Below are 44,677 nucleotides of genomic sequence, written 5' to 3' on the forward strand. Positions count from 1 at the left end.
GGACCCCGACCGGGGTTTCGACCATGGCGTGTTCATCCCGTTCATGCTGGCCTTCGAGGCGGCCGACATCCCGATCGTGGAGCTGTCGTTGAAGGACGATATGGACGTCGCGGAGGAACTGCGCATCGGGGCGGCCCTGCGCCCCCTGCGCGACGAGAACGTACTGATCGCGGCAACCGGGATGACGTACCACAATCTGCGCCATTTCATGGGCAGGAACCCTGCATCCGACGCCATCTCGCGGACGTTCGACGCGTGGCTGGCCGATGCGGTCGAAGCCCCCGCCGCCGCGCGGGACGCGGCGCTGCTGGGGTGGGCCAGTGCGCCGGGCGCCCGGGTCTGTCACCCGCGCGAGGAACATCTGCTGCCGCTGATGTTCGCCGCCGGTGCCGCCGGCGCCGACCGGGGGCGACGCGACTACGGCGACATTGTCATGGGCAAGGCGTTATCGGGCTTCCGCTTCGGTTGATGCGGTTCCTCTTTCACACCGTCACAGGAAAGACCATGCGCATGAAAAAGACTTTTCCGGTCGGGGCCGCCGTCGTCCTGGGCCTGGTCGCGATACTGTCGGGGGCACAGGCCGCCACCCCGCCGCACGACGTGCAGGCCGGCAGCTACAAGGTCGACGCCGCGCATACGCAGATCATTTTCTCGACACTGCATTTCGGCTTCACCCTTTATTCCGGTATATTCTCGGGCGTTACCGGGACATTGCAGCTCGACCCCGCACACCCGACGGCCGCCAGGCTGGACATCACCGTGCCGGTGGACAGCGTCACGACCACCAGCGCCAAGCTGACGGGCGAACTGAAGGGCACGGACTGGCTCGACGCCGGGACATACCCGACCGCGACCTTTACCTCGACGAACGTGACCCCGACCGGCCTGGGCAGCGCTACGATCGCGGGCAAGCTGACGCTGCATGGGGTCACGAAGCCGGTCGTGCTGCACGCGCATTATGTCGATGCGGGCGTCAACCCGATGGACAAGGCCTATACGGTCGGGTTCCAGGGTACCGCCACCATCAGGCGCAGCGATTTCGGGGTGAAGACCTATGTCCCGATGATCGGCGACGAGGTCACGCTGACCATCGCCGGCGCCTTCGAAAAGCAGGGCTGACCCTTACCCTTGCGACACCGATCACGAGCACGCCAGCGCAGGAAACGGCGGGCTCATTTTTCGTTAAGGACCCATCGCCGAGACCGCATGACCGGACCCGCACGCCGGGGGTGTCCGCCCCACGGTTGTACCGGGAATGCAGTCGCGACCGCACCCCCGATCGGTCCGCCGCGCCCATGAACCCACCCCGCATATCGTTCCAACCCACGGCAGGCGGTCCACTCTTAAAAAGAAGTCCATAAGCCCGATTTTACTATCGGTCTTCTTCGCGCCATGGAAATAATATGACACAAATAAGACATGGTATGGTGGAAATGACACGCGCAACCCCGACCCAATATGCCAACCCCGGGCCGCTGGGCCTGATGGGTTTCGGCGTCACCACGGTCCTGCTGAACCTGCACAATGCCGGGTGGATTCCCATGGGATCGGCCATCCTGGCCATGGGGCTGGTGTTCGGTGGGCTGGCGCAGATCATGGCCGGCCTGCTGGAATACCCCAAGGGCAACACGTTCGGCCTGACGGCCTTTACCTCGTACGGCGCGTTCTGGCTGTCGCTGGTCGCGCTGGTCTGCCTGCCGCAGGTGGGGCTCATGCCGGCATCCACCCCCGCGCTGATGGCGGCGTACCTGTTCATGTGGGGGATCTTCACGCTGATCCTGTTCATCGGCACGTTGTCGGCGTCCCGCGCGTTGCAGGTGGTGTTCGGCTCTCTGGTCATCCTGTTCATGCTGCTGGCGGCGGCCGAGCGTTCGGGCAATCCGGCGCTGACAGTGATTGCGGGATATGAAGGCATATTCTGCGGTTTTTCGGCCATCTATATCGCGATGGCCGAAATCCTGGAATTCCAGTTCGGCCACGCCGTCCTGCCCCTGGGCCTGATGCGCCGCCCCCGGGCCAGCCAGCCGATCGGCGCGCTGTAGACGCCGCGGGACGGTCCTTTCGGACCACCGCCGGCACATCTTCGCAACAAGCTGCCTTCAATGCCCACGCATCCGCGCGGGCGTTTTTTTTTGCAGGCAGGGCTTCTGCACGCAGAGTTCCATCAACGCGGCCAATCTCACCGGATCGAAGCCATTCTCTGGCTCTGCCACATCGGCCGGAACCGGATCACCCGCCAGCACACCCAGTCCAAAGCCCAGGAACGAACCGACCAGAAGCAGGATGAGGACGAAAAGGCATTTTTCACGGCACCCTCATTTTCCGAACGAGGGGGGGTAACGGCGACGTACCCTAGTAGGTAGACGTTTTCTTTACATATTAAGTAATAATGTGCTACGCACCAAAAAATGCCCATCGACAGGGTCGGAGGGAGAGGCCGTCGATCGGACACGCCCGCACGAAAAGCATACCATTACTTTACATTGAATACTTATTCTATTCTTCAAAAAACGAAAGAAGAAAAATGAGTACATTTTCCGTAAAGAAGCCAGAATACTCATATATTGATGGACATGGGAAAATAATTATTTTTCCTATGTTTATATTTTTACTTATGTCTACCCTCTCCCTGTCCGGGACACACGGCCCGGACTACGCCATCATGCATCTCCTGTCCTTAATCTCCGGTCGATCCGCTTTATTGGATCACGCCATCTTCGGCCTGACCAAGGACATGTTTTCCAGCGTCATTCTTCTATCCCTTGTCGTCTATGCCTGGTTTGGCACGAACCGGTCCGATCGCCGCGCGGGAATCCTGGTAGGAACCGTGATGTCGTTTTTCGCCGGAGTCGTGAGTCGTATCCTGCAACTGTCGCTACCGACGCATCTTCGGCCTTTGTATGATGCCGATCTTCATTTCAAGTCGCCGTCCGGCCTCGATTCAGGCGCCCTCAACCACTGGTCGTCATTTCCCAGCGACCACGCCGCCGTCGTGTTCGGCCTGGCATGCACGATATATTACGCCGACATCCGGATCGGCCGGCTGGCATTCGCCCTGGTGACGCTCTTGAGTGCTTCACGCGTTTACCTGGGCGTTCATTTCCCCTCAGACGTAATTGCAGGCGCTTCGCTCGGCATTGCCGTCGTCATGGCAACGCAGCAGTTTCGGACGTCGAGCATGGTGCGGCAACTGATGGCAAAGGAAGAAACCAACAGCGCGTTGTTCTATTCCCTCGCGTTCTATTTCTGTTTCGGGGTGGCCACTCTTTTCAACGACTACCGATCGGCGCTTTCCGAATTCGCGAAACAACTGCATGCCCACATCACCGGTTAGAATCCTCCGGAATCCGGTGACGCTCCTTACGATGACCTTCGTGCGGATCTGACGATATGGGCGTCGCCGGCAGGTGCTTACTTTCGCAGCTTGTTACGTTATAATTACAAAAAAAATAAATCAAGAAAGAGGCTTGGTATTCATCCGGCGTGGCTTTATGCCGTAGCCTCGTCGGAAACAGCCCCACGCGATCATGAGTCACTTTCCTTATCCGCTTTTCCTGTTGCCATTGGTATTCGTTTTGGGGGGATGCGATCAGATCGGGCCCACCCGGCTTGATCGGGATCAGAGCGACTACTCTCGTGCATTGACCAGTTCGGGCAAGCAGCAGACGCTGCTGAACGTCGTGCGCCTGCGCTATGCCGACACGCCGGGCTTTCTCGACACCACGCAATTGATCTCGGGCTATCAGCTTCAGCGCAACATCTCCGCCGGGATCGGGACCTATTCCCTGGCCAGCCGGCCCTATGGCGGCGTGGGCGTCCAGCTTCAGGAAAGCCCCACCTTCACCTTCCAGCCGGTCACGGGCGATGCCTATGCGCAGAGCTTCCTGCGCCCTCTGCCGCCGGGCAACCTGCTGCCCCTGGCCATGGGCGGCCTGCCGATCGACGTTCTGTTCCGGCTTGCGGTGCAGTCGATCAACCTGATCAACAACGCGGGCGCGCTGGGCAGCGATGTCGGGCGCGGATCGCCGGTCTTTTTCGACCTGATCCATGATCTGCGGCTGTTGCAGGTGGCCGGCCTGCTGGGCATTCAACTGGAGCGCGGCCCGGACGCGACCGGCAAGGACCCCACGGCCGATCGCGTCTTTCTGTCGATCGCCTCGACGGACGACCCGGCCATGGCGCCGGTGGTCCATGAAGTGCGCCACATTCTGGGCATGGCCCAGAACGACGAACGTGTGGAAGTCGTCTATGGCGGCGGGCGGCCGCGCCCGGGCCAGATCCGGCTGCTGACCCGCACGATACTCGGCGTTCTGGGGCAGATCGCCTATCAGATCGACGTGCCGCTGGAAGACATCACCTCGGGTCGCACACGCCCCCGGATCAGCCTGATCGGCCGGGAGACGAAGCCCATCGTCGTGATCCATGTCACCAAGGAGCGACCGCCGTCCGTCTTTTCGTGGACCACCTATAATCACAAATATTACTGGATCGCCGACGACGATTACGACAGCAAGCTGGCCTTTACGATGCTGCAGATTCTTCTGGAACTGTCCAAGACCAGCAAGGGGCCCAGCACGATCGTGACCATCCCCGTCAGCGGATAGACGACCGTCCGTCGGGGGTATTCGGCGACGATCGGAAGTTCTCGGAACCTGGTGAACGGAATGTGCACCGCCCGGGCCGGTTTCCGGGGGGCCTCGCGCATCCCCGGTCCTTGATGCGTGGTCGCGGCGATCCCACGATCTGCCGAGACGTCCCAACCGTCCCATCGGGACCACCACGCAGGAATGGAAAAAGCGTCATGTCCGCATTCCATGGCCAGTTCGTCTGGTACGAACTCGCGACCCTCGATGCCCCGGCGGCATCCGCCTTCTACCGCGCCGTCATAGGCTGGAACATGAAGGATGCCGGGCTGCCCGACCGGGAATACACGATCCTCAGCGCCGGCGAGAGGCCCATCGGCGGCCTGATGGCGCTGTCCCAGGCCGATTGCACGGCCGGCGCGCAGCCGGGCTGGATCGGCTATGTCGCCGTTGACGACGTCGATGCCATCGCCGCACGCATCGCCGATGCCGGCGGCGCCATCCTGCGCCCGGCCGGCGACATCCCCGGTGTCGGGCGCTTCGCGATCGTCGGCGACCCCCAGGGCGCCGTCTTCGCCCTGTTCGGGGCCGGCGACCGCGGGGCGATGCCGCCTGCGGCGCCCGGCACGCCCGGCACGGTGGGCTGGCACGAACTTCTGGCCCGGGACCGGCAATCGGCCTTCGCCTTCTACGCCGACCTGTTCGGCTGGGCCTTGGGCGAGGCCGTCGATATGGGCGAAATGGGCATTTATCAGATCTTCACGATCGGCGGCGAGCCGGCGGGCGGCATGATGACGCGGGCGGCGGCGATGCCCGCGCCGTTCTGGCTGTATTATGTCAATGTGGACGGCATCGATGCGGCCATCGGCCGGGTGCGCGAGGCTGGCGGCCGGGTGGCCAACGGCCCCCATCAGGTGCCGGACGGAAGCTGGATCGTGCAATGCCTCGATCCGCAGGACTGCATGTTCGCCCTTGTCGCGCCCACGCGGTGATCCTGGCGCCCGATTACGGCTCGTTCCCCCGCCGGCGGCCCGGCTTGGCCCGGCGGCGGCGGGTGGCGAGCAGGTTCAGGCTCTCGACCATGATCGAAAACCCCATCGCCGTGTAGATGTAGCCGCGCGGCATATGAAAGCCGAACCCGTCCGCGACCAGGACCATGCCGATCAGCAGCAGGAAGGACAGGGCCAGCATCTTCACCGATGCGTTCCGTTCGATGAACGCGGTCAGCGGCCCCGACGCCACCAGCATCACGACGATGGCCACGACGATCGCCGCCACCATGATCCGGATGTCCTCGGCGATGCCCACCGCCGTGATCACGCTGTCGATCGAAAACACCAGGTCGAACAGGGAAATCTGCACGACGGTCGAGGCGAAACCGGGATGGCCGCGCAGGGCCGCCGCATGATCGCCCTCGCCTTCCACGCGCAGGTGAATCTCGCGCGTGCCCTTGTACAGCAGGAAGCCGCCGCCGGCGATCAGGATGAAATCGCGCCACGAGAAACCGTGCCCCAGCACCGACAGGACCGGCGCCGTCAGATGCACCATCCAGACGATGGACCACAGCAGCAGCAGCCGCGTGGCCAGTGCCAGCACCAGCCCCAGCCTGCGGGCGCTGGCCTGCCTGTCCGGGGGCAGGCGCCCGGCCTGCAGGGCGATGAAGACCAGATTATCCACGCCCAGCACGATTTCCAGCGCCGCCAGCGTCGCAAAGCTGGCCCACACGTCCGGATCGAGGAGCCACGCCATGGTCAGGCCGCACCAGCCGGATCGCGACCCCCGTTCCGGCGCGGCGGACGCCCGATCGGAAGTTCGACCCGGCCTTCCCGTTTACCGCTGTATTCCGGACTCTCGTCGAAATCCTGGCCGCCCATAACCCCGGCTCCTTGCCTCGCCCGTGGCGAGTCCCGTGCGAACGACAAGGACATGAGGACGTGGCGCGGCGGCCGCAAGGTCAATGCATGCGAGGGCCAGGAAGACCGCCCGATCACGACTACCGATTATCGGTGCTGAGGGGGACGGTCGCGGACGCGCCTGTCCAACCCGCGCCGTAACGTGGACAGCGATCGCGAAAGCCCCGCAAGGCACTGATTTTACTGATGAATTTTGGAGATCTGGTGGAGGGAGTTGGATTCGAACCAACGTAGGCGTACGCCAGCGGATTTACAGTCCGCCCCCTTTAGCCACTCGGGCATCCCTCCGTGTGACAGGGTGGTTAGTTCCATCCGGACGGCGTGTCAATGCCCTTGTCCGCCTTCGCGCACGACGGCGTGACGGGCGGCGCGGTTCGGCCTATATCGGGCCATGCGCAATCGCCCGCCGCGTCGTCCCGACGCCCGAACCGCCCCGCGCCCGTCCGGACGGACGGACCCGCAGGCCCCTTCCGACACCGCCCGCCCCACGCGGCAGCGCGGTGCTGCGACGCCGCGTGGCACGCCGCCGCGCGGGACCTACTGGCTGTACGGGCTGCACCCGGCGCTGGCGGCGCTGGGCAACCCCGAACGGCGCATCCGCCAGATCCTGACCACCGAGGAAGGCGAGGCCGCCCTGCGCGAACGTCTGGGCGCGCCCCTGCCGATGCAGCCGCACCGCACCGACCGCACCCGACTGGACGCCCTGTGCGGGCGCGATGCCGTGCACCAGGGCATCGCCGTGCTGACCGACGCGCTGCCGTCGCTGGCGGTGGATGACGTCGTCGACCGGCCGGGGCCGATCCTGCTGCTGGACCAGGTGACCGACCCGCGCAATGTGGGCGCCATCCTGCGCTCGGCTGCCGCCTTTCGCGCCGCCGCCGTGGTGGTGATGGAACGCAACGCACCCGACGAAACCGGGGCGCTGGCCAAGGCGGCGTCCGGCGCGCTGGAAATCGTGCCGCTACTGAGGGTGGTGAACCTGGCGCGGACGCTGGATACGCTGAAGGACCGGGGGTTCTGGGTCGTCGGGCTGGATGCCGGCGGCGGAGTGCTGGACGGCACGTCGTTCGGCAAGCGGCGCGTGGCGCTGGTCCTGGGGGCCGAGGGCGACGGGCTGCGCCGGCTGACCCGCGAACATTGCGACGAGATCTCGGGGCTGGCCATGCCGGGCGACATGGAAAGCCTGAACGTCTCCAACGCCGCCGCCGTCGCCCTGTACGAACTGGCCCGCGCCGGAATGACCTGACCCATCAGGGCGGCGCCCCGAAGCCCGTCAGCCAGGAAAGGATGACATGAGCACCCTGCACGGAAGCTGCCTGTGCGGCAGCGTAACCTATCGGATCGACGGCCGGCCGCTGGATTTCGTGCTGTGCCATTGCGGGCGCTGCCGCAAGGTCACGGGGTCATCCTTCGCCGCCAACCTGATTGCCCGGCCGGAGGATGTGTCCTGGACGGCGGGCGAGGCCGACATCCTGCGTTGGGACCTGCCGACGGCGCGCAGCTTCGCGGCCTCGACCTGCCGCGTGTGCGGCACGCCCGTGCCGCACGTCACCCGCAACGGCCAGTTCATGATCGTCCCGGCCGGCACGCTGGACAGCACGCCGGACACGAAGCCCGCCCGCCAGATCTTCACCGCGTCGAAGGCGGCGTGGTGCATCGACGTGGCGGACCTGCCGTCCGAGCCCTGAGAGGCGAAGGTGACGACCGGGAAGAAGGAAACCTCTGCAATGTTCAGCCATGTTACCGTCGGCGTCCGCGACGTCACCCACGCGGCGATTTTCTACGACGCCGTCCTGGCCCCGCTGGGCATCGTCCGGTGCTGGACGGCCCAGGACGGATCCTTCGCCGGGTGGCGCCAGCCGGACGGGCGGGAAGGAGACAACACCTTCTTCATCGGCCGCCCCTTCGACGGCCAGCCGCCCGCGCCCGGCAACGGCTGGATGTGCGCCTTCACCGCGCCCGACCATGCCGCCGTGCAGGCCGCATATGATGCCGCCCTGGCACATGGCGGCGCCGACGCGGGCGCGCCCGGCCCGCGCCCGCACTACGGCCCGCATTATTTCGGGGCCTACATGCGCGACCCCGACGGGAACAAGCTGCACGTCGTGTGCCGCGCCCCCTGCCCCTGAGCGGCCCCGCCCCTCCACTGGAGACACCGATGGACAAGACCCACCGCTATGCCGTGACCGTGACTTGGACGGGCAACCGGGGCGACGGTACGGCCACCCCGCGGTCCTATGACCGGTCCCACCGCATCGCCAGCCCCGGCAAGCCGTCGATCGAGGGATCGTCCGACCCGGCCTTCAGGGGCGACCCTGCCCGCTGGAACCCCGAGGAGCTGCTGCTGGCCGCGCTGGCGGCCTGCCATCAGCTTTGGTACCTGGGCCTGTGCGCGCAGGCCGGCATCGTCGTCACGGCGTATGAGGACGCGGCCGAAGGCACGATGGTCGAGCAGGACGACGGCGCGGGACAATTCACCGACGTGACCCTGCGGCCGCGCGTGACCCTGGCCGCCGGGTCGGACATCGTGGCGGCCGAGGCCCTGCATCGCGTGGCGCATGAGACCTGCTTCATCGCGCGCTCGGTGAATTTTCCGGTCCACCATGCTCCGGTGACGACGGTCGCCTAGCCGGTCGGGCTTCGCCCGAACCCGGCAGGGCCAGAGGCGCAATGCCGAAGATCAGGCCGGGCTGTACTCCCGCAACGGCGGATCGAGCACCGGCGCGTGCATGGCCGGATCCGTCGTGCTGGTGCGTCCATTTTCGACGTGGCCGGCAAAGCGCGTGGTGTTGCGGCCGCCTTCGGTCAGCACCGTGAAATCGTACCAGTTCGCGCTGGCCGACAGGGCGATGCGACGGTCCACGGTTTCATGCGCCGGCACGTCGATCGCCATCTCCGTCCGCCCGTAGGCGTTGTCCCGCACCACGACATGCACGGCGTCGCCATCGGATTTCAGCGCCAGATGCAGCACATCCCGTGCGCCGTCATGCCGGACCGAGGCGATGACGCCCGCCGTACCGACATCGGGCCGGCCCTCGCGGTGATAGCGACGAATGAACCCGTTGGGCCCCATCACCGTCAGGATCAGGGGCGCCTCGCCGTCCGGCAACCATATATCGTCCAGATTCCTGCCCGGCTCGACGGTATAGCGGCGCGGGGTCTCGTCCGACAGTTCGCGATAGACATACAGGCAGGCCGCCGCCTGGCCGGTATTGACGAAGCGCAAGGCCAGCGCGCCATTGGCGCCCGTGCTTTCCTCCACCGCCAGATCGTAGGGCAGCGGCCGCGCGGGGCGCGTGCCCTCCTCCTGCCGGCCGATATCGGCGAACCGGCTGGTGGGGGAAATGGCCGGATCGGGCAGATGGCAGGACGCATCCACCGCCGCACGATAGCCCGACGTATCGGGCAGGTCCGCGCGCCTGTGCACCGGTAGCGAAAAATCGAACGCCGACGTCAGGTCGCCGCAGACCGCCCGCCGCCATGGCGTGATGTTGGGTTCGTTCACGCCGAACCGCCGTTCGATGAAACGGATGACGGACGTGTGGTCGAAGACTTCCGAACAGACATATCCACCGGTGCTCCAGGGCGAAATGGCCATCATCGGCACGCGCGGCCCTAGCCCATAGGGCAGATTGTCCGCCGTGTAGCGCCCGGTGTTCAGGTCCGGCACGCGGTCGTGAATCTCGCCGGCCGCATGCACGGTGCTCTTGCCGGGAAGGGCCGGAGTAGGCGGCTGCGGCGGGGGCACATGATCGAAATAGCCGTCGTTCTCGTCATACATGACAAGGAAGACGGTCCGTGCCCACACGTCGGGATTCGACGTCAGGGCATCGAGGACGCGCGAGATATAGACCGCGCCATAACCGGGGCTCCAGCGCGGATGTTCCGAAAACACCGCCGGCGGCAGCAGCCACGAGACGCTGGGCAGCCTGTCCGCCGTCACGTCGGCTTTCAGGTCGTCGAGCGTACGCCTGGTCATCGCGCGGCGACGGAGTGCCGAGCCTTCCGGCGCGGTCACGAAATTCCGGAAATTCATCAGCACGTTGGTGCCGAAATTTCCATTGAGCAGATCGGTCACCTCCAGCCCTTCCTGATAGACCTGCCAGGACACGCCGGCCTGTTCCAGCCGTTCGGGGAAGGTGGTCCAGGTGAACGGAGGGGGCACCGTCTTGTAGAACTTGCGATCCACCCAATCGATATTGTCCAGGATCGGCCCCCCGCCCACGCCGGTGGGGTCGACCGTCCCCGTCATCAGGTAGAACCGGTTGGGATGGGTCTGGCACGGGGTGGAACAGAAATAATGGTCGCAGACCGTGAAGGCGTCGGCCAGGGCGTAGTGGAAGGGAAGATCCTGGCGGGTGTAATATCCCATCGTCATGTCGGTCTTGTGCTTCGGCCACTGATCGTTGCGGCCGGCATTGATGGCGGCGTGCGTGGGGTCCCAGCTATGGTCGAGGTCCATCACGCATTCGGCGCCGCTGCTTTTCGTATTCAGGCGGAAGGGCACGATCTCGCCCGCCTCGCCCTTGCCCCGGGCCTGGCGCCACATCGGCACCCCGTCGGCCCGCAGCACCGGGAAGCGGTCGTTCACGCCGCGCACGCCGGACATGTGACCGAAGTAATGATCGAACGAACGGTTTTCCTGCATGAAGACCACGATGTGCTGCACGTCTTCGATCGTGCCGGCGCGGCGGTGGGCGGGCAGGGCCATCGCCCGGCGGATGGCCGCGGGAAACAGGCCGGCGGACATGGCCCCCATTTGCAGAAAATCGCGTCGGTTGGAACGGAACATCCGAATTCCTCTTACGGGTTCTGATCATCCTGCGCGTGCAAGAGGACATTCCGGCAAGTGTCGCATCGCATCGCATCGCATCGCATCGCGCGACGGGGCATATTTTCGTCCTGGTTAACACCCCTGTGCCGATGTTTGAATAACCAAACGGGCCGACTGGACAGATTTTTTGAAATCTTCATTGAAACATTAGTCGGATGTAATATTTTCCTGCGCTTCAGATGTGGGGCCGGCCTTCCCCGATACGGTCGCCGCCCTGGCCTATCTGAAACGGCATTTCCGCCTGGTGGTCCTGTCGAATGTCGACATGGCGTCCTTCGCCGCCACCAACGCGCGGCTGCAGGTCGCCTTCGATGCCGTGTACACGGCCGAGGACATCGGATCGTACAAGCCATCGCACCGAAATTTCGAATACATGCTGGAACATCTGCACGATCTGGGCCTGTCGGCGCGCGACGTGCTGCATACGGCGGAAAGCCTGTTCCACGACCATGTGCCCGCCAACGCCTTCGGCCTGGCGTCGTGCTGGATCGCGCGCCGGTACGCCCGGCCGGGCCTGGGCGCGACGATGGAGCCGGGCGCGATGCCCAACGTCAATTTCCGCTTCGATTCGCTGGCCGACCTGGTGACCGCCCATCGGGCGGAAACCGGTGCGGCGTGAAAGAGGTCGGAAGCCCGATCATAAGACGACCGGGTTTCCAAAAGGTAATGCCCTCTGGCGGGTTTCAGGGCAGCGCCCTGAACTCTGCCGCAGGCCCCGCCTGTTCATAGGCATACCCCATCGCCAGCAGCGCCGGTTCCGACCAGGCCGTGCCGATAAAGGACAACCCGACCGGCAGCCCCCGCACCCGGCCCATCGGCACGCTGAGATGCGGGTAGCCGGCCACCGCCGCCAGCGTCCCCGCGCCCGTCCCGTCACCCGGCCGGTCGCCCAGCACCAGATCGGTCAGCCAGGCTGGACCCGTCGTGGGCGCCACCAGGGCGTCCAGCCGGTCATGCGCCAGCATGGCGTCGATGCCCCCTGCCCCGGCAAGCCGCCGCGCGGTGGCCCGCGCCGTCAGGTAGGCCGGATCGGACAGGGCGGGCGCCTTGTCCGCACTTTCGAATAAATCCTGACCAAACGACGGCATTTCACGATCGGTCTGTTGGGCATCGAACGCGATCAGGGCCGCCAGGTCCCGGGCCTTCACCGCCGGCGGGGTCTGCGCCAGATAGGCATTCAGCCCGGCGCGAAATTCGGACAGCAGGACCGTCAATTCGGCGTCGCCCAGACGTTTGCTGTCGAATGCGTCGATTTCGACCAGGGTCGCGCCCTGCGCGCGCAGCCGCGCCAGGGCGGCGTCGAACACCGTGCGCAGGTCGGGATTTTTACCCTGGGCGAAGCGCAGCACCCCGATGCGCCGCCCGCGCAGGGCATCGGGCGTCAGACCCGCCAGGTAATCGGCGCGATGGCGGTCGGCCTGCGCCGTCGCGGGGTCGGCGGGGTCGGACCCGGCCATGACCCCCAGCAGCAGCGCCGCGTCGCGCACGGTGCGCGTCATCGGACCGGGCGTATCCTGACTGGCCGAAATCGGCACTACGAAGGTACGCGACACCAGCCCCACCGTCGGCTTCAGCCCGACGATGCCGTTGACGGCCGCCGGGCAGGTGACCGACCCGTTCGTCTCGGTCCCGATGGCCGCTGCGGCCAGACCGGCCGCCACGGCAACGGCGCTGCCGGCGCTGGAGCCGCAGGCCGTCCGCGCGCGATCGTACGGATTGCGCGTCAGGCCGCCCACGGCGCTCCATCCGCTGCTGGCGTGGGCCGAACGGAAATTGGCCCATTCCGACAGATTGCCCTTGCCCAGCACGACGGCCCCCGCCGCGCGCAGCCGCGCGATGACCGGCGCGTCGCGATGCGTGACATTGCCCAGCAACGCCAGCGACCCCGCCGTGGTGGGCAGCGGGTCGCGCGTTTCGATATTGTCCTTCACCACGATCGGCAGGCCATACAGCGGGCCGCGCACCCGCCGCATCCGTGCCAGGGCGGCGGCCTGCGCCACCGCGTCCGGGTTCAGCGCCAGGATGGCATGCAGCCCGTCCGGCCCGGCATCGACCCGCGCGATGCGCGCGCGATAGCGCCGCATCAGGCTGTCGGGCGCCAGCCGCCCGGCCTGCATCGCCGCCACCAGGGCGGTGGCGCTGTCCGGCCCGGCCTGGGGCGACGCGGCCTGCGACGCCGCAGGCACGCACGCCCCCAGCAGTGCCGCCCATGCCGCGCCTCGCCATCCCCTCCGGGCCGGCTGACCGATGCCTTCTTTTTCTGAAGAAAAAGAAGCAAAAAGACTTTGATTCGTTATGAGCCTTCGCATGACCCGGCACATGGCTCCCTGAACGTCCAAAAGTTTTTTGGTTCTTTCTTCAAAAAAGAACGAAGAATCCCGCCACACGGAATCAGTGCTGGAATTGTCCCAGCCAGGTCACCAGCCGGCTGGCCAGGGCGATTCTGGCGTCGGAAAAACTATGATCGGTATCCAAGGTCTCGGCATCGAGATTTTTGGCGCCTGCCTTGCGCGCGGCCCGGGCGGCGGCTTCGGCCATGAAGCCGATACCACGCGTTGTACCGATCAGTGCCAGGGGGCGCCCGGACAGGGCAGGCATCGTGGCGACCAGATCCAGCGCAGAACCGGCATGCGTCACCTCGGCCATGATTCGCTCCTCGCTGGTGCCGGCCAGCGGCGGCATGTCCCCACGCACCTCATCGACCAGGAATGCTTCACGCTTTTCGGGATCGACGAAGCTGCGGCCGATCGCGGCGAAGTCGGCCGGGTCGATCAGGAAAGTACCGACGACACGCGGGTCGTCCGCTGCGACCCGCGCGGCCACGATGCCGCCAAGACTGTGTCCGGCGACGGCAATGCGGGACGGATCGATGTCGAACCGTGCGATCACCTGGGGCTTGCGCAGGTAAGCCAGCGCAGTGGCGGCATCCTGCACGCAGTGGGCGAACGAAAAGCGACCGGGGCTGCCCCAGGACCCGCGATAATGGAATGTGAGGACATTCCACCCCGCACGACGCGCGACCTGGGCCAGATCGAGATTCTGTTCGTTGCCGGGAAAGCCGTGGAGCAGCAGCAAGGTCGGATGCGGCCTGGCGCCCGCCGCACTGTACATCACGGCGTTCAGCGCGCCCTCTTCCGAGGGGATAACGAAAGCGGCCATCGCCGACGGGTGCACGCGATCGACGGGCGGATCGGTGGTCACGGCCGCCGGCGGGGGGCCGGCCAGCGCTATGGCAGGCATCGCGAGAAGAAGTGGAAAAAGCATCCGTCGCATCAATACACCCCATCCCAAAGCGTCGGCACCTCGGCCCGCGGTTATCACCATGAAGCCCGGGCTTCCCGCTCGTCCTCATTTTGAATCACATAATTCACGCCTTGGGAATCAGACGACCCGGCCCATTCACACCCCCCTGTTCGACACAAAAAAGCCCGGGACCAGATGGTCCCGGGCTTCATGCCGGCGTCAGTTCTCCACGGTCACTGTCCTACCCGGACCGTGCCCGTGCGCAACGTCGTCGCCCCCGTCAGGTCGTCATACGGGGTTTCGTCCGCCGGGGGGGCGATTCCGCCGGCCGGCGCGGGGTGGTGCAGCCCGTCATATTGCAGGACCGAGAACGTCATCGTCTGGTCGGGCGTGGGCAGCAGCCGGTCGTTCCAGCCGCCGCCCAGCGCGCGGATCAGGCCCACTTCGGCCTGGAAATAGCGGGTGGCGACCTGCACCTGCGAAATCTGCGCGTCCAGCGCCGCTTCCTGCGCGATGATCGCGTCCAGATAGGCCGACAGGCCGCCCTTGTACAGCGTCATCGTCATGTTCTGCATATCCAGCGCGGCCGACACCGCCGCCTTCAGGCGGTCGTTTTCCGCCCACAGCCGGTCGGTGCGCGACAGCCCGTCCTCGACCTCGCGAAACGCCGAGAGGACCGAGGAACGATAATGATCGCGCGTCTCGCGATAGCTGGCCCACGAAGCCTGCAGCGCGGCGCGGCGCAGCCCGCCCTCGAAGATCGGCATCGAGGCCGATGCGCCGTACGACCACATGCTGTTCGCCAGATTGGCCAGGTCGAAGCCGTTGGCGTCGAACCCGCCGTTCGCGTTGAGCGAAATATGCGGATAGAACGCCGCGCGCGACACGCCGATCGCCCGGTTGGCCTGCGCCATCTGCCGTTCCGCCGACGCGACGTCCGGGCGGCGTTGCAGCAGGTCGGACGGCACGCCCACGGGAATGGTAGCCCGTGTGAAATGCAGCACATCGACCGGCGCGATATGGAAGCCGGACGGCGCGCTGTTCGTCAGGATGGCGATCGCATGTTCGGTCACCTCGCGCTGGGCCAGGATGTCCAGTTCCGCCGCCTGCGTGACGTACAGCCGGTTCTGCGCGCGGGCCAGGTCCAGGCGGGGCGCCGCCTGGTTGGTCAGCTGCGTCTGGGTGACCGACACCGCCTGCTGGTAGTAGGCGATGGATTTGCGATAGATCGCGTCCTGCGCGTCATAGCCGCGCAGCGCCACGTAGTCGTCGGCCAGTTCCGCCTGCAGGCTCAGCCGCGCCGCCGCGAAATCCGCCGCCTTCTGCTGGGCGGAATATTTCGCCATGCGCACCTGGTTGCGGATTTCGGACCAGAAATCGGGCTCCCACGACGCCAGGCCGCCGTAGAACTCGTCGGTCTGGGTCAGCGCGCCCTTGTAGCGGAACAGCCGGTCGGCCGACTGCTTGTTGTCGGACGCGCCGAAGGCCAGGCCGAAATGCGGCAGCAGGTCGGCGCGGGCCTGCATGACCATGGCGCGCGCCTGGACGAAGCGTTCGGCCGCGGCCTGCAGGTCCGCGTTCGCGGCCATCGCCTTGTCTTCCAGCGCGTCCAGTTGCGGATCATGCAGCGCCGTCCACCAGTTTGACGGCAACTGGGTGTCCGCTGGCGTGGCGGTGGCGAACGGCGCCTGCCCATGCCAGGTGGCGGGCACGACATAGGTCGGGGGATGGTAGGTGGGCGCCAGGTCGCAGGCGGACAGCGTCGCCAACGACAGCATCGCCCCGCCGGACACCATGGTCCGGCGCAGTGACCGCATGATCATCCCTCGATTTCCTCGCTGGATTCGTCATAACCCTTGGCCGGCTGGACGACATGCACCTTCTGTCCTTCCAGCAGGTCGGCCGGCGGATTGTTGATGATCCGGTCGGTGGGCGACACGCCGGCCGTCACATCGGTCTCGCCATCGGCCATGCGCCCCACCTCGATATTGCGGTAATGCACGACATCGTTGGCATCCAGCACCGCGACCTGCATGCCCTTTTCCTCGAACACCAGGGCGGCGGTCGGGATCTCGAACACGCCGGGCGTCGAAGCCGCGGTCAGCTTGACCGAGGCGAACGTGCCCGGCCACAGCTCATGCCTGTCGTTGTCGATGGTGAATTCCGTGATCGCCGTGCGGGTGTTCGGGTCGTATCCCCGCGCGATGGTCAGGAAGTCCGCCTTGAACGTGCGGTCGGGGAACTGCGGCACGCTGACCTCGGCCGTCATGCCGGGCTTGAGGATATACGAGAACACTTCGGGCACCGACACGAACAGGCGCATCTTGTGCATGTCCGACACGGTGAAGAGCTGGCTGGCCTCGCCGTTCGAAGCATGTTCGCCGGCGCCGCCGCTGACATAGTCGCCGACATTGATGTCGCGCGACGTCACCACGCCGTCGAAGGGGGCGACGATGGTCTTGAACCGCTCCAGCGCCGCGAACTGGTCGACCTTGTGCTCGGCCGCCTGCATGCTGGCCAGGCCCGCCTTCTCGTTCGCGTCGGCGACCGAGACCGACTGGCCCGACACCGCCTGCGACTTCGCCATGGCGTGCCAGCGACTGGCGCTGACCACGGCCAGGTTGTACTTGGCCTGCGCTTCCGCCAGGTCGGCCTTGGCCTGGGCGTATTGGGCGTCCAGGCTGGGGGCGTTGATCTCGGCCAGGATGTCACCGGTCTTCACCTCGGCGCCGTAATCCTTGTACCACATCTGCACGTAACCCGAGGCCTGCGGGAACAGCGGCGCCTGGTACCAGGCGTCGATATTGCCCGGCAGCGTCAGCGTCACCGTCTTGGGCGCGGGCTTGGCCGCGATGACGGCGACGTCGGGCAGCGCGTCGCGGATGGTCTCGGCACTCAGGGCGCTTGCCGCATGCACCCGGTCGAAGACCTGGTAGCCGACCAGCAGGGCCAGGACACAGGCCCCCGCCGCCAGAACAGTAGTGCGTGACAGGGAAGCCATCAGACGGTCTCCTTCCGGCGGGACGGGCGGTTGTAGATGATTGCGTAAACACAAGGGACGAACAGCAGGGTGGAAATGGTGGCCACGATCAGGCCGCCGATCACCGCCTTGCCCAGCGGCGCGTTCTGCGAATTGCTGATCGACATCGGGACCATGCCCACGATCATCGCGGCGGCGGTCATCAGCACCGGACGGATACGGCCGTACCCGGCCTCCAGCGCCGCCTTCAGCGCGTCGCCGTGGATCTCCAGCCGTTCGCGGGCATAGGAGACGACCAGGATCGAGTTCGCGGTCGCCGTGCCCATGCACATGATGGCGCCGGTCAATGCCGGGACCGACAGGTGGGTGTGCGTCAGGAACAGGCTCCACGCGATGCCCGCCAGCGCCCCCGGCAGGGCCGAGATGATGATGAACGGGTCAAGCCAGGACTGGAAGTTCACGACGATCAGCAGGTAGATCAGCACAATCGAGACCGCCAGGCCGCCGATCAGCTGGAAATAGGCGCTGCGCATCGTGGTCGCCTGGCCTTCGACATCCACCGCGGCGCCGCGCGGCACGTCGGCGGCCGTCTGCGCGATCACCTTGTTCACGCCCGACAGCACGGTCCCCAGGTCGGTGCCCTCGGCCGAGACATAGATGTCGAACGCGGGCATCGAGTTGTAGTGCGAGACCTGGCCCGGCGTGCCGACGGCGCGGATGGTGCTGACGGCGCCCAGCAGCTGCATGTCGTGGCCGGAGGGGTCGCCATCACCCTTGTCGACCGGGATCGACAGCAGGTCGTTGAAGTGCGTCAGCTGGTTCTGCGTGACATAGGTGTTCAGCAGGAAGGTCACCCCCCAGGCCGGGTCGTACCAATATTGCGGATCGACGGTCGAACTGCCCGACAGGGTCATCAGCTCGTTGTCGGCCAGATCGGCGGCGCTGATGCCGGTTGCCTGGCTGAACGTGCGGTCACCCTTCACGAACAGGGTCGGCGTCTTCATCGTCTGCTGCAGCGACACGTCGGCGGCGCCGGGCACCAGGCGCAGCTTGTTGGTCAGTTCGACGGCGTATTGATAGCTCTTGGCCAGTTCCGGACCCGTCACCTTGATGTCGATCGGCGAGGGCGATCCGAAATTGAGGATCTTCGCCGTCAGGTCGGCCGGCTGGAAGGTGAAGACCGTGCCGGGGAAGCTGGCGGACAGGCCGCGGCGCAGCACGGCGCGGTAGTCCCATACCGGCGCTTCCGCCTCGGTCAGCGTGATCGTCAGGTCGCAATCCTGCGTACCGATGGTGGGCGTGGGAATGAAGGCCTGGTTGTGCGGCGCCTCGGCCAGGCCGCAGTTGCTGACAACGTCATCGACCTTGCCGGGCAGCAGTTCATGGATGCGGTCGCTGACCAGCGTCGCGATCCGGCCCGCGACCTCGATGCGGGTGCCCAGCGGCGCGCGCATGTGCATCTGCAACTGGTCAGACTTGATTTCGGGGAAGAAGTCGCGGCCCGCCACCATGTACAGGCCCATCGACAGCACCGACAGCCCCAGGAAGACCGACACGAACCGCCCACGGTTCTGGATGGAGCGTTGCAGGAACGCGCCATAGGATTCGCGGAAATTCGTGAAGCGGCGCTCGAACCCGCGCTGGAAGCGCGAGAAGACGTTGCCGCCCTTCAGTTCGTCGCCATGCGTATCGTGGCCGTGGGCGCCGTGGGTCTGCCCCGCCAGCAGGAACTTCGCCATGGTCGGCACCAGGGTGCGCGACAGGATGAAGGACGCGATCATGGCGAAGATGATCGCCTCGGCCATCGGCATGAACAGCCAGCCGGCGACGCCGCCCAGTTCGAACAGCGGCAGCCAGACGATGCAGATGCAGGTGGTGGAGACGAAGGTCGCCGTCACGATCTGGTTGGCCGCATCGATGATCGCGACCTCCAGCTCCTTGCCCATTTCCAGATGGGTGTCGATGTTCTCGATCATGACGGTGGCGTCGTCGACCAGGATGCCGACCGCCAGCGCCAGGCCGCCCAGGGTCATGACGTTGATCGTCTGCCCCGCCCAGCCCAGCCCGATGACCGCGCACAGGATCGCCAGCGGGATGGACGTCGCGATGATGATCGTCGAGCGCCACGACCCCAGGAACAGCAGCACCACCAGGCCGGTCAGGGCCGCCGCCGTGATCATTTCACGCACCACGTCCTTGATCGAATCTTTCACGAAGCCCGAAGCATCGTTCAGGATCGAGATATGGGCCGATGCCGGGATGACCTGCTCCAGGCGGGGCATCAGCGCCTTGACGCCGTTGACCACGTCCAGCGTCGAGGCCTCGCCGCTTTTCATCACCACCATGACCACGGCCTGCCGGCCCTTGACCAGCACCAGGTTGGTCTGCGGATGGCCGCCGCGATACACCGAGCCAAGGTCATGCATGTAGACGACCGAGTTGCCCACGCGCTTGATGGGGATATTGCCCAGTTCGTCCATCGTGCGCGGCTGCGAGTTGGTCGCCACCATCCAGTCCGTGGCGCCGATTTTCTGGTCGCCGGCCGGGCGGACGATGTTCTGCTTGTCCAGGACGTTCTGCACATCCATCGCCGACAGGTGGTGGGCCTGAAGCTGCTTCTGGTCCAGCGCGAACATCACGAACGCGTCCATGCCGCCATACGGATGGGGCACGATGGCGCCCGGCACCGTCACCAGCAGCGTGCGCACGCGGATCTGCGCCAGCTTGAACAGGTCGGACGGCGTCATGGTGGGGGATGTCAGTTCCAGCGTGATGACGGGTACCGACGACGCCTCCAGCTTCATGATCATCGGCGCCGGAATCTTTTCCGGCAGCTGCATCAGCACCGTCTGCGAAATCGCGGTGACGTCCGCTTCGGCCGACCCGATATCCGTTCCCGGCTGGAAGAAGATCTTCACGATGCCGCGTCCGTAATAGGAATCGGACTCCATATGCTCGATGCCCTCGACGGTCGAGGTCACGCCCTGTTCGTAATTGTACATGACGCGACCGGCGACTTCGTCGGGCAGCAGACCGCCGTAGGTCCACACCACGGCGATCGCCGGGATCTTGATGTTGGGAAACACGTCCGTCGGCGTCTTGAAGGCGGACATGACGCCGAACAAGAGGATGAGGATGGACAAGACGATAAATGTGTACGGCCGTCGCAGGGCCGTCACGACTATTGCATTCATATGCGACCTTTTCCCCTGTTCAGGACGTTCTCGGCGGGGGCCTGGACCGTAGGCGCGCACCAGCATTCACCCCCGGGGGCGGGGATGGCCGGACCTGCGGTCCTGTCATGAAATGGTGGCGGCGCGGCGATGCCCCGACAGGGGCTGCACCCGCACCCGTCCCGGCCACACGCCGTCGCACGCCGACCCCGGCAGGACGGGATGGCGGACAGAGGGCGACCGGACGGATGTCGCGATATCAGTCGCTGAAATCTGGATCTGTCATAATTGGCCTCCGGTGTCGGTGGACGCGCCCCTGCCGGGGCACGCTGTCTCAGCCCAAAGCCTATACATAGGAGTGTTTCAAAATATGTATGAAAAGATGTTCATGTAGGAAAAACATCTTTCATGAAGTGCCGTTCATTGTCCGACTTGTTACAGGAGTTTACGGACGCGCCCGGTCGCCTGCGGGCCGCCGTGCCTGCCATGTTCGACACCGAAACGAATCGTTACATGTCCGGATGGAACAGGCAAGCCGGGCGTTGCCCGGACCCATCAGGGCCTGAGGCCCTGGGCCCCGATCATGGGGGCGCCCGATCAGGGACAGGTGGTGTGGGAAAAGGGAGGTCGGGCTCCGCCGAACCGGGCAAGGGCCTCGGCCCTTGCATCCCATTCGATTCCCGACGTCCGGGGTTCAGGGCAGCGCCCTGAACCCTGCCGCGATCAGCGCCCGCGGCGCTTCAGTTGCGCGACGTCGCGCACGGCGCCGCGCGCGGCGCTGGTGGTCAGCGCGGCATAGGCCTGCAGGGCGACGGAGACGACGCGGTCGCGCTCGGGCAGCCAGGCGGCATCGCCCTTGTCCTCCATCCGGGTGCGGCGGGCGGACAGTTCGGCGTCGGGCAGCGCGGTACGCAGGATGCGGTTGGGGATGTCGATCTGGATGATATCGCCATCCTCCAGCAGGCCGATGGCCCCGCCCTCGGCGGCCTCGGGCGAGATATGGCCGATCGACAGGCCGGCGCTGCCGCCCGAGAAGCGGCCGTCGGTGATCAGGGCGCATTTCTCGGCCAGGCCCTTCGATTTCAGGTAGCTGGTCGGATACAGCATTTCCTGCATGCCCGGCCCGCCCTTCGGCCCCTCGTAGCGGATGACGACGACGTCGCCCGCCACGATGCGGCCGGCCAGGATGGCCGACACCGCCGCGTCCTGGCTTTCGAAGATCCGCGCGGGGCCGGAGAAGGTCAGCAGCCCGGCGGCCACGCCCGCCGTCTTCACGATGGCCCCGTCTTCGGCGATGTTGCCGTACAGCACCGCCAGCCCGCCATCCTGGCTGAAGGCATGCGCGCCGTCGTGGATGGCCCCCGTGGCGCGGTTCAGGTCCAGTTCGCGGTACCGGCTGGCCTGCGAGAACGCCTGGGTGGTGCGCACCCCGCCCGGGGCGGCGCGGAACAGGGTGGCGGCTTCGGCCGGGGCGTCCGGCGCCGCCACGTCCCAGCGTTCCAGCGCCTGGGCCAGGGACGGGGCGTGGACCACCGGCACCTCGCGGTGCAGCAGGCCCAGCCGGTCCAGTTCGCCCATGATGGCGGGGATGCCGCCGGCACGGTGGATGTCTTCCATATGCACGTCGGCCTTGGAGGGCGCGACCTTGCACAGATGCGGCACCTTGCGCGACAGGCGGTCGATGTCGGCCATGGTGAAGGGGACCTCGCCCTCATGCGCCGCGGCCAGCAGATGCAGCACCGTGTTGGTCGACCCGCCCATGGCGATGTCGACCGACATCGCGTTTTCGAACGCCTGCATCGTCGCGATGCCGCGCGGCAGGGCAGTCGCATCCTCCTGCTCGTACCAGCGGCGGGCCAAATCGACGATCCGCCGGCCGGCTTCCAGGAACAGGTCGCGCCGGTCTGCATGGGTGGCGACCAGACTGCCGTTGCCCGGCAGGGCCAGGCCCAGGGCCTCGGTCAGGCAGTTCATCGAATTGGCGGTGAACATGCCCGAGCACGACCCGCAGGTGGGGCAGGCCGAACGCTCGATCGTCTGCGACTCGGCGTCGCTGACGCGGGGATCGGCGGCCGAGACCATCGAGGTGATCAGGTCGACCTGGCGCTCCACCCCGTCCTGGGTGATGCGCCCGGCCTCCATCGGCCCGCCCGAGACGAAGATGGCGGGGATGTTCAGCCGCATCGCCGCCATCAGCATGCCCGGCGTGATCTTGTCGCAATTGCTGATGCACACCAGCGCATCGGCGCAGTGCGCGTTGACCATGTATTCCACGGCGTCGGCGATCAGTTCGCGCGACGGCAGGCTGTAGAGCATGCCGCCATGGCCCATGGCGATGCCGTCATCGACCGCGATGGTGTTGAATTCGCGCGCGACGCCCCCGGCCTCGGCCACCGCGCCGGCCACCAGCTGGCCCAGATCCTTCAGGTGGACATGCCCCGGCACGAACTGGGTGAAGGAATTGGCGACGGCGATGATCGGCTTGCCGAAATCGGAGTCCTGCATGCCCGTGGCGCGCCACAGGCTGCGGGCGCCGGCCATGTTGCGACCATGCGTCGTGGTGCGGGAACGATAGCCGGCCATCAGGGGTGCCTTTCGGTGCATGCGGCGGTCCAGAGCAGGGCGGATACAGGAGCAACGGCCGCAAATCCAGCCCTGACGCCCCCTGCCCGCCTTGTGCCGCCCCTTATATGGGACGGCTGCCGCCCGCGTGAAGCCACAACCCGCACCGCCGGAGCGGACGGGTTGGGTCGGTTCGCGTTATGAATGTGCCTCAGGGCGCTGCCCTGAAACCCGCCAAGGGCCGCAGGCCTTTGGAAACCAATTCGTTTATCCATGATTGGGGTGCGGTTCATGACCAGCGAAGCGATCGGCAGATTCGATGTGGAGATGAAGCCCGAGGCGTCCTTCGGGGACGGCATCGGCAGGTTTGCCGTCACGAAACGGTTCCACGGCCATCTTGAAGGCGCCGCCACCGGCGAGATGCTGGCGGTGCGCACCGGCATCCCCGGATCGGCCGGGTATGTGCTGATGGAGCAGGTGACAGGCACGCTGCACGGGCGGTCGGGCGCCTTCGTGCTGCAGCATCACGGCCTGATGGACAGGGGCCGGCCCGAACTGACGGTCACCGTCGTCCCGGATTCGGGCACCGGCGGGCTGGCCGGGATCAGCGGCGGCATGACGATCGATGCGGCGGCCAACCACAGCTACGTGTTCACCTACAGCCTGCCCGATCCCGCCGCGCCATAGGAGCCCTGCCCCCGCCAACAAAAAAGCCGGGTGGCAATGCCACCCGGCTTTCCCGGCCGCACATTTGCCCGCGCACGGGCGAAATACCGTGATCAGAAGGCGGTGGAAGCCGTCACGATCGCGGTGAACGGAGCCTGCAGGTAGTAGTAGGGCGAGCCGACGCCGTTGGAGCCGGAAATCGTGCTGCCATGGACGCCCGTGGTCGCATTCAGATTGTTCGCGAACCCGCCGATACCGCTGCGGAACTTGGCGTTCGTCAGGTTCTGCATGTTCAGCTGGATCTGCGGCCCCTTCAGGTAGCCGATCGACGGGAAGCGATAGCCGATGTTCACGCTGTCGGTGATGTAGCGCGGGATGTACGAGTCATCCATCAGGGTGGCGTACTGCTTGTCGACATACTTGACGTTGCCCGAGATGAACAGGCGGCCGTCATCGTAATCCAGACCCAGGGCGGCCTGCACCTTCGGGCTGCGGATCTGCGTCTTGCCGCGCGTCGGCAGCGCGTCGTTGATCGTCACCCCGTTCAGCCTGCCGGTCGTCGCCAGGTCATTGTCGATACGCGCGTTCAGATATTCAAACGTCGCATAGGGGCGCAGATGGAACCACAGCGGCCGCGTCGCCAGCTGGACGTCCACGCCGCGCGAGGTCTGGCCGCCCGCATTGACAGTGCGGCTGTAGTTCGTGCCGCTCGACGGGTCATAGTAGCTGAGGCTGAGCTGCTTGTTGGTGAAGTTGTAGTTGAAGAACGAGATGCTGCCGACCAGCAGGTCGCCGTTATAGCGATAGCCGATTTCTTCCGAGATCGAATATTCCGGCGCCGACGACCCGCCCGTCTGGGTCTGCTTGCCCGCAGTGCTGTAATAGTCGACCAGCGACGTGTTGCTGGGCACGCGGAAGTTGGTGGACCCGGCGACATAGATCTGGTGATGCGAATTGAAGGTCCAGCTCAACCCGACCTGCGGCAGCGGCTCGGCATTGTGCAGGTTGCGATTGTAGGTGGTGCCCGGCGTATAATCATAGGTGCGGCGGGTGACCATCGCCTCCTTGAAGCCGAGGTCGATACGCAGACGATCGTTGAAATACTTCATGGTGTCGCCGACGAACAGCATGTTGATCTGCGTCAGCGTCAGGAAGTCGCGCGAGCGGTACTGGTCGCCGCCCGGCACGGTGTAGATGTTCTTCGTCCCCCAGATGTTCAGGGGCTGGCCGGTCGTCTGGTTCACCATGCCGATCGGCGAATACTGGTCGAGGTTGGAATATTCATACCACCAGCCGGCCGTCAGCGTGTGATGGCGGCCGATCTGATAGTTGAACTTCAGCGTGTTGCCAGTCCGGAACTGTTCCTGGTTGGACGGCGAGAAGACGAGGGCCTGCGTGCCCGGGGTGATCTTGCCATCCCCGTTCAGGTCGACGGCCACGGGCTGGTTGCCCATGTAGGTCATCCCCTCGGTCGCCGTCCCCCCGGTGTCCGTCCCTTCGGTCAGGACGGACGCGCCGGTGCCGTTGCCGATGCCGTGCCAGAAATAGACCGTGTCGTCGATCGACAGGTCGGGCGTGACGACGATATGCGTCGGCGCCGAGACGATGACGTTACGGAACGGATTGACGTGCAGCTTGTAGTAGTTGGTGTCCTTGATGCCGCCATAGTTGGCGTCATAATTCGTGCTGTACCCCGTGGCGCGATACTGCGCGAGGCTGGGGTTCAGGATGAAATCGTTCACCTGGTCGTTGTACGACACGGTCATGCCGGTATGGCTGCCGTTCTCGAAATCCTTGATGGCCTTGAAGTCGTAATGGAACTTCTCGATCCGGCCCGGGCCGCGCCAGTTATTGCCGTCGGTGTGGCTGAAGGCGAACATCGCGCGCAGGCCGGTGGTGCCGATATCACCCGAATTCAGGCGCAGGAACTGCCGGTGGGTGTCGAACGAGCCGAACGAGATGTCCAGCAGGCCGCCGCGCTCATGCGTCGGGTTGCTCATGGTCGCGGTCACCAGACCGGCCGAGGCGTTCACCACGGGCGAATCGATATTTACCGATCCCGGCTGCAACGAAACCGATTCCAGGTCTTCGGCTTCCAGCACTTCGTTGGAATAGAACTGGCCACCGCCGATATCGTTCAGCGGCATGCCGTCCAGCAGCCAGCCGATCTGGGTCTGGTCCATGCCGCGGACTTCGGTCTGGCCCGAGGTCAGGCCGAACGGGTCCTGGTCGGACACGTTGGCGCTGGGCAGCATGCGCAGAAGCTGCTGGATGTTGGTCGTCGGCGACTGCTTGGCGATGAAGTCGCGGGTGATGGTCTGGACGGCCTTGGGCTCGGTCTCGACGCGCAGCAGACCGCCGCCGGGGGCGCGGGTGCGCGCGCTACGGCCGGTCACCGCGACCTGCTCGGGCGCCACATCGGAAGAACCGCCTTTCGCGGTCGTGGCACGGGCGGGGGCCGGCGACGTCGTCGCGGACGCGGAGGACGATACGGGCGCCGCCTCCTGCGCCACGGCAGTCGTGGCGGCAAATCCGCTTATGGCAGTGCTGGCCAGCAGGATGGTCAGACAAGTGCGAGACAACATTGGCCGAAGGGCCCCCCCATGAATGTGTGAAGTGGGGCCGAGTATTCCCAGAACCTAAATTTTCCTCAACGAAAACCTGACCGTCCGGACAAATCGATTTCGCACCTATGACATATATGCAACAGAATCATACCTGCGTCCCGGAGAACTGGCCTCATGAAATCAAGTGCATCATGTTTCTTTCTTATTTCTTTCATATTTCTGTCGAGTCCTCTCCTTGTGCGGGCGGCTACACCACGATCCGGATTCGTGGTTACGGTTCTGGGTGCGCGCGGCGGAATACTGGACGGCAACCTCAGCGCCTACATGATCCGGCCGGCGGGTGACGACCGGGCGGTGCTGTGCGATGCCGGAACCGCGACGGCCGGGCTGGTGGCGGCCGAGCGGGCCGGTGCGCTGGATGATATTGCCGTGCCGCCCGGCAGTGGCCTGACCCGCGCGGGCTATGTGCTGACCCACACGATCCGCGCCTATCTGATCAGCCACGCGCATCTGGACCATGTCGCGGGCCTGGTCGTCGCGTCACCCGATGACAGCGCCAAGCCGCTCTATGCCCTGCCCGCCACCCTGCGCGACCTGTCCCAGCATCTGTTCAACTGGCGCATCTGGCCGAATTTCGGCGACGCCGGGCCGCCGCCCGCGCTGGGCAAATATCATTATCGCGCGCTGACGCCGGGTCGGATGGAGCAGGTGCCGGACACCGCGATGACCGTCACCGCCTGGCTGCTGAATCATGGCGGCATCGAATCGACCGCCTTCCTGGTCGCGGCCAACGGAGCCTCGGTCCTGTATCTGGGCGATACCGGGCCCGACGCCGTCGAGGGCGGGCACCGCCTGGACGATCTGTGGCGGGCGGTCGCACCCGAGGTTACGGCGCACCGGCTGAAGGCCATCATCATCGAAGCCTCTTACGACGACACCCGGGCAGACCGGATGCTGTTCGGCCACATGACCCCGGCCTGGGTGACGCGCGCGCTGCGCGACCTGGCGCGCCGGACAGGTGGGCCGAGGTCGCTGCGCGGGCTGACGGTGCTGATCGGCCACGTCAAATACAGCCTGGCCGCCGGCCCCGCGCCGCAGGACACCATCCGGCAGGAACTGGCGCGGGACGCGGCCCGCGACGGGTTGGGGGACGTGCGCTTCGTCATCGCCGAACAGGGACTGCGCCTGACCCTGGACTGAGCGGACGGTCACACGATTATGAAGAGCGGCGGCCGTTTCCGCCGCGTGCCGGGCCGCCATGTCTTCCGTTACCACCGATACGCACACATGAACCGCGCCGGCGAAGCGCGGGCCGAACGGAGGAAAGCGTCCCATGGCCATTCCCGTCCTGCATATCCTGAACAGCAAGGGTTCGGCCGTCATCACCGTCCGGCCGGACGAACCGGTGACGGCGATCGCGCATCTGCTGGCCCGGCACGGAATCGGCGCGGTGCCGGTCGTCGTCGATGGCGGACACGTCGCGGGGCTGGTCACCGAACGATCCATCGTCGAAGCCCTGGCGACGCGCGGCGCCGATATCGGCCAGTTGCGCGCGGCGGACATCATGACCCGCGACGTGCCGACGGCGACCCGGTCCGAGGACATCCAGTCGGTCGCGCGCAAGATGACCCATCGCCATAGCCGCCACGTTCCGATCCAGGACGGCGCCGGACAGCTGGTGGGGCTGGTCAGCATCGGCGACATCGTGAAGCTGCGGCTGGAGGAGGCCGAGCTTCTGGCGCGGGAAATGCAGTCCTACATCATGCAGGACAGCCACGCCTCGGTCGCACCCCACCCGTTCGCGCCCTGACGGCCGCCTCAGCCCCCGGCGAAACGGCCGGGAAAGGCGATGTCGGACAGCGGCAGCCGGCTGGACGGTGCTTCGCGCCCGCGCAGGCCCTCGGGCAGGATCTCGGGCGCGGCCTGGCGGCCGATGGCGATGGCGGCGTGGATCGCGTGGTCGTCCGGCACGCCCAGGCCCGTGCGGATGGCGTCGTGATCGATGCCGCTCATGGCATGGGCGGCCCATCCGGCCGATGTCGCCTGCAGCATGATCTGCGCCGCCGCCGCGCCGGCATCGAAGGCGTGCGTCAGGGCCGGCACGGGCTCGATCTTGCCCGGCGGCAGCATCGTCGTGCCCGACAGCACGAACACCAGCGCCGACGCGGACCCGGCCCAGGACTGGTTGAACGGGATCAGGTACCCGACGAAGCGGTCCCAGTCCGCCGTGCCGCGCCGCGCGTAGACAAAGCGCCAGGGCTGCGAATTATAGGCCGACGCCGCCCAGCGCCCGGCTTCGAGGAAGGACAGCAACACGTCTTCGGCGATCGGCGCGCCGTCATAGGCGCGCGGCGACCAGCGGTCGAGAAAGAGGCGGTCGACCGGATGCGCGGACGTGCGGGAGGGGGCGGTGGTCATGGGCAAGGCACCATTCTGGCCAGAGGGACATTCAGCATAAACCGGATCGGCGTCCCAACGAAGACCCGACGTTCACGCCTCGGGTGCGGATGGGATGCAAGGGCCCGGGCCCTTGCCGGGTTCGGGCAGCGCCCGACTTTCCTTCACCCCCATGACAGGATCGCCAGCCCCCGCCAGATCATGTAGCAGGCGACGGCGAAGATGAGTCCGGCGAACACCCGCGCCAGCGTCCCGCGCGATGTCGCCAGCCCGCGGGCCGCGCGCGTGCCGGCCAGGCTGCCGGCGACGCCGCCCATGACGAACAGGCCCGCCAGCGGCCAGTCCACCAGGCCCGAGGCGGCATAGCTGGCGGCGGTACTGAGGCCGAAGACCGCCACCGCCACCAGCGACGTGCCCACCGCGTTCAGGATCGGCATGCCGGTCGAGGCCATCAGGCCGGGGACGATCAGGAACCCCCCGCCGATGCCGAAGAAGCCGGACAGCACGCCGGTCATCAGCCCCGTCCCGGCGATGCGCCCGATATTGCCGCGCGTGCAGGTGACGTCGGGGTCGCCCGCCCCGTTGCGGCCACGCAGCATCAGCAGCCCCACGACGACCATCAGCACCGCGAAGCACAGCAGCAGCCGCTGGCCGCCCACCGCCTTGCCCGCATGCGCGCCCGCCAGCGCCCCCAGGATGCCCGCCGCCGCGAACACCCCGGCACAACGCCATTTGACGGTATGCGACCGCGCATGGCCGGCCAGGCCCGCCAGCGCATTGACCGCGACGGCGGCGGCGCTGGTGCCGATGGCGACATGCGGGTTGCGCACCCCCACCAGATAGACCATCAGCGGTACTGCCAGGATGGACCCGCCCCCGCCGACCAGCCCCAGCGTGAAGCCGACCAGCACGCCGGACAGGACGCCGAGCGCGGCCTGAAGAGGGTCCATCGTCCTAGCCCCGGCCAGGCCGGCCGGAGGCCGGGCCGGCAGTCGCGATATCAGCGCCGGACACGCGGGAAAGGCGTACGATCATGCGATGCGGGGTCTTCGTCCAGTCGCCTACAGCGTGTCCAGCGGGATCTTGATATAGCGGGTGCCGTTGGATTCCGGGTCGGGCAGGTGGCCGCCGCGCATGTTCACCTGCACCGAGGGCATGATCAGCCGGGGCAGGTCCAGCGTCGCGTCGCGCGCGGTGCGCATGGCGACGAAATCGTCCTGGGTCACGCCGTCATGGACATGGATATTGCCCTGGCGTTCGGCCGCGACGGTGGTTTCCCAGACGAAATGGTCGCGTCCCGGCGCGCCGTAATCGTGACAGAGGAACAGCCGCGTTTCACCAGGCAGCGACAGCAGGCGGCGGATCGAGCGATAGAGCATTCCCGCGTCGCCGCCGGGGAAATCGGTCCGCGCGGTGCCGTAATCGGGCATGAACAGGGTATCGCCGATAAAGGCCGCGTCACCGATGACGAAGGCCATGTCGGCGGGCGTATGCCCGGGCACATGCAGGGCGATGGCGTCGATCGACCCCAGCCGGAAGCGTTCGCCGTCGCGGAACAGCCGGTCGAACTGCGACCCGTCACGGGCGAATTCGGTGCCGGCGTTGAAGATCTTGCCGAACACGTCCTGCACATGGACGATGTCCGCCCCGATGGCCAGCGCGCCGCCCACCTGCCCCTGCAGCCACGGCGCCGCCGACAGATGGTCGGCATGGGCGTGGGTTTCCAGCTGCCACGCGACTTCCAGCCCCTCGGCGCGGACATAGGCCAGGACCGAGGCGGCGGAGTCGTGCCGCGTGCGGCCCGATGCCGGGTCGTAATCCAGGACACTGTCGATGATCGCGGCCTGGCGGGTCGCCGGGTCATGGACCACATGCGTGGCGGTGAAAGTCGCCGGGTCGAAGAAGGTGCGGACGACCGGCACGAGGCCGCCAGCCAGGGCTGCGCTGATCTGGGAAGCGGCGGCGTCGCGGGCAGGGTCGGTCGGCATCGGGCGGTCCCCCGGGGTGGCGAAGGCGATATCACTTTCGCACTTTCATAATATCTGTATTTTATGCTTCATGTTGCGTCAAGACATATGGGATGCAAAAGGCCCCGGGATGACCGACAGGACGATTTTCGACGCCGACGCCGCTGCCGACATCCCATCCGCCCGGGCCGGCCGCCCGCTGCGGATCGGCGATGCCGCGCCCGATTTCTGCGCCCGCACCACGCAGGGCGAGGTGAGGCTGAGCGACTATCGCGGGCGCTGGCTGGTCTTCTTTTCCCACCCGGCGGATTTCACCCCCGTCTGCACCAGCGAATTCGTCGCCCTGGCCGGCGCGGCGGACCGGTTCGCGGCGCTGGACTGCGCGCTGCTGGGCCTGTCGGTGGACAGCCTGCACGCCCATCTGGCCTGGATGGAGGCGATCCGCGCGCGTTTCGGCACCGCCGTCCCCTTCCCGGTGGTCGAGGACCCGACGATGGCGGTCGGCCGTGCCTATGGCATGCTGGATGCGACGGCCCAGGACAGCGCCACGGTGCGGGCGACCTATTTCATCGATCCCGAGGGCATCGTCCGCGCCATCACCTGCTATCCGATGTCGGTCGGCCGCTCGGTGGCCGAGATGCTGCGCCTGGTCGCCGCCCTGCAGCGCGCAGCGCGCGGCGACGCGCTGACCCCCGAGGGCTGGACCCCCGGCGCGGACATCGTACTGCCGGCCGCGCGGACCGAGGACGAGGTCACCGCCACCGGCCCGTCCTGGTTCTGCCGCCTGGCGCCCGACCCCCTCGCATGACGTCCGCCCCCCTGGACCGCGCCGCCGCCGAGGACACGGCCGAGCGCCTGCGCGCCCTGGCGCAGCCGCAGCGCCTGATGATCCTGGCCCTGCTGCTGGCCGGCGAACTGGCGGTGGGCGAGATCGACGCCCGGACCGGCATCGGCCAGCCGGCGCTGAGCCAGCAACTGGCCGAACTGCGGCGGGGCGGGCTGGTGGCCGTGCGCCGGGCAGCGCGGCAGGTGCTGTACCGCATCGCGGATGCCGACGCCGCGCTGCGGGTCCGCGCCGTGCTGGCGCTGTTCGGCCGCGACGCGCATCCCGCCCGGTCGCTGGCGGCGCTGGCCGCGCCGGCCGATGCCCTGCCCCCGGCCGCCGTCGCCCCTGCGGCCGCACCGCAGCCGGCCGGGGCGGGGTCGGCCGCCCGGTTCGTCAGGATCGTCGCGACACGAAATCAGGTCACGTAATCGGGCTGCTCGCGGTCCAGCTTGCGGCGCAGCGCCTTCCAGACCAGTTCGCCCTTGTCCTCTTCCTCGTCGAACTGCTTGCGGGTCCGCTGGATGCGGTCCAGCGACGGGACGTTCAGCTTCGCCCCGGTGGACTGGGCGGCGATCTGGATGCGGCAGGCCTGTTCCAGATAGTAGGTGCGATAGAACGTCTCGGCCACCGTGCGGCCGACCGTCATCAGGCCGTGATTCTGCAGGATCAGCGCATTGCAGGCGCCCAGGTCGCGCACCAGGCGCTCGCGCTCGCTCAGATTGTCGTCGGCGGCGATGCCCTCGTAGGGGTGGAAGGCCACGTCCTCGTGGAATTCCAGGCTGATCTGGTTCAGCGGCAGGATGCCGCCGTCCTGCGCCGCGACGGCCATGCCGGCCAGCGTGTGGGTGTGCATCACGCACGCCGCGTCGGCGCGGCTGCGATGAACGGCCGAATGGATGACGAAGCCCGCCGGGTTGACCGGATGGGAGATCGGCTGCGTCGGCAGCCCCTCGGCATCGACGACGACCAGCGAGCTGGCCGTGATTTCCTCGAACAGCAGGCCATAGGGATTGACCAGGAAACGATGCCCCTCGCCGGGCAGGCGCACCGACAGGTGAGTATAGATCAGGTCGGTCATGCCGAAGACGGCCAGCAGGCGATAGGCGGCGGCCAGATCCTCGCGCAGGGCCTGCTCGTCGGCGGCGGTGCCGGCCGGCAGGCCGGTGGGAATGGTGTCCATGACGGAACTCCGAAGGCGGTGTCGGGAAGGATGGGGGACAGGCAAACGTTACAGCATGGGGCGGCCGGATTCCACGCCGGGTGGACCGGGACCCCGGGTCTTCATTCCGGGGCCTTCAGATGGCCGAAGCTGGAGGGGCGGCGCGCGCCTTCCGGCAGGGCCAGCGTGCCTTCGGCTACCCGCCGGCCGAGATAGCGGTAGGTCTGCAGGGCCTGCGCCCACATATGCTCGCCGATGCCGATGGCGTCGTACTGTCTCTGGTCCGCGCCTGCGAAGTGCGGCAGCGGTCGGATGCGGGTATGGTAGTCGCAGGCATAGAACAGGGGGAAGGAATAGCGTTCCTCGCGCACAGCGCGGACGCGGTGGGCGGTCGCGACGAAGGCGCCGGCGGTCATGACTTCCAGCATGTCGCCGATATTGACGACGAAGGTGCCGGGGATGGGCGGCGCGTCGATCCAGTCGCCCTGCCCGTTCAGCACCTCCAGCCCCGGCCGGTCGGCCAGCAGGATGGTGAAGCATTCGTAGTCGGTATGCGCGCCGATGCCCGGCGCGTCCCGCGCATCGTCGTCGAACGGGTAATGGATCATCCGCAGCTTGGACGGCGGCGCCTGGGCGTGGCCGTCGAAATAGTGCTCGTCCAGGCCCAGCGCCAGGGCGAAGCCGCGAAACAGGGTGCGGCCCAGCGCGAACACCGCCTGGTAATAGGCCTGCGCGGCCGCGCGGAACCCCGGCAGCTCGGGCCAGTCGTTCGGCCCAAGCAACGGCGTGCCGGCCCGCACCAGCGGATGGTCGGCCGGCACCTCGAAGCCGATGTCGAAGGCTTCCTTATGGTCGGGGCGGCCCGCGCCGTAGATTTCCTCGCCTTCGGGGACGAAGCCCTTATGCGTGGCGGACGCGCCGATATAGTGCTCCATCTTCTTCTCGAACGGCTGGGCGAAGAAATCGCGCGCCGCGCGGGCCAGCCCGTCGATCAGCGCCGGATCGATGCCGTGCCCCGCGATGTAGAAGAACCCCACGTCGCGCGCGGCGGCGCCCAGGGCGGCGGCGACCGCCTGCCGGTCGGCCGGGTCGGGGCTGAACAGGCCCGCCACGTCGACGACCGGCAGGCTGGTGAAGGTGGAGGCGGCCATAGGGGGGGATCCTTCTCGTTACCGGTCGCCGGCCAGGAAGCGCGCGAACTGCGCGCGCTGCGCCTGGCCCATCCAGACATTCAGCCCCCACAGGTCGGCGACGGGGGTACCGGTGAAGGGCTGGCGGTGCAGATAGCCGTCGGGGCCGAATTCCGGCGTCAGGGTGGTGACCTGATAGCCGCGCGCGGCCTGGCTGCGCCACACGTCCCGCCAGTGCGCCTGATGGAACGCCAGGTCGCGCGCATGGGCCGGGTCGGCGGGGTGGGGCACCTGCGGCCCCTGGTCGTAGCCGACGCGGGCCTGGACGTGATGGACCCGGGCCACGAAAGTCGACAGATCGTCCATCGGGTCGTCCAGCAGGCGTTCGCTGACCACGACCCAGTGGCTGATGTCGGTCGTCAGCAGCACGTCGGGGTGCTGGCGGATGACCTCCAGCGTCAGCCACGGGCCGGCCAGGATGCGGGCGCGATGGGTTTCGAAACAGCCCGTCACCCCGGCCGCCCGGCACAGGTCCTGCGCGCGGCCGATGAAATCGACCTGCCGCGCCACCCCCCAGCGGTCGTTGCCGCCCAGGATGTTGACGAAGCGCGGCGCCAGCAGGCAGGCCAGGTCCAGCTTGCGCCGCAGGTCGTCCAGATGCGCATCGACCCCGGCCGCCTGGTCGGGCAGCACGCCGGGGCCGGTCAGCAGGGTGGCGATATAGGGCACGCCCTCGGTGCGCAGCAGGCGGCCCAGCGCCTGGGCGTCGGCGCGGGTGGCGGGCACCCGGGCCTCGATGCCGTCGAAGCCGGCAGCGCGCAGTTCGACGATCGCCTCGTTCCACGGACGGTCGTATCCCCACAGCGTGCGAAACAGGTCCAGCCGCATCGCGCCCCCCGGCCCCCTTCTGGCAAGGCTACCCTTCGATCACCCCATCGTTGCGGATCAAATATGAAACACGCAAAGTAAAGTTTACACATCGGGGAAACGACCGAAAAATCCGCGCTGTTCCGCCATCGCCGGGGCGGGCAGGCGCCCCGAGCCCGCCATGGATCACCGGCGCGGGGTCGTGATAGGCTTGCCCCGGCCACTGACTGCAAGGACACACGTTTGCCCGCGACCCGGCACGGCACCCACCCGACCCGCGCCGCACCCGGATTCCACGGCCAGCTGGCCGAGGTCGATCTGCGATTGCTGCGCGTCTTTCGCACGGTGGCGACGCGCGGCGGCTTCACGGCGGCCGAAATGGCGCTGGGCAAGAGCAAATCGTCGATCAGCATCGACATCTCGTCGCTGGAAAACCGCCTGCAGATCCGGCTGTGCCGCCGGGGGCGCGGCGGCTTCGCCCTGACGCCCGAGGGCCGGCAGGTGCTGGACGCGACCGAAGACCTGCTGCGCGACATCGACCGCTTCCGCGACCGGGTGAACGTCGCCGGCGGCATCCTGTCCGGGCGGTTCACGCTGTATGTCATCGACAACCTGCTGGCCTATGGCGAAACCGGCATCGTCCGCGCGCTGGAACTGTTCGCGCGGCGCCACCCCGCCATCTTCATCGACATGGTCTCGGCCCCGGTGGCGGATATCGAACAGGCGCTGCTGGACGGCCGGGCCACCGCCGCACTGACCCTGATGCCGCGCGCGCAGCCGGCGCTGTCGGCGACGGGCCTGGTTTCGGAAACGCTGCATCTCTATTGCGGGCGACGCCATCCGTTCTTCGACCGGGGGGATGCCCCGCTGACGCCGGCCATGCTGGAAGACCAGCGCCTGATCGACGTGTCCGACGCCGCGACCGCCCCGGGCTGGGCCGCCATCCGCCGGCGGCTGACCTTCGCGGCGTCCGCCGGGACCATCGATTCGCGGGCGATGCTGATCATGACCGGGATCTATCTGGGTTTCCTGCCCGACGCCTTCGCCGCCCCGCTGGTGCGCGACGGGCATGTGCGGCGGCTGGCCTGCGACGGGCTGCCGCCGCTGGTCACCCGGCTGCATTTCGTGGTGAAGAAGGATGCCGGCACCGGCCTGATGACCGACACCTTCCGCACCATCCTGGATTCCACATGCTAGGACAATCCATGCCAGGCGCCCCCCTTGTCCGGATATTTCTGTGCGTCTGCATGCTGCTGGGCCTGCTGGCCGCACCCGGCGCGCGCGCGCAGGCGCCCTCGTTCGCCGCCGGCGGGCTGACGGTCTGCACCAACCCCACCCTGCCGCCCATGACGTTCGTCAACGGCAGCGACAGCAGCGACCTGGCGGGGGTGGACATCGACGTCAGCCGCCGGCTGGGCACGTACTGGCATGTGCCGGTGACGTTCGTCTCGATGGATTTCGTCGGCCTGTTCCCCAGCCTGGAGGCCGGGCGCTGCGGCATGGTCATCAGCGGTGTCGTCCGCCAGCCGGCGCGCGAGGTGAAGTTCGACGCCGTGCCCTACCAGCCGACGTCGCTGGTCGTGGTGGCGCGGGCCGGCACCGCGCCCGTCACGTCGATGGCCGATCTGTCGGGCAAGGTGCTGGCGGTGGAATCCGGCACCAGCTACGCCGCGCGCATCGCGCAGGAAAACGTGGCCCTGGCCGCCGCCGGCCGGCCGGCCATCGAAATCCAGCAATACCCCACCGAGGACCAGGTGGTGCAGCAGGTGCTGATCGGCCGGGCCTTCGCCTTCGTCAGCCAGGATGTCGAACTGGCGTTCCGCCAGACGCAGCTGAACGGCAAGGTGTCGGTCATCTTCCAGCCCGACTATCCGGAATACCGCAATTTCGCGATCTATATCCGCAAGGACGCCCGCGACCGCGCGGCGCTGGCCGGCGCCATCGCCGCCCTGCACGACAGCGGCCAGATGGCGCCGATCCTGCAACGCTGGCGGCTGGTGCCCGGCGGCGGCGCGCAGGAAGGCACCGCGAAGGCGGCGTCGGGCTTCAACTGGCGAACCTTCGCCTCGGCCCTGGTCTCGCCGGCCTTCGCACGGGCGGCGGCGATCACGCTGGCGATGGCGGTGCTGTCGCACATGACCGCCATTGCGCTGGCCATTCCGATGGCGATGGTGATGAACGGGCGCGACGGGCTGCTGAAATCCGCGATCCGGGCCTATGTCGCGCTGTTCCGCGCCGCGCCGACCCTGTTGCAGCTTCTGTTCGTATGGAACGCCCTGCCGCAATTCCTGCCGGTGTTCCGCGAAGCCTGGTTCACGCCGTTCCTGGCGGCCTGGATCTCGCTGTCGATCAACGAGGCGGCGTATCAGGTGGAAATCAACCGGGCGGCGCTGCAGGCGATCGACCCGGGGCAGGCGCTGGCCGGCGACGCGCTGGGCATGACGCGGATGCAGGTCTATCGCCACGTCATCTTCCCGCAGGCGCTGCGCATCGCCCTGCCGCCGACGATCAACGAATTCATCAGCCTGATCAAGACGACCTCGCTGGCCTCGGTCATCTCGTTGCAGGAACTGCTGGCGGTGACGCAGATCAACGTGGCGCGCACCTTCGAATTTACCGAATATTACGCGGCGGCGCTGATCTACTACCTGCTGATCGTGTTCTTCTTCCTCTGGGTCCAGAAGCGCATCGAACGGCGCTTTGCCTGGGCCGACCGCCTGAAGGCCACCAGCCATGCCGCAGCCTGACGCCGACCCGATGATCGAAGTGCGCAACCTGCAGAAATCCTATGGCGATTTCGCGGTCCTGCGGAACGTGTCCTTTACCGTGGCGCGTGGCGAGAAGATCGTGATCCTGGGGCCGTCGGGGTCGGGCAAATCGACACTGATCCGCTGCTTCAACCGGATCGAACCCCATGATGCCGGCGAGATCGTGATCGACGGCGAACGGATCGACCAGACGACCGAACTGACGCGCCTGCGCTGCATGGTCGGCATGGTGTTCCAGAACTACAACCTGTTCCCGCACCTGAGCGTGCTGGAAAACTGCGCGCTGCCCCCCAGGGTGGTGAAGAAGGCGGGGCGCGAGGCGGCCGAGGACCTGGCGATGAATTTCCTGCAGCGGGTGAACATCGCCGACCAGGCCCGCAAATATCCGATCCAGCTGTCGGGCGGCCAGCAGCAGCGCGTGGCCATCGCCCGCGCGCTGTGCATGCAGCCGTCGGTGATGCTGTTCGACGAACCCACCGCCGCCCTGGACCCCGAGGCCGTGTCGGGGGTCGCCGACATCATGGCCAGCCTGTCGGCCGACGGCATGACGACACTGTGCGTGACGCATGAAATGGGCTTTGCCCGGCGCATCGCCGACCGGATCATCTTCATGGATCAGGGCCGTATCCTGGAATCGGCACCGCCCGAGGAATTCTTCACCCGACCCCGGACCGACCGCGCGCGCGACTTCCTCAGCCAGATGATCCGCTACTGACCGGTCGCGCGGACAACCGCGCCCCGCACGCCCCGTCAAACGAAAAAGGCCCCGCACATATGGCGGGGCCTTTCCGTATTGGCCCTTCCGCAGGGAAGGGCCGGTGCCGTTTCGTCAGAACGCCGCCTGGATACGCGCGGCGAACGAGTTGAGGTCGCGGCCATGCGTGGCCCACGAGGTGGGGCTGTGGCTGAGCAGGATGCGGTTGTAATCCACCATCACGCGGAAATGGCGGTTGAGATACCAGTTCAGGCCACCCGACCAGATCGTCTCGCGACCGCCCATGCCGGTCGTGCCCGCGCCCTTGTCGTTCAGGTCGGTCACGCTCCAGCGGCCCGAGAGTTCCAGCGCGCCCCAGTAGCCGGCCGCCGGATTGAACTCGTTGAGCACGCCCGGCGCGCTGAATGCGCCTTCCTTGATGTTGTAGCGGCGGCCCTGGCCGAACAGCGTGTAGTTGGCGGCCACATAGTAACCCTGGAAATTATAGCTCGGCAGATAGGTGCCGGGGGTGCTGTGCGAACGATCGACGCCGATATGATAGTATTCCGACTTGATCAGGAAATCCTTGTAGCGGACGCCAAGTTCCGGACCGGCGGCCCAGATGTCGGAGACGTTGTTGAGCGTGGCCGCGACGCCGTTGGCGCCGAAGTTCAGTTCCGGCGTCTCGCTCAGCGTCCCGTAATTATAGGCGCCGCTGTTGGTACCGGCGGTGCCGACCAGCGTGGGGTGGAAGGCGCTGATGGCCGACACGCCCATATGGACATCGATATTCTTGGTCACGATCGGGCGGCCCGCAAAGCGGAACGTGCCGCCGGTCTGGCTGTTGATCGTCGCACTGTTCGCCGCGCGCGCACCGTAGGACTGGCCGGTGAAATAGGCCCCGATCCACCAACGCTTGTCATAATGCATGCCGCCGATGCTGAAGCGGGCGTCGCCCGCCGCGATCTTGCGGACCACGTCGGTGATGCCCGGACGTTCCATCATCATGAAGTCGTTCGAGCTTTCGGAATCTTCTTCCGTGACGCGCGGCTGGAAGTAACCGACCGTCAGCACCGTGTTCTTGAAGCCGGCATAGTTCAGGTTGGCTTCATACAGGTACTGGGCCGTGGCGCTGCCGCCAGCGGCCATTTCGTTGGAGCCGCCGAAATCCGGCGTCACGTTGGCCACCCAGTCCTTGTAGCGCCACGAGAAGAACAGACGCATGCGGCGCGTGTTCTCGGTAAAGCCCGGGGGCCTGCCCGTCTCGTTGCCGCGCGGCGCGCCCTGGCCGAAGAAGCCGCCGAAATCCTCGTGGAAAGCCAGGCCGACCGAGAACGCATAGGCGCCGTCGTCGGTCGAGAAGGTCGGGCGGCCACCCGGGAAGCCGATGCGCACGCCACCGACATGCACGCTTTCTTCCTTGGTGTTCGCGGCCTGGAATTCCAGCCAGGACGACACAATACCACGATCGGGCGGGGGCGTGCCGACGCCCGACAGGCCCTTGCCCAGGCCGGAGCCGGGGGTCACCGCGTCGCCGATATGGATGTCACGCGCCATGCCGGGGGAAATCTGGGCCCGGCGGGCCGCCTCGGCGACACGCGCGCGGCGGGCCTCGCCGGCATGGGTTTCGGGTTCACCCAGACGGGCCTTCAGAATTTTGATCTGGCCCCGCATCTCCTGCATTTCACGGCGCAGCTCTTCAAGCTGCGGGTCCCGCGCACCGGCCGCGGAGGCATGGTGAATGGTGAACGTGGAACCCAGAAGCGCGGTCGTGCAAAACAGGACGGATAGTGTGGATCGAAGCTGCATCTCATCCATTCCAGGGAAGAAAGATGACGGCTACGTAACCTACCTGATGTGATCTGCGTGTTATGATTCCGCCACAGTTTTATGACTGTTTGATGACAGCGTGAAATCAATGACACGTCCGGCAATAAAAGGTCGGGCTTTGCCGGGGCCTGAGGGCCCCGGACCCGATCAGAGATAAACTGATTGGTTTTCAAAGGTCTGCGGCCTGTGGGGCTTCAGGGCAGCGCCCCATGGCGCTCATGTGAATCCATCTTGCGGGGCATCAGGCCGATTGGTGCGAAGACAAGGGCGTCGCCCTTGACCCACCAAAGGGCAACATCCGTTGGAAAGCCGGCGCTTTATGAAACGAATGGAATGCAAGGGCCGAGACCCTTGCCGGGGGCAAGGTCAGGGCAGCGCCCGACCGGGCTTCCCACAAAAAAAACGGGAGCCCGAAGGCCCCCGTTCCGTTCCGTGTCGTGTCGCGGCCGATTACCAGGCCGCGCGGATCGACGTCTTCACCGAGGCCGGCAGGACGACATAATCCAGGCCGCGGGCGATGCCGTCGCCATGATCGAAGGCCCAGCCGAAGAATTTACGAACGGCGGCGCCCTGGGCGGCGTCCTTCGGCTGCTTGGGCACCAGCACATAGGTGGCCGAAACGATCGGCCACGCGCCCTTGCCCGCCGTGTCCAGCAGGTCGACCGCGAAGTTGGAAGCGCCCTTCCAGTCGGCGGCGGCGGCGGCGCGCGAGAAGCTGTCGAGGTTGGCGGTCACGAAGTCGCCGGCCTTGTCCTTCAGCTGCACCGTCGTCATGTGGTTGCGGCTGGCGTAGGCGTATTCGACATAGCCGATCCCGCCTTCGGTGTTGCGCACCGACGCGGCGACGCCGTCGTTGCCGCGCGCGCCCACGCCGCCGGGCCACGAGATGGAGCTGCCGGCGCCCGCGCCGTCATGCCAGGCCTGCGACGCGCCGGCGAGGTAGGAGGTGAACACGAACGTCGTGCCCGACCCGTCGGCGCGATGCACGGTGGCGATCGGCAGGTCCGGCAGGGCGACGCCCGGGTTCAGGGCGGTGATCTTCGGATCGTTCCACGACGCGATGTCGCCGGCATAGATCCCGGCCAGGACCTCGCCCGTCAGGCGCAGCTTGCCCGGGGCGACGCCGGGGATGTTCACGACCGGCACGATGCCGCCCATGACCGTCGGGAACTGGAACAGCGCGCCCTTTTCCAGCTTGGCGGGGTCCATCGGGGCGTCGGATGCGCCGAAATCGACCGTGCCGGCCAGGATCTGGTTCTGTCCGGCGCTGGAGCCGACGCTCTGGTAATTCACGGCGATGCCGCTGGCGCTGCGGCCGGCGGCGCCCCACGCCTCGTAGATCGGGGCGGCGAAGCTGGAGCCGGCGCCCGTGATGCCGGCCGCATGCGCGGCGGAGAGGGCGGCGGGGCTGGCTGCCAGCAGGACGGCGGCAAACACTGTAACAGGACGACGCATCGGGTTTCCGATCCCTGGACGAATATGAAAATCCGGCCCGGGCGCGCACGCATGGCATCCCCCAGGCCCGGCCCCGTCCTAGCCCGGATCGGCCGGCTGAGGGCGTGATGTGTCCATGACAGTTTCATGACGGTTCAATGACAAACCGTCACCCAGCGGAAACCAGACGGTGAAGGACGTCCCGCGCCCCACCACACTGTCGATCGTCAGCCGCCCGAGATGACGGTCGATGATGTGCTTGACGATGGCCAGCCCCAGCCCGGTGCCGGTGCGGCGCGCGGCGGTGCCCTCGACGCGATAGAATCGTTCGGTCAGGCGCGGCAGGTGGCGGGCCTCGATCCCCGGCCCGTTATCGGTGACGGTGAAGGCGATCCCCGGCCGGGCGGCGCCGCCCTCGCCGGGGGCGGTGGCGCGCACGCGCAGGCCGATCCGCACCGCACGGTCATCGGCGCCGGAGCCGTACTTGATGGCGTTCTCTATCAGGTTGAGCAGCACCTGCACGACCTGGTCCGCGTCGCCCGGAAAGGCCGGCAGCCCGCCCGGCGCATCGACATGCAGCGTGGCCGGCCCACCCGCCAGCAGCGGCGCGGTCTCGTCGCGGACGCGCGCGATCGTCTCGGCCGGGTCCACCTGCCCGCGCGGCTTGCGATGCTCGCTCATCTGCACGCGCGACAGCATCAGCAGACGGTCCAGCAGGCGCTGCATCCGCGCCGCCTGCGCGGCCATGACGCCCAGGAAGCGCTGCTGGGCCTGCGGGTCGTCGGCGGCGGGGCCGCGCAGCGTCTCGATGAAGCCCATCAGCGCGGCCAGCGGGGTGCGCAGTTCGTGGCTGGCATAGGCGACGAAATCGGTACGCATGCGTTCCACCGCGTCCTGCTCGCTCCAGTCCAGCAGGGTCGCCAGCACCACCGATTCGCCATGCGCCAGGCGCACACGGCGGAACTGCCCGCGCACCGCGCGGCGCACCGGCACGTCCAGCAGCATGTCGACCTCGCCCCGATCGCCGTCGCGCAGGCGCAGCAGCACCGATTGCGCCGCCGGGTGACGGACGATCGCGCCCAGGCTGTCGCCGAACAGTTCCCATGCGCCCGGCCCGGCATGCAGGATGCGCCCGCCGGCATCCAGCACCAGGATGGCCGCCGGCACCAGGTCCAGCGTCTCGATCATCCGCGCCAGGGCGTCCGCCGACGGCGGGGCGGCGCGAACGGGGTCGATATCGGCCCTGGGCACGGCATCGGCGCGCCGGCCGATGCGCGCGCCCAGGACGCGCCAGGCCATCGTCGCCGCCGCCAGCAGCGCCGCCCCCGCCAGAATGTTCTCGGACCCGAATCCGGCCATGCTCATGCCCTGCCTGTCGTCCGATCCGCCTCGCCCCTTGGAAACCCGGTCGTTTTATCCATTGCCGGGGTCCAGGGGCTCGGGGGCCCTGGTGGGCTTCCGCCTCTCCTGCGGCGCTTCAGGATCTGGGGTCGTCCAGCGCGTAGCCCGCCGCCCGGACGGTGCGGACGATGTCGGCCTCGCCCGGTCCGTTCAGGGTCAGGCGCAGGCGGCGGATATGCACATCCACCGTCCGCAGTTCGACATGCACGCCGCGTTCCCACACCCGCTGCAACAGATCCTCGCGCGAGAAGACCTGCCGGGGGTGGCGCAGGAAGAATTCCAGGATCCGGTATTCCGTCGGCCCCAGCGTCAGCGTGCGTCCGTTGCGTTCCGCCCGGTGGGCCACGGTGTCCAGCGTCACGTCGGCGAAGCGCAGCGTGTGGCCCTCGGGCGGCGCGCGGCGCAGCAGGGCGCGGATGCGGGCCTGGAGCGCCTCGATGCTGCACGGCTTGACCACGTAATCGTCGGCGCCGATGTCCAGGCCGCGAATATTGTCGGCCTCGCCCGCGCGGGCGGTCAGCATGATGATCGGCAGCGTCCGCATCGCCTCCTGCTCGCGCAGGCGACGGCAGACATCCAGCCCCGACAGGCTGGGCAGCATCCAGTCCAGCAGCACCAGGTCGGGGCGGCGCATGGCGACATGCGCCAGGGCCGATGGCCCGTCCTCGGCCACGCCGACCTCGTATCCCAGCTTTTCCAGATTGTAGCGCAGCATCATCAGCAGCGCCTCGTCGTCCTCGACCACCAGGAGGTAGGGCTTGCGCGCCGTACCGTCCCGGGCCTCATGGGCGTCCGTCATCCCGTCTGATATCCCCTCGCCCCGCACCCCCGTCACACCACCGCCCCGCCGCGCGGCCGCACGACCGGCAGCAGGTCGCCGGTGGCGGCGTAATAGACCCGTTCGGCGATGTTGGTCGCGTGGTCGCCGATGCGCTCCAGGTTCTTGGCGATGAACAGCAGGTGCGTGCACGAGCGGATCGTACGCGGGTCCTCCATCATGTAGGTCACCAGTTCGCGGAACATCGCGGTATACAGCTCGTCCACCACCGTGTCCGACTGCCACACCTCGACCGCGCGCTCGCTGTCGTGCTGGCCCATCGCGTCGATGGCGCGGCGCAGGTTTTCCTGCACCAGGCGGCCCATGTTGCGCAGGCCGCCCAGCGAGATCCGGCCGTCCGCCGGGTCCAGCCGCAGCGACCGCCGCGCGATGCTGGCCGCGCAATCGCCGATGCGTTCCAGGTCGCCGGTGATCTTCAGCGCCGAGACGACTTCGCGCAGGTCGCCGGCCAGCGGCGCGCGCAGCGCCAGCAGGCGGATGGCCAGCGCTTCGACATCGCGCTCCAGCGCATCGACCTGCGGATCGCATTCCGAGGCCCCGGCCGCCGCGTCCTCGTCGCGATCAACGATCGCGGCCATCGCCAGCGCCATCTGGTTTTCCACGATGCCGCCCATCCGCGCCATCATCGCCCGGATCCGGTCCAGTTCCTGTTCGTAGCTGCTGACGGTGTGTGCGTGTTCGCGTGGCACGGGTCCCACTCCCTCTTTCAGCCGAAGCGGCCGGTGATGTAATCTTGGGTGCGGCGTTCGCGCGGGGCGGTGAACATCCGGTCCGCGCTGTCGACCTCGACCAGTTCGCCCAGGTAGAAGAACGCCACCCGGTCGGCGCAGCGCGCCGCCTGCTGC

General features: G+C 67.0%; 39 protein-coding genes, 1 tRNA gene and 1 pseudogene (1 of these 41 only partly in view). 19 read left to right on the forward strand and 22 right to left on the reverse strand.

Annotated elements, in window-relative coordinates; all coding sequences use genetic code 11:
* The 6 genes from HLH34_RS13790 to HLH34_RS13815 form a co-directional block, all read left to right on the forward strand.
* Nucleotides 1–469, forward strand: partial view of a DODA-type extradiol aromatic ring-opening family dioxygenase gene (locus HLH34_RS13790; RefSeq protein ID WP_183120198.1) — the 3' portion only. It extends 350 nt beyond the left edge of the window; 469 of the gene's 819 nt are visible here — the last part of the coding sequence; its start codon lies off the left edge, out of view; its stop codon occupies nt 467–469.
* Nucleotides 470–510: 41 nt separating this feature from the next.
* Nucleotides 511–1,119, forward strand: coding sequence for a YceI family protein (locus HLH34_RS13795; RefSeq protein WP_240161922.1), 609 nt, complete (start codon nt 511–513; stop codon nt 1,117–1,119).
* Between the two features lie 305 nt (nt 1,120–1,424).
* Entirely contained in the window at nt 1,425–2,042 is a 618-nt protein-coding gene (locus HLH34_RS13800) for an acetate uptake transporter (protein ID WP_183120156.1), read from the forward strand.
* Between the two features lie 482 nt (nt 2,043–2,524).
* Nucleotides 2,525–3,334, forward strand: coding sequence for a phosphatase PAP2 family protein (locus tag HLH34_RS13805; RefSeq protein ID WP_183120157.1), 810 nt, complete (start codon nt 2,525–2,527; stop codon nt 3,332–3,334).
* 307 nt (nt 3,335–3,641) lie between these two features.
* Nucleotides 3,642–4,604: a hypothetical protein gene (locus HLH34_RS13810; RefSeq protein ID WP_240161924.1), complete on the forward strand. Its 963-nt coding sequence runs from the start codon at nt 3,642–3,644 to the stop codon at nt 4,602–4,604.
* A 197-nt stretch (nt 4,605–4,801) separates the two neighbouring features.
* The gene (locus HLH34_RS13815; protein WP_183120159.1) at nt 4,802–5,575 is read left to right on the forward strand and encodes a VOC family protein; all 774 of its coding nucleotides are present in this window, start codon (nt 4,802–4,804) and stop codon (nt 5,573–5,575) included.
* Nucleotides 5,576–5,588: 13 nt separating this feature from the next.
* Here the strand turns inward: HLH34_RS13815 and HLH34_RS13820 are convergent, their stop codons facing one another.
* Together HLH34_RS13820 and HLH34_RS13825 are read right to left on the reverse strand one after the other, a co-directional pair.
* Nucleotides 5,589–6,332 (reverse strand): TerC family protein, encoded by a 744-nt coding sequence (locus HLH34_RS13820; protein WP_183120160.1) that lies wholly within the window; start codon nt 6,330–6,332, stop codon nt 5,589–5,591.
* A 366-nt stretch (nt 6,333–6,698) separates the two neighbouring features.
* A tRNA-Tyr gene (locus HLH34_RS13825) sits at nt 6,699–6,784 on the reverse strand.
* Between the two features lie 103 nt (nt 6,785–6,887).
* Here HLH34_RS13825 and HLH34_RS13830 point away from each other — a divergent pair.
* Genes HLH34_RS13830 through HLH34_RS13845 form a run of 4 tightly spaced genes read left to right on the forward strand, consistent with a single transcriptional unit; the run spans nt 6,888 to nt 9,125 of the window.
* A complete protein-coding gene (locus HLH34_RS13830; RefSeq protein WP_183120161.1) occupies nt 6,888–7,742 on the forward strand; it encodes a TrmH family RNA methyltransferase in 855 nt (284 codons plus the stop codon).
* A gap of 46 nt (nt 7,743–7,788) precedes the next feature.
* Nucleotides 7,789–8,184 (forward strand): GFA family protein, encoded by a 396-nt coding sequence (locus tag HLH34_RS13835; RefSeq protein ID WP_183120162.1) that lies wholly within the window; start codon nt 7,789–7,791, stop codon nt 8,182–8,184.
* A gap of 39 nt (nt 8,185–8,223) precedes the next feature.
* Complete coding sequence (locus tag HLH34_RS13840; RefSeq protein ID WP_183120163.1) at nt 8,224–8,625, forward strand: VOC family protein; 402 nt, start codon at nt 8,224–8,226, stop codon at nt 8,623–8,625.
* A 29-nt stretch (nt 8,626–8,654) separates the two neighbouring features.
* Nucleotides 8,655–9,125: an OsmC family protein gene (locus tag HLH34_RS13845; RefSeq protein ID WP_183120164.1), complete on the forward strand. Its 471-nt coding sequence runs from the start codon at nt 8,655–8,657 to the stop codon at nt 9,123–9,125.
* A 51-nt stretch (nt 9,126–9,176) separates the two neighbouring features.
* Here HLH34_RS13845 and HLH34_RS13850 read toward each other — a convergent pair whose 3' ends face one another.
* Nucleotides 9,177–11,288, reverse strand: coding sequence for a phosphocholine-specific phospholipase C (locus tag HLH34_RS13850; RefSeq protein ID WP_183120165.1), 2,112 nt, complete (start codon nt 11,286–11,288; stop codon nt 9,177–9,179).
* A 223-nt stretch (nt 11,289–11,511) separates the two neighbouring features.
* On the opposite strand from HLH34_RS13850, the gene HLH34_RS13855 reads away from it, so the two are divergent.
* Nucleotides 11,512–11,949 carry an HAD family hydrolase gene (locus HLH34_RS13855; RefSeq protein WP_264784368.1) on the forward strand — a complete coding sequence of 146 codons (438 nt, stop codon included), beginning with the start codon at nt 11,512–11,514 and terminating at the stop codon, nt 11,947–11,949.
* Nucleotides 11,950–12,013: 64 nt separating this feature from the next.
* Here the strand turns inward: HLH34_RS13855 and HLH34_RS13860 are convergent, their stop codons facing one another.
* From HLH34_RS13860 to ilvD, 6 genes are all read right to left on the reverse strand, one after another.
* Entirely contained in the window at nt 12,014–13,516 is a 1,503-nt protein-coding gene (locus tag HLH34_RS13860) for an amidase (RefSeq protein WP_342354512.1), read from the reverse strand.
* 205 nt (nt 13,517–13,721) lie between these two features.
* The gene (locus HLH34_RS13865; protein ID WP_244959959.1) at nt 13,722–14,594 is read right to left on the reverse strand and encodes an alpha/beta hydrolase; all 873 of its coding nucleotides are present in this window, start codon (nt 14,592–14,594) and stop codon (nt 13,722–13,724) included.
* 212 nt (nt 14,595–14,806) lie between these two features.
* Nucleotides 14,807–16,396: an efflux transporter outer membrane subunit gene (locus HLH34_RS13870; RefSeq protein WP_183120168.1), complete on the reverse strand. Its 1,590-nt coding sequence runs from the start codon at nt 16,394–16,396 to the stop codon at nt 14,807–14,809.
* The gene (locus HLH34_RS13875) at nt 16,393–17,574 is read right to left on the reverse strand and encodes an efflux RND transporter periplasmic adaptor subunit (RefSeq protein WP_183120169.1); all 1,182 of its coding nucleotides are present in this window, start codon (nt 17,572–17,574) and stop codon (nt 16,393–16,395) included. The genes HLH34_RS13870 and HLH34_RS13875 overlap by 4 nt, the downstream gene beginning before the upstream one ends.
* Nucleotides 17,574–20,747 carry an efflux RND transporter permease subunit gene (locus tag HLH34_RS13880; protein ID WP_183120170.1) on the reverse strand — a complete coding sequence of 1,058 codons (3,174 nt, stop codon included), beginning with the start codon at nt 20,745–20,747 and terminating at the stop codon, nt 17,574–17,576. The genes HLH34_RS13875 and HLH34_RS13880 overlap by 1 nt, the downstream gene beginning before the upstream one ends.
* Before the next feature lie 702 nt (nt 20,748–21,449).
* Complete coding sequence (gene ilvD / locus HLH34_RS13885) at nt 21,450–23,309, reverse strand: dihydroxy-acid dehydratase (RefSeq protein ID WP_183120200.1); 1,860 nt, start codon at nt 23,307–23,309, stop codon at nt 21,450–21,452.
* Between the two features lie 270 nt (nt 23,310–23,579).
* Between ilvD and HLH34_RS13890 the strand changes: the two genes are divergently transcribed.
* Nucleotides 23,580–23,975: a DUF3224 domain-containing protein gene (locus HLH34_RS13890; protein WP_183120171.1), complete on the forward strand. Its 396-nt coding sequence runs from the start codon at nt 23,580–23,582 to the stop codon at nt 23,973–23,975.
* Nucleotides 23,976–24,067: 92 nt separating this feature from the next.
* On the opposite strand, the gene HLH34_RS13895 is transcribed toward HLH34_RS13890, so the two are convergent.
* Nucleotides 24,068–26,539, reverse strand: a complete 2,472-nt coding sequence (locus HLH34_RS13895) for a TonB-dependent receptor (RefSeq protein WP_183120172.1) — start codon at nt 26,537–26,539, stop codon at nt 24,068–24,070.
* Between the two features lie 249 nt (nt 26,540–26,788).
* On the opposite strand from HLH34_RS13895, the gene HLH34_RS13900 reads away from it, so the two are divergent.
* Both HLH34_RS13900 and HLH34_RS13905 read left to right on the forward strand, forming a co-directional pair.
* Nucleotides 26,789–27,721, forward strand: a complete 933-nt coding sequence (locus tag HLH34_RS13900; RefSeq protein ID WP_264784366.1) for an MBL fold metallo-hydrolase — start codon at nt 26,789–26,791, stop codon at nt 27,719–27,721.
* A gap of 133 nt (nt 27,722–27,854) precedes the next feature.
* Complete coding sequence (locus HLH34_RS13905) at nt 27,855–28,331, forward strand: CBS domain-containing protein (RefSeq protein ID WP_183120174.1); 477 nt, start codon at nt 27,855–27,857, stop codon at nt 28,329–28,331.
* An 8-nt stretch (nt 28,332–28,339) separates the two neighbouring features.
* Here the strand turns inward: HLH34_RS13905 and HLH34_RS13910 are convergent, their stop codons facing one another.
* From HLH34_RS13910 to HLH34_RS13920, 3 genes are all read right to left on the reverse strand, one after another.
* Nucleotides 28,340–28,939: a nitroreductase family protein gene (locus HLH34_RS13910; protein ID WP_183120175.1), complete on the reverse strand. Its 600-nt coding sequence runs from the start codon at nt 28,937–28,939 to the stop codon at nt 28,340–28,342.
* Nucleotides 28,940–29,082: 143 nt separating this feature from the next.
* Nucleotides 29,083–29,868, reverse strand: coding sequence for a sulfite exporter TauE/SafE family protein (locus HLH34_RS13915; protein WP_183120176.1), 786 nt, complete (start codon nt 29,866–29,868; stop codon nt 29,083–29,085).
* Between the two features lie 111 nt (nt 29,869–29,979).
* Nucleotides 29,980–30,906, reverse strand: a complete 927-nt coding sequence (locus HLH34_RS13920; protein ID WP_183120177.1) for an MBL fold metallo-hydrolase — start codon at nt 30,904–30,906, stop codon at nt 29,980–29,982.
* Nucleotides 30,907–31,015: 109 nt separating this feature from the next.
* Here HLH34_RS13920 and HLH34_RS13925 point away from each other — a divergent pair, with 109 nt between their 5' ends.
* Both HLH34_RS13925 and HLH34_RS13930 read left to right on the forward strand, forming a co-directional pair.
* Nucleotides 31,016–31,693 carry a peroxiredoxin gene (locus HLH34_RS13925; RefSeq protein WP_183120178.1) on the forward strand — a complete coding sequence of 226 codons (678 nt, stop codon included), beginning with the start codon at nt 31,016–31,018 and terminating at the stop codon, nt 31,691–31,693.
* On the forward strand, nt 31,690–32,139 hold the full coding sequence (locus HLH34_RS13930; protein ID WP_183120179.1) for an ArsR/SmtB family transcription factor: 450 nt from the start codon (nt 31,690–31,692) through the stop codon (nt 32,137–32,139). Before HLH34_RS13925 ends, HLH34_RS13930 begins: the two co-directional genes overlap by 4 nt.
* Here the strand turns inward: HLH34_RS13930 and HLH34_RS13935 are convergent.
* The 3 genes from HLH34_RS13935 to HLH34_RS13945 form a co-directional block, all read right to left on the reverse strand.
* Nucleotides 32,127–32,891: a class II aldolase/adducin family protein gene (locus tag HLH34_RS13935; protein WP_183120180.1), complete on the reverse strand. Its 765-nt coding sequence runs from the start codon at nt 32,889–32,891 to the stop codon at nt 32,127–32,129. The two genes, HLH34_RS13930 and HLH34_RS13935, sit on opposite strands and share 13 nt — an antisense overlap.
* A 101-nt stretch (nt 32,892–32,992) precedes the next feature.
* Nucleotides 32,993–34,021 carry an isopenicillin N synthase family dioxygenase gene (locus HLH34_RS13940; RefSeq protein ID WP_183120181.1) on the reverse strand — a complete coding sequence of 343 codons (1,029 nt, stop codon included), beginning with the start codon at nt 34,019–34,021 and terminating at the stop codon, nt 32,993–32,995.
* 18 nt (nt 34,022–34,039) lie between these two features.
* Entirely contained in the window at nt 34,040–34,888 is an 849-nt protein-coding gene (locus HLH34_RS13945; RefSeq protein ID WP_183120182.1) for a sugar phosphate isomerase/epimerase family protein, read from the reverse strand.
* Nucleotides 34,889–35,110: 222 nt separating this feature from the next.
* On the opposite strand from HLH34_RS13945, the gene HLH34_RS13950 reads away from it, so the two are divergent.
* Genes HLH34_RS13950 through HLH34_RS13960 form a run of 3 tightly spaced genes read left to right on the forward strand, consistent with a single transcriptional unit; the run spans nt 35,111 to nt 38,350 of the window.
* Nucleotides 35,111–36,064, forward strand: coding sequence for a LysR family transcriptional regulator (locus HLH34_RS13950; protein WP_183120183.1), 954 nt, complete (start codon nt 35,111–35,113; stop codon nt 36,062–36,064).
* Between the two features lie 8 nt (nt 36,065–36,072).
* Entirely contained in the window at nt 36,073–37,614 is a 1,542-nt protein-coding gene (locus HLH34_RS13955) for an ABC transporter substrate-binding protein/permease (protein ID WP_183120184.1), read from the forward strand.
* A gap of 10 nt (nt 37,615–37,624) precedes the next feature.
* Nucleotides 37,625–38,350 (forward strand): amino acid ABC transporter ATP-binding protein, encoded by a 726-nt coding sequence (locus HLH34_RS13960; RefSeq protein ID WP_183120201.1) that lies wholly within the window; start codon nt 37,625–37,627, stop codon nt 38,348–38,350.
* Between the two features lie 114 nt (nt 38,351–38,464).
* Here HLH34_RS13960 and HLH34_RS13965 read toward each other — a convergent pair whose 3' ends face one another.
* The 6 genes and pseudogenes from HLH34_RS13965 to HLH34_RS19490 form a co-directional block, all read right to left on the reverse strand.
* Nucleotides 38,465–40,147 carry an OprO/OprP family phosphate-selective porin gene (locus tag HLH34_RS13965; RefSeq protein WP_373318664.1) on the reverse strand — a complete coding sequence of 561 codons (1,683 nt, stop codon included), beginning with the start codon at nt 40,145–40,147 and terminating at the stop codon, nt 38,465–38,467.
* A gap of 462 nt (nt 40,148–40,609) precedes the next feature.
* Complete coding sequence (gene pstS / locus HLH34_RS13970; RefSeq protein WP_183120186.1) at nt 40,610–41,614, reverse strand: phosphate ABC transporter substrate-binding protein PstS; 1,005 nt, start codon at nt 41,612–41,614, stop codon at nt 40,610–40,612.
* Nucleotides 41,615–41,692: 78 nt separating this feature from the next.
* Nucleotides 41,693–42,958 (reverse strand): ATP-binding protein, encoded by a 1,266-nt coding sequence (locus tag HLH34_RS13975; RefSeq protein WP_240161927.1) that lies wholly within the window; start codon nt 42,956–42,958, stop codon nt 41,693–41,695.
* 112 nt (nt 42,959–43,070) lie between these two features.
* On the reverse strand, nt 43,071–43,793 hold the full coding sequence (locus tag HLH34_RS13980; protein WP_183120187.1) for a response regulator: 723 nt from the start codon (nt 43,791–43,793) through the stop codon (nt 43,071–43,073).
* 32 nt (nt 43,794–43,825) lie between these two features.
* On the reverse strand, nt 43,826–44,521 hold the full coding sequence (gene phoU, locus HLH34_RS13985; protein ID WP_183120188.1) for a phosphate signaling complex protein PhoU: 696 nt from the start codon (nt 44,519–44,521) through the stop codon (nt 43,826–43,828).
* A 17-nt stretch (nt 44,522–44,538) separates the two neighbouring features.
* Nucleotides 44,539–44,677 (reverse strand): annotated as a pseudogene (locus HLH34_RS19490) (phosphate ABC transporter ATP-binding protein); the annotation flags it as partial.

Origin of the sequence: Gluconacetobacter azotocaptans (assembly GCF_014174355.1) — a bacterium.
Taxonomy (GTDB): domain Bacteria; phylum Pseudomonadota; class Alphaproteobacteria; order Acetobacterales; family Acetobacteraceae; genus Gluconacetobacter; species Gluconacetobacter azotocaptans.

Excerpts from the sequence above, each read along its gene's own strand:
- HLH34_RS13795 (WP_240161922.1), top strand. The coding sequence starts at position 511 with ATGAAAAAGACTTTTCCGGTCGGGGCCGCCGTCGTCCTGGGCCTGGTC.
- HLH34_RS13800 (WP_183120156.1), top strand. The coding sequence starts at position 1,425 with ATGGTGGAAATGACACGCGCAACCCCGACCCAATATGCCAACCCCGGG.
- HLH34_RS13805 (WP_183120157.1), top strand. The coding sequence starts at position 2,525 with ATGAGTACATTTTCCGTAAAGAAGCCAGAATACTCATATATTGATGGA.
- HLH34_RS13815 (WP_183120159.1), top strand. The coding sequence starts at position 4,802 with ATGTCCGCATTCCATGGCCAGTTCGTCTGGTACGAACTCGCGACCCTC.
- HLH34_RS13820 (WP_183120160.1), bottom strand. The coding sequence starts at position 6,332 with ATGGCGTGGCTCCTCGATCCGGACGTGTGGGCCAGCTTTGCGACGCTG.
- HLH34_RS13830 (WP_183120161.1), top strand. The coding sequence starts at position 6,888 with ATGCGCAATCGCCCGCCGCGTCGTCCCGACGCCCGAACCGCCCCGCGC.
- HLH34_RS13835 (WP_183120162.1), top strand. The coding sequence starts at position 7,789 with ATGAGCACCCTGCACGGAAGCTGCCTGTGCGGCAGCGTAACCTATCGG.
- HLH34_RS13840 (WP_183120163.1), top strand. The coding sequence starts at position 8,224 with ATGTTCAGCCATGTTACCGTCGGCGTCCGCGACGTCACCCACGCGGCG.
- HLH34_RS13845 (WP_183120164.1), top strand. The coding sequence starts at position 8,655 with ATGGACAAGACCCACCGCTATGCCGTGACCGTGACTTGGACGGGCAAC.
- HLH34_RS13850 (WP_183120165.1), bottom strand. The coding sequence starts at position 11,288 with ATGTTCCGTTCCAACCGACGCGATTTTCTGCAAATGGGGGCCATGTCC.
- HLH34_RS13865 (WP_244959959.1), bottom strand. The coding sequence starts at position 14,594 with ATGCTTTTTCCACTTCTTCTCGCGATGCCTGCCATAGCGCTGGCCGGC.
- HLH34_RS13870 (WP_183120168.1), bottom strand. The coding sequence starts at position 16,396 with ATGATCATGCGGTCACTGCGCCGGACCATGGTGTCCGGCGGGGCGATG.
- HLH34_RS13875 (WP_183120169.1), bottom strand. The coding sequence starts at position 17,574 with ATGGCTTCCCTGTCACGCACTACTGTTCTGGCGGCGGGGGCCTGTGTC.
- HLH34_RS13880 (WP_183120170.1), bottom strand. The coding sequence starts at position 20,747 with ATGAATGCAATAGTCGTGACGGCCCTGCGACGGCCGTACACATTTATC.
- ilvD (WP_183120200.1), bottom strand. The coding sequence starts at position 23,309 with ATGGCCGGCTATCGTTCCCGCACCACGACGCATGGTCGCAACATGGCC.
- HLH34_RS13890 (WP_183120171.1), top strand. The coding sequence starts at position 23,580 with ATGACCAGCGAAGCGATCGGCAGATTCGATGTGGAGATGAAGCCCGAG.
- HLH34_RS13895 (WP_183120172.1), bottom strand. The coding sequence starts at position 26,539 with ATGTTGTCTCGCACTTGTCTGACCATCCTGCTGGCCAGCACTGCCATA.
- HLH34_RS13905 (WP_183120174.1), top strand. The coding sequence starts at position 27,855 with ATGGCCATTCCCGTCCTGCATATCCTGAACAGCAAGGGTTCGGCCGTC.
- HLH34_RS13910 (WP_183120175.1), bottom strand. The coding sequence starts at position 28,939 with ATGACCACCGCCCCCTCCCGCACGTCCGCGCATCCGGTCGACCGCCTC.
- HLH34_RS13915 (WP_183120176.1), bottom strand. The coding sequence starts at position 29,868 with ATGGACCCTCTTCAGGCCGCGCTCGGCGTCCTGTCCGGCGTGCTGGTC.
- HLH34_RS13920 (WP_183120177.1), bottom strand. The coding sequence starts at position 30,906 with ATGCCGACCGACCCTGCCCGCGACGCCGCCGCTTCCCAGATCAGCGCA.
- HLH34_RS13925 (WP_183120178.1), top strand. The coding sequence starts at position 31,016 with ATGACCGACAGGACGATTTTCGACGCCGACGCCGCTGCCGACATCCCA.
- HLH34_RS13930 (WP_183120179.1), top strand. The coding sequence starts at position 31,690 with ATGACGTCCGCCCCCCTGGACCGCGCCGCCGCCGAGGACACGGCCGAG.
- HLH34_RS13935 (WP_183120180.1), bottom strand. The coding sequence starts at position 32,891 with ATGGACACCATTCCCACCGGCCTGCCGGCCGGCACCGCCGCCGACGAG.
- HLH34_RS13940 (WP_183120181.1), bottom strand. The coding sequence starts at position 34,021 with ATGGCCGCCTCCACCTTCACCAGCCTGCCGGTCGTCGACGTGGCGGGC.
- HLH34_RS13945 (WP_183120182.1), bottom strand. The coding sequence starts at position 34,888 with ATGCGGCTGGACCTGTTTCGCACGCTGTGGGGATACGACCGTCCGTGG.
- HLH34_RS13955 (WP_183120184.1), top strand. The coding sequence starts at position 36,073 with ATGCCAGGCGCCCCCCTTGTCCGGATATTTCTGTGCGTCTGCATGCTG.
- HLH34_RS13960 (WP_183120201.1), top strand. The coding sequence starts at position 37,625 with ATGATCGAAGTGCGCAACCTGCAGAAATCCTATGGCGATTTCGCGGTC.
- HLH34_RS13965 (WP_373318664.1), bottom strand. The coding sequence starts at position 40,147 with ATGGATGAGATGCAGCTTCGATCCACACTATCCGTCCTGTTTTGCACG.
- pstS (WP_183120186.1), bottom strand. The coding sequence starts at position 41,614 with ATGCGTCGTCCTGTTACAGTGTTTGCCGCCGTCCTGCTGGCAGCCAGC.
- HLH34_RS13975 (WP_240161927.1), bottom strand. The coding sequence starts at position 42,958 with ATGAGCATGGCCGGATTCGGGTCCGAGAACATTCTGGCGGGGGCGGCG.
- HLH34_RS13980 (WP_183120187.1), bottom strand. The coding sequence starts at position 43,793 with ATGACGGACGCCCATGAGGCCCGGGACGGTACGGCGCGCAAGCCCTAC.